The sequence below is a fragment of the Nocardioides aequoreus genome (assembly GCF_000720335.1).
Classification (GTDB): Bacteria; Actinomycetota; Actinomycetes; order Propionibacteriales; family Nocardioidaceae; genus Marmoricola; species Marmoricola aequoreus.
Map to the genome: position 1 here is coordinate 1 of NZ_JOJN01000016.1, position 45,488 is coordinate 45,488.

General features: G+C 68.9%; 49 protein-coding genes and 4 pseudogenes. 18 read left to right on the forward strand and 35 right to left on the reverse strand.

Annotation, left to right across the window (positions count from 1 at the left end; translation table 11 throughout):
• Both IG63_RS22870 and IG63_RS0118610 read left to right on the forward strand, forming a co-directional pair.
• A pseudogene (locus IG63_RS22870) lies at positions 1–169 on the forward strand (lipoyl synthase); the annotation flags it as partial.
• A gap of 55 nt (positions 170–224) precedes the next feature.
• Positions 225–995 carry a DUF4191 domain-containing protein gene (locus IG63_RS0118610; RefSeq protein ID WP_030485849.1) on the forward strand — a complete coding sequence of 257 codons (771 nt, stop codon included), beginning with the start codon at positions 225–227 and terminating at the stop codon, positions 993–995.
• Between the two features lie 6 nt (positions 996–1,001).
• Here the strand turns inward: IG63_RS0118610 and IG63_RS0118615 are convergent, their stop codons facing one another.
• Positions 1,002–1,430: an RDD family protein gene (locus tag IG63_RS0118615; RefSeq protein ID WP_051707206.1), complete on the reverse strand. Its 429-nt coding sequence runs from the start codon at positions 1,428–1,430 to the stop codon at positions 1,002–1,004.
• 196 nt (positions 1,431–1,626) lie between these two features.
• Between IG63_RS0118615 and glnA the strand changes: the two genes are divergently transcribed.
• The gene (glnA, locus tag IG63_RS0118620) at positions 1,627–3,045 is read left to right on the forward strand and encodes a type I glutamate--ammonia ligase (RefSeq protein ID WP_030485851.1); all 1,419 of its coding nucleotides are present in this window, start codon (positions 1,627–1,629) and stop codon (positions 3,043–3,045) included.
• 288 nt (positions 3,046–3,333) lie between these two features.
• Here glnA and IG63_RS0118625 read toward each other — a convergent pair whose 3' ends face one another.
• The 15 genes from IG63_RS0118625 to IG63_RS0118695 form a co-directional block, all read right to left on the reverse strand.
• The gene (locus IG63_RS0118625; protein ID WP_211249395.1) at positions 3,334–4,752 is read right to left on the reverse strand and encodes an NADH-quinone oxidoreductase subunit N; all 1,419 of its coding nucleotides are present in this window, start codon (positions 4,750–4,752) and stop codon (positions 3,334–3,336) included.
• Between the two features lie 27 nt (positions 4,753–4,779).
• Positions 4,780–6,276, reverse strand: coding sequence for a complex I subunit 4 family protein (locus IG63_RS0118630; protein WP_342665978.1), 1,497 nt, complete (start codon positions 6,274–6,276; stop codon positions 4,780–4,782).
• Positions 6,273–8,156 (reverse strand): proton-conducting transporter transmembrane domain-containing protein, encoded by a 1,884-nt coding sequence (locus tag IG63_RS0118635; protein ID WP_211249397.1) that lies wholly within the window; start codon positions 8,154–8,156, stop codon positions 6,273–6,275. The genes IG63_RS0118630 and IG63_RS0118635 overlap by 4 nt, the downstream gene beginning before the upstream one ends.
• A 52-nt stretch (positions 8,157–8,208) precedes the next feature.
• Positions 8,209–8,511 carry an NADH-quinone oxidoreductase subunit NuoK gene (locus IG63_RS0118640; RefSeq protein ID WP_030485855.1) on the reverse strand — a complete coding sequence of 101 codons (303 nt, stop codon included), beginning with the start codon at positions 8,509–8,511 and terminating at the stop codon, positions 8,209–8,211.
• Positions 8,508–9,071: an NADH-quinone oxidoreductase subunit J gene (locus IG63_RS0118645; RefSeq protein WP_030485856.1), complete on the reverse strand. Its 564-nt coding sequence runs from the start codon at positions 9,069–9,071 to the stop codon at positions 8,508–8,510. The genes IG63_RS0118640 and IG63_RS0118645 overlap by 4 nt, the downstream gene beginning before the upstream one ends.
• Before the next feature lie 2 nt (positions 9,072–9,073).
• The gene (locus IG63_RS0118650) at positions 9,074–10,036 is read right to left on the reverse strand and encodes a complex I subunit 1 family protein (RefSeq protein WP_245604512.1); all 963 of its coding nucleotides are present in this window, start codon (positions 10,034–10,036) and stop codon (positions 9,074–9,076) included.
• A 1-nt stretch (position 10,037) separates the two neighbouring features.
• The gene (locus tag IG63_RS22875; protein WP_030485858.1) at positions 10,038–11,417 is read right to left on the reverse strand and encodes a hypothetical protein; all 1,380 of its coding nucleotides are present in this window, start codon (positions 11,415–11,417) and stop codon (positions 10,038–10,040) included.
• On the reverse strand, positions 11,408–11,752 hold the full coding sequence (locus IG63_RS0118660) for an NADH-quinone oxidoreductase subunit A (protein WP_036196239.1): 345 nt from the start codon (positions 11,750–11,752) through the stop codon (positions 11,408–11,410). The genes IG63_RS22875 and IG63_RS0118660 overlap by 10 nt, the downstream gene beginning before the upstream one ends.
• A gap of 195 nt (positions 11,753–11,947) precedes the next feature.
• Positions 11,948–12,475 carry a rhodanese-like domain-containing protein gene (locus tag IG63_RS21050; protein ID WP_051707211.1) on the reverse strand — a complete coding sequence of 176 codons (528 nt, stop codon included), beginning with the start codon at positions 12,473–12,475 and terminating at the stop codon, positions 11,948–11,950.
• A 17-nt stretch (positions 12,476–12,492) separates the two neighbouring features.
• Positions 12,493–13,830: a multicopper oxidase family protein gene (locus IG63_RS0118670; protein WP_245604506.1), complete on the reverse strand. Its 1,338-nt coding sequence runs from the start codon at positions 13,828–13,830 to the stop codon at positions 12,493–12,495.
• Positions 13,831–14,619: 789 nt separating this feature from the next.
• Positions 14,620–15,081, reverse strand: coding sequence for a hypothetical protein (locus IG63_RS0118675; protein ID WP_245604507.1), 462 nt, complete (start codon positions 15,079–15,081; stop codon positions 14,620–14,622).
• A gap of 54 nt (positions 15,082–15,135) precedes the next feature.
• The gene (locus IG63_RS0118680) at positions 15,136–15,330 is read right to left on the reverse strand and encodes a hypothetical protein (protein ID WP_157210293.1); all 195 of its coding nucleotides are present in this window, start codon (positions 15,328–15,330) and stop codon (positions 15,136–15,138) included.
• A 313-nt stretch (positions 15,331–15,643) separates the two neighbouring features.
• The gene (locus IG63_RS0118685; RefSeq protein ID WP_245604508.1) at positions 15,644–16,174 is read right to left on the reverse strand and encodes a DUF305 domain-containing protein; all 531 of its coding nucleotides are present in this window, start codon (positions 16,172–16,174) and stop codon (positions 15,644–15,646) included.
• 775 nt (positions 16,175–16,949) lie between these two features.
• The gene (locus IG63_RS0118690) at positions 16,950–17,957 is read right to left on the reverse strand and encodes a cytochrome d ubiquinol oxidase subunit II (RefSeq protein ID WP_030485865.1); all 1,008 of its coding nucleotides are present in this window, start codon (positions 17,955–17,957) and stop codon (positions 16,950–16,952) included.
• Positions 17,954–19,408: a cytochrome ubiquinol oxidase subunit I gene (locus IG63_RS0118695; RefSeq protein ID WP_245604509.1), complete on the reverse strand. Its 1,455-nt coding sequence runs from the start codon at positions 19,406–19,408 to the stop codon at positions 17,954–17,956. The genes IG63_RS0118690 and IG63_RS0118695 overlap by 4 nt, the downstream gene beginning before the upstream one ends.
• Positions 19,409–19,626: 218 nt before the next feature.
• Here IG63_RS0118695 and nicT point away from each other — a divergent pair, with 218 nt between their 5' ends.
• The gene (gene nicT, locus IG63_RS0118700; protein WP_030485867.1) at positions 19,627–20,697 is read left to right on the forward strand and encodes a Nickel transporter NicT; all 1,071 of its coding nucleotides are present in this window, start codon (positions 19,627–19,629) and stop codon (positions 20,695–20,697) included.
• A gap of 267 nt (positions 20,698–20,964) precedes the next feature.
• Entirely contained in the window at positions 20,965–21,420 is a 456-nt protein-coding gene (locus IG63_RS0118705) for a rhodanese-like domain-containing protein (RefSeq protein WP_157210294.1), read from the forward strand.
• 132 nt (positions 21,421–21,552) lie between these two features.
• Here the strand turns inward: IG63_RS0118705 and IG63_RS0118710 are convergent, their stop codons facing one another.
• The 4 genes from IG63_RS0118710 to IG63_RS0118720 form a co-directional block, all read right to left on the reverse strand.
• Complete coding sequence (locus IG63_RS0118710; protein WP_030485869.1) at positions 21,553–23,043, reverse strand: multicopper oxidase family protein; 1,491 nt, start codon at positions 23,041–23,043, stop codon at positions 21,553–21,555.
• On the reverse strand, positions 23,043–23,429 hold the full coding sequence (locus IG63_RS24000; protein WP_425411797.1) for an SHOCT domain-containing protein: 387 nt from the start codon (positions 23,427–23,429) through the stop codon (positions 23,043–23,045). The genes IG63_RS0118710 and IG63_RS24000 overlap by 1 nt, the downstream gene beginning before the upstream one ends.
• Before the next feature lie 988 nt (positions 23,430–24,417).
• On the reverse strand, positions 24,418–24,684 hold the full coding sequence (locus IG63_RS0118715; RefSeq protein ID WP_030485870.1) for a metal-sensitive transcriptional regulator: 267 nt from the start codon (positions 24,682–24,684) through the stop codon (positions 24,418–24,420).
• A complete protein-coding gene (locus IG63_RS0118720) occupies positions 24,684–25,121 on the reverse strand; it encodes a DUF302 domain-containing protein (RefSeq protein ID WP_030485871.1) in 438 nt (145 codons plus the stop codon). Before IG63_RS0118720 ends, IG63_RS0118715 begins: the two co-directional genes overlap by 1 nt.
• A gap of 152 nt (positions 25,122–25,273) precedes the next feature.
• Here IG63_RS0118720 and IG63_RS0118725 point away from each other — a divergent pair, with 152 nt between their 5' ends.
• The 7 genes from IG63_RS0118725 (at position 25,274) to IG63_RS0118755 (ending at position 31,228) form a co-directional block, all read left to right on the forward strand.
• Entirely contained in the window at positions 25,274–25,576 is a 303-nt protein-coding gene (locus IG63_RS0118725) for a rhodanese-like domain-containing protein (RefSeq protein ID WP_030485872.1), read from the forward strand.
• 9 nt (positions 25,577–25,585) lie between these two features.
• Entirely contained in the window at positions 25,586–27,076 is a 1,491-nt protein-coding gene (locus IG63_RS0118730) for an MBL fold metallo-hydrolase (RefSeq protein ID WP_084597329.1), read from the forward strand.
• Between the two features lies 1 nt (position 27,077).
• Complete coding sequence (locus IG63_RS0118735) at positions 27,078–27,902, forward strand: TSUP family transporter (protein ID WP_030485874.1); 825 nt, start codon at positions 27,078–27,080, stop codon at positions 27,900–27,902.
• 39 nt (positions 27,903–27,941) lie between these two features.
• Positions 27,942–30,107, forward strand: coding sequence for an MMPL family transporter (locus IG63_RS0118740; RefSeq protein ID WP_030485875.1), 2,166 nt, complete (start codon positions 27,942–27,944; stop codon positions 30,105–30,107).
• A gap of 139 nt (positions 30,108–30,246) precedes the next feature.
• Positions 30,247–30,414, forward strand: coding sequence for a hypothetical protein (locus IG63_RS23125; RefSeq protein ID WP_169741828.1), 168 nt, complete (start codon positions 30,247–30,249; stop codon positions 30,412–30,414).
• Positions 30,411–30,614, forward strand: coding sequence for a YgaP family membrane protein (locus tag IG63_RS0118750; RefSeq protein WP_030485876.1), 204 nt, complete (start codon positions 30,411–30,413; stop codon positions 30,612–30,614). The genes IG63_RS23125 and IG63_RS0118750 overlap by 4 nt, the downstream gene beginning before the upstream one ends.
• Positions 30,611–31,228, forward strand: a complete 618-nt coding sequence (locus IG63_RS0118755; protein ID WP_030485877.1) for a class I SAM-dependent methyltransferase — start codon at positions 30,611–30,613, stop codon at positions 31,226–31,228. Before IG63_RS0118750 ends, IG63_RS0118755 begins: the two co-directional genes overlap by 4 nt.
• Before the next feature lie 364 nt (positions 31,229–31,592).
• Here IG63_RS0118755 and IG63_RS0118760 read toward each other — a convergent pair whose 3' ends face one another.
• Positions 31,593–31,982 carry a heavy metal-responsive transcriptional regulator gene (locus tag IG63_RS0118760; protein ID WP_030485878.1) on the reverse strand — a complete coding sequence of 130 codons (390 nt, stop codon included), beginning with the start codon at positions 31,980–31,982 and terminating at the stop codon, positions 31,593–31,595.
• Positions 31,983–32,078: 96 nt separating this feature from the next.
• On the opposite strand from IG63_RS0118760, the gene merA reads away from it, so the two are divergent.
• Positions 32,079–33,491, forward strand: a complete 1,413-nt coding sequence (gene merA / locus IG63_RS0118765) for a mercury(II) reductase (protein WP_281174312.1) — start codon at positions 32,079–32,081, stop codon at positions 33,489–33,491.
• 15 nt (positions 33,492–33,506) lie between these two features.
• Complete coding sequence (gene merB / locus IG63_RS0118770; protein WP_030485880.1) at positions 33,507–34,124, forward strand: organomercurial lyase; 618 nt, start codon at positions 33,507–33,509, stop codon at positions 34,122–34,124.
• A 379-nt stretch (positions 34,125–34,503) separates the two neighbouring features.
• On the opposite strand, the gene IG63_RS23695 is transcribed toward merB, so the two are convergent.
• The 12 genes and pseudogenes from IG63_RS23695 to IG63_RS21840 form a co-directional block, all read right to left on the reverse strand.
• Complete coding sequence (locus IG63_RS23695; protein WP_245604510.1) at positions 34,504–35,007, reverse strand: cation transporter dimerization domain-containing protein; 504 nt, start codon at positions 35,005–35,007, stop codon at positions 34,504–34,506.
• A 2-nt stretch (positions 35,008–35,009) separates the two neighbouring features.
• Complete coding sequence (locus IG63_RS23700; protein ID WP_281174314.1) at positions 35,010–35,312, reverse strand: cation efflux transmembrane domain-containing protein; 303 nt, start codon at positions 35,310–35,312, stop codon at positions 35,010–35,012.
• Complete coding sequence (locus tag IG63_RS23880) at positions 35,225–35,542, reverse strand: cation efflux transmembrane domain-containing protein (protein ID WP_342665979.1); 318 nt, start codon at positions 35,540–35,542, stop codon at positions 35,225–35,227. The genes IG63_RS23700 and IG63_RS23880 overlap by 88 nt, the downstream gene beginning before the upstream one ends.
• Entirely contained in the window at positions 35,542–35,706 is a 165-nt protein-coding gene (locus IG63_RS23375) for a hypothetical protein (protein ID WP_211249400.1), read from the reverse strand. Before IG63_RS23375 ends, IG63_RS23880 begins: the two co-directional genes overlap by 1 nt.
• A 130-nt stretch (positions 35,707–35,836) precedes the next feature.
• On the reverse strand, positions 35,837–36,307 hold the full coding sequence (locus tag IG63_RS23380; protein WP_211249401.1) for an MFS transporter: 471 nt from the start codon (positions 36,305–36,307) through the stop codon (positions 35,837–35,839).
• Positions 36,280–36,459, reverse strand: coding sequence for a hypothetical protein (locus tag IG63_RS23385; protein ID WP_211249402.1), 180 nt, complete (start codon positions 36,457–36,459; stop codon positions 36,280–36,282). Before IG63_RS23385 ends, IG63_RS23380 begins: the two co-directional genes overlap by 28 nt.
• Positions 36,456–36,953, reverse strand: coding sequence for an MFS transporter (locus IG63_RS23390; protein WP_281174313.1), 498 nt, complete (start codon positions 36,951–36,953; stop codon positions 36,456–36,458). Before IG63_RS23390 ends, IG63_RS23385 begins: the two co-directional genes overlap by 4 nt.
• The gene (locus tag IG63_RS23395; protein ID WP_211249404.1) at positions 36,954–37,106 is read right to left on the reverse strand and encodes a hypothetical protein; all 153 of its coding nucleotides are present in this window, start codon (positions 37,104–37,106) and stop codon (positions 36,954–36,956) included. It abuts the gene before it with no gap.
• 124 nt (positions 37,107–37,230) lie between these two features.
• A pseudogene (locus tag IG63_RS24005) lies at positions 37,231–37,491 on the reverse strand (MMPL family transporter); the annotation flags it as partial.
• A 43-nt stretch (positions 37,492–37,534) separates the two neighbouring features.
• Positions 37,535–37,687, reverse strand: a pseudogene (locus tag IG63_RS24010) (hypothetical protein); the annotation flags it as partial.
• Positions 37,624–38,139, reverse strand: a complete 516-nt coding sequence (locus IG63_RS21835; RefSeq protein WP_157210295.1) for a hypothetical protein — start codon at positions 38,137–38,139, stop codon at positions 37,624–37,626. The gene IG63_RS21835 and the pseudogene IG63_RS24010, both read right to left, overlap by 64 nt.
• Positions 38,140–38,211: 72 nt before the next feature.
• Complete coding sequence (locus IG63_RS21840) at positions 38,212–39,024, reverse strand: MMPL family transporter (RefSeq protein ID WP_084597331.1); 813 nt, start codon at positions 39,022–39,024, stop codon at positions 38,212–38,214.
• A gap of 361 nt (positions 39,025–39,385) precedes the next feature.
• Here IG63_RS21840 and IG63_RS21070 point away from each other — a divergent pair, with 361 nt between their 5' ends.
• The 4 genes from IG63_RS21070 to IG63_RS0118810 all read left to right on the forward strand — a co-directional run bounded on the left by IG63_RS21070 (position 39,386) and on the right by IG63_RS0118810 (position 43,049).
• On the forward strand, positions 39,386–39,787 hold the full coding sequence (locus IG63_RS21070) for an ArsR/SmtB family transcription factor (RefSeq protein ID WP_051707220.1): 402 nt from the start codon (positions 39,386–39,388) through the stop codon (positions 39,785–39,787).
• On the forward strand, positions 39,784–41,757 hold the full coding sequence (locus IG63_RS0118800; RefSeq protein ID WP_030485883.1) for a heavy metal translocating P-type ATPase: 1,974 nt from the start codon (positions 39,784–39,786) through the stop codon (positions 41,755–41,757). The genes IG63_RS21070 and IG63_RS0118800 overlap by 4 nt, the downstream gene beginning before the upstream one ends.
• On the forward strand, positions 41,754–42,335 hold the full coding sequence (gene lspA / locus IG63_RS0118805; protein ID WP_051707221.1) for a signal peptidase II: 582 nt from the start codon (positions 41,754–41,756) through the stop codon (positions 42,333–42,335). Before IG63_RS0118800 ends, lspA begins: the two co-directional genes overlap by 4 nt.
• Positions 42,336–42,452: 117 nt before the next feature.
• Positions 42,453–43,049, forward strand: a complete 597-nt coding sequence (locus IG63_RS0118810; RefSeq protein ID WP_030485885.1) for a cadmium resistance transporter — start codon at positions 42,453–42,455, stop codon at positions 43,047–43,049.
• Positions 43,050–43,182: 133 nt separating this feature from the next.
• Here the strand turns inward: IG63_RS0118810 and IG63_RS0118815 are convergent, their stop codons facing one another.
• Positions 43,183–44,181 (reverse strand): cytochrome d ubiquinol oxidase subunit II, encoded by a 999-nt coding sequence (locus IG63_RS0118815; RefSeq protein WP_030485886.1) that lies wholly within the window; start codon positions 44,179–44,181, stop codon positions 43,183–43,185.
• A pseudogene (locus tag IG63_RS0118820) lies at positions 44,178–45,377 on the reverse strand (cytochrome ubiquinol oxidase subunit I); the annotation flags it as partial. The pseudogene IG63_RS0118820 and the gene IG63_RS0118815, both read right to left, overlap by 4 nt.
• Positions 45,378–45,488: the final 111 nt, after the last annotated feature.

Below are 45,488 nucleotides of genomic sequence, written 5' to 3' on the forward strand. Positions count from 1 at the left end.
GCTGCACCACCCGGTCGAGCGGTGGGTCAAGCCCCACGAGTTCGTCGAGCTCTCCGAGGAGGCCACGCAGATCGGCTTCGCCGGGGTCATGAGCGGGCCGCTGGTGCGCTCCTCCTACCGCGCCGGGCGGCTCTACCAGCAGGCCGTCGAGGCACGCGCGAGCGTCTGAGACACTTCTCCTCGCTCCACTCACCGAGAGACACACGACGAGGCGACGACTCCTGATGGCCACCAAGTCCGGCAAGCCCGCCCAGAAGGCAGCCAAGGCACCCAAGCTCTCCCGCAAGGAGCGCAGGGCGCGCAAGAAGGCGTCCGGCGAGCCGGGCCGCGTCGCCCAGATGCGCCAGGTCTACCGGATGACCAAGGAGCAGGACCCGGCCGTCGGCCGCGTCCTCCTGCTCTCCTTCGTGCTCGGCTTCGCCGCCGGCTTCGCGCTGCTCCTGCTGATCTTCCGCGACTCCCTCATCTTCCCGATCATCACCGGCGTGCTCACCGGTCTCCTGGCCGTGCTGGTGATGCTCAACCGCCGCGCCATGCGGGCGGCGTACCTCCGCATCGAGGGTCAGCCCGGCGCCGCCGCCGGCGCGCTGCAGATGACGCTGCGCCGCGGCTGGAAGATCGACCCTGCGGTCGCCGTCACCAAGCAGCAGGACGTCGTCACCCGCGTCGTCGGGCGCCCCGGCATCCTGCTCATCGGCGAGGGCAACCCCACCCGCGTCGGCAAGCTGCTCCGTGACGAGCAGCAGCGCCACACCCGCGTGGCCGGCGAGGTGCCGATCCACCAGGTCGTGATCGGCTACGACGAGGGCCAGGTGCCGCTGCCCAAGCTCGCCAAGCACGTGCGCAAGCGCGACAAGGTGCTCAAGCCGGCGCAGATGACCGACGTGCTGGCGCGCATCAAGGCTGTCGACGCCCGTCGCTCCCCCGTGCCGATGCCCAAGGGCCCGGTGCCGACCTCGATGAAGGGCATGCGCGGCCAGATGCGCGGCCGCTGAGCCTGCTCAGCGGCGCGGTACGCCGCCCGCCGCGCGGGTCTCACCCGACCACCGGTAGGCGCCCGAGCGGGTGGCCAGGTCGTGCAGCCCACGACCTGTGCCCGGCTCGAAGACCAGCGGCGGGATGACGAGGCAGATCAGCGCCGTGCGCAGCAGCGCGCGCAGCAGGTCGAGCGGTCGCCCGTCGACGCGCAGCACCCGGACGCCCACGATCAGCTGCCCGAAGGACCCGCCGGCGAAGGTGGTGAGCAGGGTGGCCTGCGCCAGGAAGGCCAGCAGCACCCACCAGCCCGCAGCCCGGTCGTCGAGGTAGCGGCCGACGCCGACGATCCCGACCACCACGAGGATCGAGGCCACCCAGTCGAGGGCGAGGGCCCCGAGCCGGCGTCCCCAGGACGCCGAGGGCAGGCCGTGGGCGGTGGCGGCGTCGGGCACCCCCCGAGCCTAGCGGCGGCGTACGTGCCCGACGGGCCGACCGGCGGCGTACGGGTGAGACCCGCGTTACACGCGCGAAACAATCCGGATACGGTCGTGCAACTGCCGCTACGTAGGTTCCGACTCGCACCCGCAGCGATGCGCGGTGCTCACTCACCAGCCGCCACGTGGCCGAGGGATCGGCCAAGGAGGACGAATGTTCAGCAACAGCGAAGAGCTGCTCAAGTACGTCAAGGACGAGGACGTCGAGATGGTCGACGTCCGCTTCGTCGACCTGCCGGGGGTGATGCAGCACTTCACCGTGCCGGTCTCCTCCTTCGACCAGTCCGTCTTCGACGACGGGCTCGGCTTCGACGGGTCCTCCATCCGTGGCTTCCAGGCCATCAACGAGTCGGACATGCAGCTCTACCCCGACCCGACCACGGCGTACATCGACCCCTTCCGGACGTCGAAGACGCTGAACGTCAACTTCTTCATCCACGACCCGATCACGGGCGAGGCCTACTCCCGCGACCCGCGCAACATCGCGCGCAAGGCGCTGGCGTACCTCTCCAGCACCGGCATCGGCGACACGGCGTACTTCGCCCCCGAGGCGGAGTTCTACATCTTCGACAACGTCCGCTACTCCACGGGCGTCAACGAGGGCTACTACCACATCGACTCCGTCGAGGGCTGGTGGAACTCCGGCAAGGAGGGCGACAACCTCGGCTACAAGACCCGCCTCAAGGGCGGCTACTTCCCGGTCGAGCCCTACGACCACTACAGCGACCTGCGCGCCGACATGGTGCGCAACCTCGAGGCCTGCGGCCTCCACGTCGAGCGCGCCCACCACGAGGTCGGCACCGCCGGCCAGGCGGAGATCAACTACAAGTTCGACACGCTGCTCAAGGCCGCCGACGACGTGATGAAGTTCAAGTACCTCATCAAGAACACCGCCTGGCAGGCCGGCAAGTCCGTCACCTTCATGCCCAAGCCGATCTTCGGCGACAACGGCTCCGGCATGCACGTGCACCAGTCGATCTGGAACGAGGGCGAGCCGCTCTTCTACGACGAGTCCGGCTACGGCGGGCTCTCGGAGATGGCCCGCTGGTACATCGGCGGCATCCTCAAGCACGCCCCGTCGCTGCTGGCCTTCACCAACCCGACGGTCAACAGCTTCCACCGCCTGGTGCCGGGCTTCGAGGCCCCCATCTCGCTGGTGTACTCCTCGCGCAACCGCTCGGCCTCGGTCCGCATCCCGATCACGGGATCGAACCCCAAGGCCAAGCGCGTCGAGACCCGCTTCCCCGACCCGTCGGCCAACCCCTACCTGGCCTTCTCGGCGCTGATGCTCGCGGGCCTTGACGGCATCCAGAACAAGACGGAGCCGGCCGACCCGATCGACAAGGACATCTACGAGCTCCCGCCGGACGAGATGGCCGAGATCGACCAGGTCCCGACCTCGCTGGGCGCCGTGCTCGACGCCCTCGAGGCCGACCACGACTACCTGACGGTCGGCAACGTCTTCACGCCCGACCTGATCGAGACCTGGGTCGACTACAAGCGCACCAACGAGATCGCCCCCGTGCAGCTGCGCCCGCACCCGCACGAGTTCGAGCTCTACTACGACCTGTAGTCACTTCTCACGAAGTGCTCGAACCGGACCTCAAAATACTCCCGCCGGACCGGCCTCGGTCCCGCGCTCGGCTTTCCATTGCCTCGATCCACCGCTCTTGTCGGCGATCGACGGCTTAGGGGCGCGGCCGCAACACCGGATTGACCAGCGCGGCGAGGCCGCGCGTATAGCGAGAACCTTCGCGCAAACCGGCGTCGGTGAGCCGCCGCCAAATGGTGTCGCAACTCCATAACCAAGTCCGCCAGGCGCGGAGAAATCGCCCCAGGTTCAGTGGGGGGTCCGGGCGGCTCACGTGCCGGTGAGCAGGCTCAAGAGCAGTCCTGCGCAGATGCCCATCGCCAGACTGCCCAGGGCGGCGACGACGGCCACTACCGACGAGGCAGGTCGAGGCGACGAAGATGCTCCCTCGTCCGCTCTCGGCGGGCTGGCATCCGCATCACTCTTGAAGACCGGCACGATCCACCGCAGATAGTAGAACAGGCTGATCAGCGTGTTGGCGAAGACCGCCACTGCGAGCCAGGCGAGTCCTCCGTCCCATGCCGCTGAGGCGATGGTCAGCTTTCCGACGAAGACGATGGTCGGTGGGGTCCCCACCAATCCCAGCAGTGAGATGACGAGCGCTGCGGCCAACATCGGTTGCGCACGGGCGAGCCGGCCGTACGACTCGAGGGTGCGGCGCTGCGGCAGGGCCGTCGTGACGGAGAAGGCAGCGAGGTTGGTGAGTGTGTAGCCGGCCACATACAGCAGGAGGGACGGCAGGGCCGAGTCGCTTCGGCCTGCTACGGCAACTGGCACCAGCAGGTAGCCGACCTGGCTGACGGTGGACCAGCCCAGGAGCCGTCGTGGGTCGGTCTGCCAGTAGGCCGCGAGGTTGCCCAGCGTCATGCTCGCGACCGCAAGGATGGCGATCAGAAGCGGCCAGTTCAGAGTGCCGGGCAGCATGTCGACGAGCCGGTAGGTCGCGATCACGGCCCCGATCTTCGGCACGGTGGTCAGAAATGCCGCCACGGCTCCGCCGGCGCCCTGCGCGGCGTCGGGTATCCAGAAGTGACCGGGGACCGCGCCGGCCTTGAACATCAGTCCGGCCAGAACACCGATCACCCCTGCGGCCATCGCACCGGTCGGCGCGTCGATCAGCAGGTCGGGCAACGCGGCGTACGACGTCGTGCCGGTGATGCCGTACAGGACGGTGACTCCTGACAGGAGCAGGATCCCGAACAGCGCCCCCAGGAGGTAGGTTTTCATGGCCGCCTCGGCGCCTGCCGGCGTGCGGCGGAGGCCGATCAGCCCGTACAGCGGGATGCTGGTCAGCAGGAACCCGACCGCAAGCACCAACAGGTCGTCCGCGCCGGCCAGCATCAGCGTTCCGGTGGTCGAGAACAGCAGCAACGCGTAGGTCTCGCTCTCCCGTGGAGAGCCGGTAATCTCGTCGACGGCGAGCGACAGCACGATCAGTGTCCCCACGGCGGCCACGATGCGCGCCACCCCGGTTGGGGTGTCGACGCTGAAGGTGCCCTCGAACGCCGTCTGAGCAGTACTTGTCAGACCGATCATGGCGGCGACGACACAGGCGACCAGGGCAGCTGCTGCCACCAGACGGCTGACCCACTGGCGCTCCCTTGGCAGGAACGAGCCGCTGATGAGCGCCGCGAGGCCGCCGACGAACAGCAGCATCTCGGGCAGCAGCAACAGCGGGCGCATGGCCATGTCCGATCCCATCCCCGGGCCCACCGGTCACCGCCCGACGAGCTCGACGACGGCCTCGGCGGCCGGCTCGATGATGTCGAGCAGAGGCCGGGGCAGGATCCCGATCAGCAACGAGAGGAACAGCAGGGCGCCGACCGACCATGTCTCGGTTGGTCGCAGGTCGGCGAACCCGGTGGACCGGCCCCGGGTCGGTCCGGTGAAGATCCGCTGCAACGCTCGCAGAAACAGCGCCGCGGTCAGCAGGATGCCCACGAGTGCGACCGCGGTGACCGGTGCGGCAGCGATACTGCCGGTGAAGATCTGGAACTCCGCGATGAACCCTGAGAGCCCCGGCAGCCCGAGTGAGGCGAACGCACCGACGGCGAAGAACGCCGCGAACCTGGGCGCCGGACCTGCGAGGCCACCGTAGGCGTCCATGTCGTAGGTCGAGGCGCGGTCCTGCAGGACCCCGGCGAGCAGGAACAGGGCACCGGTGATCAGGCCGTGGCTGACCATCTGGGTGACCGCACCGGTGACCGCGATCGAGCGCGCTTGTGCGGTGTCGTCAGCGACGAGGCCGGCGGCGCCGACGGCCAGGGCGATGTAGCCCATGTGGTTGACCGAGGTGTAGGCGATCATCCGTTTGAGGTTCGTCTGGGCCAGGGCCACGAGGGCGCCGTAGACGACCGAGATGATCCCCACCACGATGATCACCCAGGCCCAGGCGCGCCAGGCCTCGGGGAGCATCGGCATCGCGATCCGGACGAAGCCGTAGGTGCCCATCTTCAGCAGCACCCCTGCGAGCACCGCGGATCCGATCGCCGGGGCGTCGGTGTGGGCCGGGGGAAGCCAGGTGTGGAAGGGCACGGTGGGTGTCTTCACTGCCAGGCCCATCAGGATCGCGGCCAGCACCAGCCCTCCGGCCATAAAGGAGCCGTTCAGTGGTGCCTGGTTCGTGAGCTCGACCATGTCGAAGGTGTGTGGGTCGGCGGCGATGTAGAGGCCGATGAAGCCGACCAGCAGGGCAAGCGAGCCGAGGAAGGTGTAGAGGAAGAACTTCATCGCCGAGCGGCCGGCGTCGTTGTGGCCCCAGCCGGCGATCACGAAGTACATCGCGACGATGGACAGGTCGAAGAAGAGGAAGAACAAGATCAGGTCCGCAGAGACGAACAGCCCCATGCTCACGCTCTGCAGGAACAAGAACAGCGCCGCCTGTAACCGAGGCCGGTCAGGCTCACGGAGCGCATAGACCGCGCAGGCGAGGAAGATCACCGCCGTCATCGCGATCAACGGCAGCGAGAGACCGTCCACGCCGAGGTGGTAGCTACTGTTCACGCCCGGGATCCACGGAGCCTGCTCCTCGAAGGCCAACTGCCCCACCGCCGGGGACTCGTAGGCCAGCCACACACCGACCACCAATGCCAGGTCGAGGGCGGCCACCGCCACCCAGGTCCACCGTGCGATCGAGTCGCCGAGCCGGGGCAGGGCGAGCAGGACCAACGCGGCGGCGAGGGGCAGGAAGACGATCAGACTGAGCACGTTCACCTCACCATGACGAGAAGCAGGACCCCGACCGCGAGGACCGCGATCGCCTGGAGGTAGTACTGGTGCAGCTGGCCCGTCTGCGGCCGGCGAGCAATCTGGCCGAGCGTACGCATGTGCGCCGCAAACGCCTCGACGAGGCCGTCGATCCACCGATCGTCGTCGCGGGCAGCTCGGTCCGCTGCCCGGAGCGAGGCCCGCGAGGCCGCGTCCACGCCGGCATCGAGAACACCGTCATCAAAGACCGCAGCCCCCTTCGCCGCAGACAAGGCCGCTGCCGCCACACCGGTGACGGCGCGGTCGAGGACGCGGTCATCGAAGCGAGCCAACGCCGCCGCCAGCGCCAGCGTCGGGCGCACAACAACGGCTCGCGTGGCCGCATCGAGACCGAGCCAGCCACGTGCCCATCGCGGCTCCGGGACGCCCCACCGCCACACCGCGGCCAGCACCACCAGGGCGATCAACGCCGAGACCGCCCACTCGGCCGCAGTGGCGTCGACCGCCTCCTCCCCGAGGGCACTCGCAAGCCTTCCCCCCATCGGTGGCAGCGCGAGCAGCCCCAGTACGGCCGCGCCGACCGTGAGAACCACCAGCGGCGCCTGCTCGAGGACGCCGACGTGGCGGCTGCCCTGCTGCTCCTCGTCAAGGTGCTGCTCGACCCTCGTCGCTCCCTCCTGCGGGACCTCGCGCCAGATGACCACGAGGATCTTGCCGGCATACGCGGCCGACAGCGCAGCGGCAAGCAAGCCAACGGCGTACAACCACAGTGACTCCTCCAGCGCCGCAGCCAGGACCGCGTCCTTGGTCGCCCACAACGCCAGCGGCGCGACACCGGCAAGGGACAGTGCGCCCACCGTCACCGACCAGCCGACCAGACGCCACCGTCGCGCGACGCCGTAGAGACCGGCGAGCCGTTTGGTGCCCAGGGCGGTGAGCCAGGCCCCGGCGGCGAGGAACAGCAGCGCCTTGACTGACGCGTGCGCCACGAGGTGCGCGGTTCCTCCGGCGACCGAGCCGACCCCTGCGGCCAGGACCACGAAGCCGAGCTGCGCTGAGGTCGAGGCGGCGAGCAGCTGCTTAAGGTCGCGCTGGGCAACAGCGACCAGACCGAGCACCAACGCCGTGATCGCACCGACCCATGCCGTCGCGGTCGAGGCCCAACCGGTCGCGGCAAGCAGCGGCTCGGTGCGCAGCAGCAGGTAGCCGCCCATGGCGACCATCGCGGCCGAGTGCAACAACGCGCTCACCGGGCTCGGACCCTCCATCGCACGCGACAGCCAGAACGAGAACGGCAGCTGAGCGGCCTTGCCCAGCGCCGCGACGAGCACACCGGCCGCGGCCACGTCCCGCCATCCCGGACTGCCCTCCGCCAGGTCCGTCAGGGCCAGGCCCGCTCCTCCGGCCACAGCCGCTGCGGCGGCTACGTAGAGCCCGACGTCGGCCGTCCGCGTGGTGACGAACGCGGTAAGGCCGGCCGAAACCCGGTGGTCATCACGCCACCAGAAGCCGATCAGAGCGTACGACATCGCGCCCATGAGCTCCCACGCGAACAACAGTGCCGGCAGCGTCTGTGCCGTCGCGGTGAGCAGCGCCGCCGAGGCGAACAGCAGCATCAGTCCGTGGAAGCGGGCACGCGATTCGCGGATCTCGCCGGCCACGAAGACCAGCACCAGCAGGGTCACCACGGCCACCATGGGAGCAATCAGGGCGGACAGAGCGTCGACGCCGAGGGCGAAGTCGGTTCCCGCCATGAACGGCATCGACACTGACGGTCGCGCGATCGCGACACTGATGGCCAGCGCGGCCGTGGCGGTTGCGGTCGTCAGGGAGACGATGGTGGCAAACCGTTCCACACGCGGGTTGAGCGCGAGCAGCCCGCCCACCGCCGCTGGTAGGAGGACCATGAGCCAGAGCGCGGCTTGCGTCATCGACCGGTCACCCGCTGAGGTCCGTGGCCATGTCGGTCATGTCGGCGTGGCGTTCGCGGTGCAGGTGCGTGGCCACCGCGAAGCCCATCGCCATCTCCACGGTCATCGCGGCGATGATCACCAGCAACAGGACTTGACCGGTGGGGTGGGGTGCGAGGAACCACCAGAAGCCGGCTGCGGCGAGGATCACCGCGTTGATCATCAGTTCCAGGCCCATCATCACCATGACCACGACCTGCTGGGAGATCGCGCCGTACAGCCCGACACTGAAGATCGCGGCAGCGATCAGGAGGGTCGCCTCGAGGGTCATCGCCCGACACCTCCCGGCTGCGGGTCGTCGGCCGGTCGGTGGTTCAGGTCGTCACCGAACCGGTCGTAGCGGGTGCGGTGTGCCGCCAGGACGACCCCTGCGACGATGGTGGCCACCATCACCGGGCTGATCACGGCCATCACCAGCATCTTCGGGCCCATCAGCTCCTCACCGAGCGCACGAGTGACCTCTGCTGGTGGGGCAACCCGGCGCGCAGGCCAGTCCACGAGCAGGACGCCGGCGGCGAGGGTGAGGAAGGTCCCGATCGCGACGGCGAGGGCCTTCTTGCTGTCGTGCACCATGCTCATCGGCATCAGCGCGGGGTTCATGCCCATGAACATGACCATGTAGACGGCCATGACCGCCATCTCCATCACCATCATCAAGATGATCACCACGCCGACATAGTTCTGCTGCAGGAACAGCACCTGCAGGCCGACCGCGATGAACGACAGCGCCAGCGCGTAGGTCGCGCGCGCCATCGAGTTCACATAGAAGACCGCAGCCCCCGCCATGACGGCCACCAGGCCCAGCACCCAGAACCCGATGTCGGCAACCATCCTCATCCCCTCCACACCATGACGACGGCGACCACCAGGTCCTGGACCAGCACCGCGGGGAGCAGAACCATCCAGCCGAGCTCCATGAACTTGTCGGGCCGCAGCGCCGGGAGTCGGCGCCGCAGCCAGATGAAAAGGAGCAGCAGAGAGACCGTCTTGATCAGCACCCAGGTCCAGCCGGGCAGCAGCGGGCCGGCTCCGCCGCCGAGGAACATCGGCACAGCGAACGCGGACCCGGCCGCGAGCAGCGCGTAGCGACCCACCTCGAACACCAGCCGATCGACCCCGGACAGCTCGGCACCGACCCCGCTGGCGATATCCGCGCCGAGTGCCGGGGCGAACGGTCCCCACACCGAGAACGCGACGACGCCGAGGCAGTAGACGAGGAACGCGACCGGCATCCAGAGCCCGAACCACAAACTGTTCTCCTGTGCGGCAGCGACACGTCCGACGTTGAGGGACTCGGCCGCGATCACCGGCGCCACCAGCGCGAACATCAGCGGCAGTTCGTAACCCAGGCCGTGCGCTAGGAACCGGTATCCGCCGACGAGCGAGTGCGCCGAGTTGGCCCCCCACCCGGTCAGCCACACCAGAGCCCACACCATCACGTCCATGGCGTTGAACCACATGACGCCCACGTCGAGGTCGAAGATCGTCCACTCACCCAGCGGGACCACGGCCACCATCAGGACGGCCGTGACAACGAGGCCGGCGCCGCCGAGCCGCCACAACATGCCGTCGGCCTCGACGGTCCGACGACGTCGTTGCCGCATCAACCGGGCTGCCTCCCACAGCGGTGTGGCAACCCCGCCGCCTGCCCCGCTGGCCGCATCGTTGCCACGCGCAGTGAGCGCGCCGTCGAGTGCCGCGGCCAGCACGACGAGCGCGCCGAGGATCGCCACCGCCGCCAGCGCCCAAGCGGGTGCGACGGTGGTGACCGAGGGCTCCGACATTGGTCCAGGCATCTCAGGCACCAGACGTCTCGTCGTGGACGTGGCCGGGCTGCAGTTCGTGAACATCGAGGCTCGCGATGACCAGACGTGCCGCAGCCAGATCGAGGCCGGTCACCAGGTGCGGGAGCTTGTCGAGTGGCAAGGGTGAAGCCAGCTTCCCGTTCGAGTCGCCGGCACGTTCGAGCATGCCGAGCAGACGGTCGTAGGTGTCACCGTCGAGATGGGGCGGCAGTCCGTGGCGCTCGAGCTCCTCATGGCCGAGCGGACGGATTCCGCGCAGAGACCAGCGCAGGACCCGGGAACGCGCCACCTTGGCCCGCAGTCGGTCCAGCTTCACCGCGCAGGAAGCACGGTCACCGCCCTCGAGCACGGCGTCGCGCACGCGACGAGCCTCCGCGGCTGCGTCCTCCCAACCGGCCAGTGCAAGCAGCGACACGGTGTTGTCGAGGATTCTTGCGGGTCCAGCCGCGAGTCCAGCTGCGGGTCCGGCTGTGGGTCCCGCGTGACGTTGTTGGGTCTCAGCGTCAAGGATCTCGGCCTGCGCCTCAGTGATGACGTCACCCTGCAGTGCGCAGCGCAGCACCAGGCCAGCTGGCCAGTGCGGCAGCACGGGGCCGAGACGGACATACAGGACGTCCATCTCCAGACCGTCACGGTCCTCCCCGCCCTCAGCGAGAGCGATGCCGCCCGGCGCCATCTCCATGCCGCCGTTCCCGCCGTTCCCGCCGTTCCCGCCGTTCCCGCCGTTCCCGCCGTGCCCGCCGTGCCCGCCGTGCCCGCCGTGGTCCATTGACTCGTGCCCCATGGACCCGTGATCCATCCCCTCGCCGCCACCCTCGTCGCCCCCGTCGTGGCGCATCGTCCCGTCACCCTCGTCGCCGCGGTCCATTGACTCGTGCCCCATGGACCCGTGATCCATCCCCTCGCCGCCACTCTCGTCGCCCCCGTCGTGGCGCATCGTCCCGTCATCACCGTCGCCGTGGTCCATCGATCCGTGATTCAACGACTCCTGGTCGTGCCCTTTGTTCGCGGAGAGGAGATGAGCCGCGACCGGCCTGCTGTCCGAATCATGGCGGTGGTGCTCGGTGCCGAGCAGTCGGGCTTGCGCCTGATCGAGGGCTTCCGCGGCCGGGGCGTCGTCCGCGACGTCCACCCGCACTCGTGGCCCGGACATCTGGTGCCACACCAGGCCGGTCGCCTTCTCGAGCTGGGGTCGGGGCCTTCCGCACACCGCGAGCACATCAGCGTCGGCTGGCGACATCGCCAGGCTCCAGCCGCGAGTCAGCACGGCACGTTCGACAGCGGCCCGGGTCCGCCACTGACCCGGCACCTCGACGAGCAGGACGTGCGCTCGGCGGGTGGCCGACCGTGCGAACGCGTCCATCACACCCACCGCAAGCCCCCCTCACGCCATGCCCAGACAACCCCAACGAACAAGGCCCCCAGGAAAAGGAACATCTCGATGATTGCGGTCGCACCGAGCTCAGCGACCACCACCGCCCACGGGTACATGAACAGCATCTCGACATCGAAGGCGAGGAACAGCAAAGTCGCGAGATACCAGCGCACGTGGTAGCGCGAAAGCGCATGCTGCTCAGGCTGCCACCCGGACTGGAAGGGAAGAACCGCAAGGGGGTCTGCGTTGATGGCTGTGATTCCGTGAAGGAGGTAGATGCTGCCAACCCCTGCCAGCGCGATAGCTGCCATCGTGATGATCCCGTCAAACACTGATCCTCCACTGAGATTCGGCGACGCATCGGTCACGACTGATGAAGTTCAACCAAGTATCGTCCCGCATGCGCTGTACCCATGCCCGGCTCACGCGGTTGATCTCAGCCTTCCCCGGCTTACCTCCGCATGGATGGAGTCGCAGCCGCTTTATGGTCGCCTCGCGAGGAGCAGATCGCCGGGATCGTTCGAACCTCAGAAACTGGCCAAGGCTTCAGTCTCGTCCGGTCTCCGAAGTCCCGCCGAGGAGGAATCCTCACCCACAGATGTCAAGCGTCGCCCATCGGCCTGCCAAGCTTCCATGCCCCCCGACAGTTCGGTGATGCGTGTGAATCCAAGTTCGCGAAGCCTCGGCACGGCTTCGGCGCTCATCCGCCCAGTGCGGCAGTAGACGGCCACCGCCGTGGAACGGTCGGGCAATTCCCCGGCGCGTCGCAGAAGCTGATCGTAGGGAATGGCGGCATCGGTCCCGGGAATACTGCCTTCGTCGGGCGTATGCACGTTGAGCACGAAGGTCGACGCGCCTTTCACCAGCAACGCGAAATCCGCGGGCTCGACGCTCGGGTAGTCCACCTTCCGCGCAGCCGATGAGGTGGACGTGTCCGGGTCACCGCATCCAGCCAACATCATGGCCATGAGCACGCCCCCAAGCGCCGCGCGGCGCGTCACCATTTCCGACGGTCGCTTGGATGCCTGCCGCTTGAAACCCACGTCGTGGATCACTCTCCCGTCTGCTCGGATCAACGCACGTAGGACAACACGGTCATCATGCCGAGTTCACCGTGGTAGGCGTTGTGGCAGTGAGTCAGCCACTGACCCGGGTTGTCGGCGTCGAAGTCGGCTGTCAACCGCTGCATGGGCAAGACGTTCACGGTGTCCTTACGCAACCCCGGAACGCCCGGTGCGGCACCGTAGCCGACCAGGCCGAAGGTGTGGCCGTGCACGTGCATCGGGTGGAACATCATGGTCCGGTTGATGAACTCCAGCCTCACGCGCTCACCTGGGCGGAGGTCGAGCGGCTCGTGATCAGGGAAGCGCTTCCCGTTGATCAGCCACGCCCGACCTCCGTCCTCCATGGTGAGGTCCATGGTCAGTGTCCGGTCCGGTTGACGCTTCGACATCCGCACCGACTCCTCCGGAACGAGGTCGCGATACTGCAGCAGCCGGCCGCCCCGCTGGGACCGCGCTGGCTTGGGGGTTTCTCCACTGCCTGCGCGAAGCACCGCAAAGGCCGGCTCCCCGGGTTTGCCCAAGGGGACCGCCACAACGGGAAACGCGCCGTCCCCGGCCTCCACCAGTACATCGAACCGCTCACCCATGCCAAGAACCAGCGAGTCCACGGCGACTGGCTCGACCGGGAAGCCGTCGCTGGCGACCACACTGAGCTGATGACCGCCGACGCTGAACTCATAGGCTGTGTCCGAGCCCGCGTTGATCAGCCGCAGGCGCAGGCGCTGCCCGGGGCGGGCCTTGACGACGAAGGGGTCCGCTGCGGGCCGGCCGTTGACCAGGTGCAGCGGGTACGTCACGTCTCCGGTGTCTTCACCGAGCGGCTGCCGTCGACTGACGCCCATACCTTCCGCGGTCGGTTCCATGGAGCTCATGTCCATGTCCCCCATCGAGCCCATGTCCATCCCGTTTTCGCTCAAGTTCGCCAGAGCCTGGTCCGGGGTGGAGGTGACACCGTCCAGCCAGTCGTCGAACACCAAGGTGACGTCGTCGTCGTAGCGAAGCGGCTCGTTGGGATCCTCCACGATGAGGGCGCCGATCAAGCCGGTGTCCAGCTGGACTCCGACGTGTGGGTGGAACCAGTAGGTGCCAGGGTCCGGGGCGATGAACTGGTAGTCGAATAAGGTGCCAGGCGCGACCGACGGGGCAGTGACGTCAGGGACCCCGTCCATGTCGTTGCGTAGCGCCAAGCCGTGCCAATGGATGGTCGTCGGCGCGGCGAGTCGGTTGGTCAACCGTGCACGGAGCTCATCGCCTGCGTTGAGCCGGATCTCTCGTCCAACAGTGCCGTTGAAGAGCGAGGTCTGTGCCGAGCGCCCGGCCAGATCCAGGGTGCCGGATGCAGCCACCAGCGCAACCGTGGTGATCTGCCCCGTTGTTCGCCGGGCACGCTCAGCCGCTCGCACCTCCGGGTCGGTCGATGAGATCCGGTCTGATGCTGTCGCGGGCGACGATCTGGTGCGGAGCAGGGCCGCCGAGCCGGCGCCAAGACCCACAAGACCTGCTCCGGAGAGCAACAACAGCTGACGCCGCGAGAGCTGGCGCCGACCTGGATCGCTCGAACTGTCGTGTGCCGATCCGCCTGGGCCCGGGGAGCTCACTCGCCGATCTCCCATCTCTGTCCTGCACGACCTTTGGCGGACCGCATACACCGACGGTCTACTACCAACTGAACGGCCGTGGGGTTACGTGGAGGCTCTCCTCCCCTAGACCAGGAGCGATTCGCAGTGCCACAGGCTCGAACACCGCTCCCCAGAAGCCCACCCAGCGCGGTTGGAGACAACGTACGGGCGAGACGAGAACCTCGCGGTCGAAGGGCGGCGACGTTCACAGGGCGCGTCCGCGCCGAGCTCCGCGCCCATGTGGTGGGTACGACGAGTGCGGGCTCCGCGACCACGCAATCTTGGACGACGTCAGGTTGTCTCAGCCTCGCTGGGCCTGCGCCGAGGGCGCTGCGGGCCGGGCACACGGATTGCCGGAATGTGCAGACAGATCGTGCTCGGCCTGAATCAGTGGGACCTCCAACCCGGGGACGGCTGCGGGCCTTCCGGGTCGAGCGCGGCTCATCGATCGCCGCTGCGCCGATCTCACGCGCAGCGGCAGAGCGACGAAGCTGCTTCACAGTGAGAACTCCAAGGTCAGACAGGCGCCGTGGGCGTCGCGACGCCCGCGTTGGATGCGCGCAAGCGGCAGGCAACGGCGGCGCGGCGCCTAGCCCGCAGGGCGTAGGCGAGCAGACCTAGGGAGGCGACTGCAAGGAGCGGCTGGATCGGCGCGAACCACGTCAGTGCCCCACTGACACCGAGCGCAAGGACGACCAACTTGTTGCAGATCGGACATCCGACGGCGAAGACCGACAGCATCGTGCCGGTGAGGGTCTTCCCTCCCTCGGTCGCCGGGACGGGAACGGAGGCGTCTCGGACGTAGGTGGTAGCGAGCACGCCGGAGAGAACGGAGGACAGCGCCCAGACCGGGTAGTTCCACCACAGCACGGGAGTCATCCGTGTGTACCAGGGCGTCTCGATGATCCCGGTGGGGATCCCGATCAGAAGGGCGACAACCACAGCCGCCACTACCCCGACCACCATCCGTCGCGTCACGACACTCCCCTCTCCACGCCTGCCACTATGCATCCTAGTAGTCGTCGTTAGGTCTCACTCTTCCTGAGAGTCGGCCTCGATGTCATCCTCTTCCTCGGGCCGCGGATCATCCCCGTCCTGCTGCTCGGCGGCACGCGCCAGACCATCGGGCACGCGCGCGATCGTGAACCGGAGTACCACCAACGTGATGAAGACGAACATGGCAACGGGGACACCGACGAACACCAGTAGGACCTGCCACCAAGTCATGGCCATCCACCTCTCCGCATTAGTACAAAGGCGAAGCATCGGTTCACTCGGTATGCGGTCCCCAAGAATGGTCGACCCACGTGTGACCATCTACAGGCGGTAGGCGCGGCCGGCGCTGAGCGTGGCACTGCAGGGACCCCGCGCCCCGGTGCGCAACGACCTCCATGGGAGCCCTTCGACGCCTCCGATGGCTACACCGACTATCGCGGCCTTAGCTCATACCAACGGCCGAAGCGACCGACGTCGCCCCGGGTCCACTGGTACGACCGACATGACGGTTGTCACGGAACTCCCCCCGTGACGTGGCCTCGGCTCAGTTGAGCAGTTTCTTGATCGTGGCGATCTCAGAGGTCTGCGCCTCCTCGATCTCCCCGGCGAGCTTGATCGCCGCCTCGTTCATCCCCTCGGTCTGCTCGGTCCCGGCCATGGCGATCGCTCCCTCGTGGTGCTTGATCATCATCGTCAGGAACATTTGGTCGAACTCGGCGCCGGAGGCGCCTTCAAGGTTCTGCATCTCCTCCGTGCTCATCATCCCGGGCATCGAGCCGGACATATCCATCCCGCCCATGTCCTCGGGCAGGGGCTGGCTCCACGCCGTGAGCCACCCGGTCATCGTCTCGATCTCCGGGTCCTGGGCGCTCTTGATCTGCGCGGCAAGGTCCTTGACCTCCTGGGACTCGGCACGGGTCTCAGCGAGCTCGGCCATCTCTACCGCCTGCTGGTGGTGCGGGATCATGTTGGTGGCGAACGCGACGTCCGCGTCATTGAAATCGGCCACCGCCGACTCGCTCGACGACGGACTCGAATCGCCCATACCGGCCATCTCCGAGTCGGACATGTCCATGCCCCCTCCACACGCGCTGAGCGTGAAAGTGGCGGCGACGAGGGCCGCGAGGGCCGAGACAGACTTTCTGCGCATGGTATGAGTCTTCCTTTGAAGGTGTTGCTGAGGCGCGACAGCGTTGTCGGCCGGTAGTCGGGTCTGGTGATGTTCGAATTGCGAAAGGACGACGGCGAGGACCACGCGCGGACCACCACATCCGTGGTCCGGTCAGCCTTGCGACGACCGTGCGAAGGCGCTCTGCCGGAGAGAAGATCTGGCCGAAGACCTGGCCGTGCTCGCCCCAATGCCGTATCCGAGCACGTGGACCGGCCGCGCTTCCTCGGCTCAACAACTCCTCCAGCCTCGTCCTTGTCGAGGATGCCGTCCCATGACCGCATCCACTACTTGACATAGTAGGCAATGGGCGATTGCGCCCTCGGCGTCCGTCCCTCGAAGGGTCCCAGCGGCCAGTGAGCGTGGGCCGCTTCATCCTGGGCAGTGACCGCGACGAACACTGCGGCAGCTGAGAGCGCAGCACGACGAACCGTCAGGCCCTCCTTGCCGCCTGACCCCGTGTGTTCTCAGCCGACATGGAGCAACAAAGTTCCTAGCCACCGCAAGCCGATCGAAGAGAGTTATCGAGCGCTGGAAGGACATCTCGTTCCGCTGGTCCCATCGCGCCCGGCTTCCTCATACTGGCCGGGGCCGCGTTCGGCGTGCGACCGACCAGCGAGCCACACATCCGCCGAGCAGGCCGTCGGGCTCATGCCTCATTCTGGCTCGGCCGTCGCCTGAACTATCCCGCGTGTCGCGACCATGACTCCGACTGGGTCAGCTTGAAGAGATACCCCAGTGCCGGGAGCACGATGACCACCGCCAGGCCGACGGCGACGAGCAGCGCTTCCAGCGTGGCCGGGGCGCCTGCAGCGTCGGTGATGGTGACCTCGTCGACGAGCAACCAGGGGTACTGACCCACGCCCCACCCGACAACCACGGCAGCGACGGCGATGAGGGCGGTCACTCGGGCGACCGCGAAGCGGCGGATGCCGACCAGTACCAGCGTTGCGATGCCGAAAAGCGCTGAGATCCCGACCAGCGGTGCGGCCTGGTTCATGAGTCCGTCGGCCAGTGTGGGCGCATCGCGCTGGATCGGGATCAGCGCCACGAAGACGACGATCCCGGTGGCGGCCCCGACGGCCAGTGTCCGCCGGCGCAGCTGCTCGGCGAGAGTCTGCTGCCCGGAGCGGCTGGCGTCGGCGCACAGGAAGGTGCCGGCGAGGAAGGCGCAGGTGCCGACCGCGATGATCCCGCCGAAGATCGACGTCGGGTTGAGCCAGGAGGTCCAGAGGTCACCGCGCCCTGTGGCAGGTACCCGTCCGGAGGCGATCCCACCTGCCACGGTCCCGAGGAAGAACGGGGTGATGACCGACGAGATCGCGAAGATGGCGCCGAACAGGCGGGCCTGGCTCAGCGTGGCGGCGTACTTGCGGAACGCAAAGCTCGCGCCCCTCAGGACGATTCCCAGCAGGGCGAGGAGCATCGGCACGATGAGCGTGGACATTGCGGCCGCGAAGGTCTCGGGGAACGCAGTCCACCACGTGACGAGCACGTAGATCAGCCAGACGTGGTTGGCCTCCCAGACCGGTCCGATGCTGTGGTCGACCAGGGTGCGCAGCTCGGCGCCGCGTTTTGTGCCGCCGGCAGTCAGGTCGTAGAAGCCGGAGCCGAAGTCGGCGCCACCAAACAGCGCGTAGGCGAGGACTCCGACGAAGAGGGCGGCAGCGACCACCTCCGCCAGGCTCACCGCTGTACTTCCTCGGGTTCCGGTGCGCCGGTGCCGTGCGGGCGTTGTGCCTCGGGTCCGTACGGGCTGGGCAGGTCGATCTCGCCTGATCGCCAGCGTCGCGCCATCGATCGCAGGACGACGACCGCCCCGGCGGTCATCAGGGTGTAGACCACCGCGGTGGCCCCGAGCAGCCACCACAGGCCGGAGTTCTCCCCGGCCGCCTCCGGGGTGCGCATGAACCCGTAGACGATCCACGGCTGTCGGCCGACCTCGGTGGCGATCCACCCGGCCTCCATCGCCACGACCGCGAGCACCCCGGACCCGGCGGCGAATCGGAGGAACCACCGGTGCACGAGAAGGTCGTGGCGGCGCCAGCGGGCGACCCAGAAGACGACCGCGGCCACCATCAGTAGGGTGCCGATGCCGACCATGCTCTGGAACGCCAGGTGGGTGATGTTGACCGGTGGGCGGTCCTGGACGGGGAAGCTCGACAGGCCCTCGACCGGCTCGGTGAGGGAGTTGCGGGCGATCAGCGAGCCGAGGTACGGGATGTCGATCGACCACCTCACCTCGCCATCGATGAGGAGGCCGCCCAGCCGCAGCGGCGAGGGGCTTTCGGTCTCGGTCGCCAGCTCGAACGCGGCGAGCTTCGCCGGCTGCGTCTCCGACAGCCGGCTACCCAGCAGGTGCCCAATGAGTGGCTGGAGGACTGCCGAGACGCTCGCGAACCCGAAGGCCAGGCTGAATCCGAGCCGATGCGCCCGGTCGCGGCGGCCCCGTAGCATCCCCACGGCGTACACCGAGGCGATGGTGAAACCGGCGACCATGTAGGCGGCTACCCACATGTGCAGGAACTGCCATAACGCGTCGGGGTTGAGCAGCACGGCCCACGGCTGGACGTTGCGTACTTCGCCGTCGACGAGGTCGAAGCCGACCGGGGCGTTCATCCAGGCGTTGACCGCGATCACGCAGAACGTGCCCAGGACACCTGTGACGGCCATTGGCAGCACCATCAGCAGGTGCTGCTTGGGCGGCATCCGGTCCCAGCCGTAGAGGTAGATGCCGAGGAAGATCGCCTCGACGAAGAAGGCCAAGCCTTCGAACGCGAACGGGAGGCCGAGGACGTCGCCGTAGGTGCCCATGAGCCCCGGCCACAACAAGCCCATCTCGAAGCTCAGCACCGTCCCCGAGACCGCGCCGATCGCGAACAGGACCGCCGAGACCTTCGCCCACTTCCGCGCCAACAGCAACGCGTCTGAGTCGTTTCGCCGGATGCCGATCAGGTGCATCACGAAGATCATCGCCGGGAACGCCACCCCGAAGCACGCCAAGATGATGTGCCACCCCAGCGACAGCGCCATCTGCTGACGCGCCGGCAAAAGACCTGCCGGGTCATCGCCAAGCGCCACCCGGGCCATGGGCGACACGAAATCGGCCGCGCCCGCGATCAAGAGGAGAGGATCCAGCACCGTTCCACCGTAGGCGTCGCTCGCCGCCGAAACCCGGACTTGTGAATGTTTTCACAAAGCACGGGTCGATCAGTGAGTTCGGCACGCTGGCCGACGCCATGCAAGCTACGGCCGCCGGCGGGTGGGGACTGGCACTGTCACCCCCATCCGGTCGCGCCGTGGCACCGAACACCTGACAGTTATCCGTTGTTGCAATTCAATCGCAATAAGGTGGACCCATGTCCCTGATCTTCGACCGCCGGGAGCGGACCGCCCTCGCAGCGATGGCCTGCGTGGTGCTTTTGTTGAACCTCGTCGGCTGGGGCGTGCTCCTGGGCCTGGTCGTGCCCCAGCAGTACGACCTCGGAAGTTCAGGTGTGTTCGGGGTTGGCCTGGGGGTCACGGCCTTCCTGCTTGGCGTGCGCCATGCCTTCGACGCAGACCACATCGCCGCGATCGACAACACCGCGCGCAAACTGGTGGGGGACGGCAAGTCCGCTAATGGAGTGGGTTTCTGGTTCTCGATGGGACACTCCAGCGTCGTCTTCGGGCTTTCCCTCCTACTTGCGATCGGGGTCGGCGCGCTGGCCGGCCCGATCCAGGACGAGAACTCGACCTTGCAGACAACTCTGGGTCTGGTCGGGTCGCTCGTCGCGGGAACGTTCCTGATCGTCATCGGCTTGACGAACCTCAGCGCGCTGTTCGGGATCATCCACGTCTTCCGGCACATGCGCGCGGGATCCTTCGACGAAGAGAAGCTCGAACACCACCTGCACCAGCGAGGCTTCATGGCACGTCTGTTCCGCCGAGCAACCCAGCGGGTGACCAAGGCCCGGCACCTATACCCGGTCGGCCTCTTGATGGGGCTCGGCTTCGACACTGCCACCCAAGTGGCCTTGCTGATCCTGGCCGGTGGTGTGGCAACGAGCACCTTGCCGTGGTACGCCGTCCTCGTCCTCCCCGTGCTGTTCGCCGCCGGGATGACCCTGTTCGACACCGCCGATGGGATCTTCATGGCCCGCGCGTACAAGTGGGCATTGATCAGTCCGCTCCGCAGGGTCTACTACAACCTGACCATCACCACGCTGTCGGTCGTCGTCGCACTGGTGATCGGCGGCGTTGTGCTGCTGCAACTGTTAGCCGAGCAGTTGCAGCTCGACGCCTTAGGGTGGGTGACGCGACTCGACCTGCAGTACGTCGGCTACCTCCTAGTCGCGATCTTCGTCGTGGTGTGGGCGATCAGCTTCGCTGTCTGGAAGATGGGACGGCTCGAGCCGCGGCTTGATACCTCACAGGGCGGCGGCGCGTAGGACGGCCGCCACGGCCAGCGAGGGGTCCACTCTGGCCGGGTCTGCGCCGACGCTGTGGGTTCCCTAGAACGCGGCCGATTTCTAGACCAACCTAGGCAGGCTGCGTCGTGGCAGGGCGCCCGCAACACGAGGTACGTTGTTACAAGTCCGGTACAAACAGCCGGTCATCCTCGACGTTTACGCAGGTCAACGTGGGTCAATCAGTCAGTACTACGACCTGTAGTCACTTCTCGCGTAGAGCTCGAACTCGCCGAGTGTGATCACGACGTGGCTTCCAATCCGCAACCACGCAAGCGCTCATCGGAGATGATGACCCGCCGTGCCGCGCTGGGTGGCGTGTTTACGGCCATGGTGCTGGCGGGATGCGGGGGTGGGGACGCGCCTACCTCGCCGACCTCGCGGGAGGTGGATTACCGGAGCGTCGAGCCTACGGATTTTGCGTTGCTGGCGGAAAGAACATCGACTTTCGTGCTCAACGTGCATACGCCTGATGAAGGGAGCATTCCCGGGACAGATGCGACGATTCCCTACGATCAGCTTCAGCGACGCGCTGGGGAGTTGCCCGACCGTTCCATGATGGTGGCTGTTTACTGCCGCACCGGGCGGATGAGCACCGAAGCCGTGCCTACGCTTCGCGAACTCGGTTTCACACGCATCACCGAGCTGTCAGGGGGCATGGAAGCATGGCGGGCCGACGGGCGACAGCTGTTGACCGAAAGGTGATGAATCCCTCGTCCTCGCTCAGGGATCGATCCGACAACCCAGCGTCATCGCGAGAGGTGCTGGCCGGTAGCGAACCAGCAACAGCTCTTTTCACAGCATTGACCGACGCCTCAATGACGTCACCGCCACCGCTCACGCCGCCGGCACAGACTCCACGACCGCCATCATGCCGTTGTCCTCGTGGTCGAGGATGTGACAGTGGTAGACCGTTCGTCCGGTGTAGTTGCCGAAGGACACCCGCACGGTCACCTCGCTGCGAGGTGGCACGTTGACTACGTCTTGCCGGAACACCCCTCGGACGGGCTGACCAGCCTCAGCGGTGATCTGCATGGGCCACACGTGGAGGTGGATGGGGTGATCCATCGGCGAGTCGTTGACGAGCGTCCATTCCTCGACCGTGCCCTGCTGGACGGTCTGGTCGATCCGTTGGGCGTCGAACTCCTTGCCGTCGACGGTGAAGCTCATCCCCATACCCTCTCCCCCACCGCCGCCCATGCCCATGCCGCCGCTCATGTCGCCACCCATGCCCATGGCGAAGGTGATCCGTCGCCGCCTTGCGGGCTCGACGGCGCGCAGGTCCTCCGGCGTCGGTTGAACCGGAACCGCAGGCAACGCGGGCGCGGTGGCGCCCTCCACCCGGAGAGTCGCCAGTGCCCCGACACCGCCGGACAGGTCGCCGAGGGAGCTCATCATGCCCATCCCACCGCGGTCGACAGACCCGGTCTCCCACGATGCTGACCCGGCACGGGTTGACACGAGCAGATCAGCTCGGTTGCCGGGGGCCAGCGCGAGCTCGTCGACCGGTCGAGGCTCGGGAAATCGGCCGGAATCGATGCCGAGGAGTTCGCAGTCCTGACCGTCGAGCCGCAGGCGCAGGTAGCGGGCGGAACAGGCGTTGATGATGCGCCACCGTTCCCGCTCACCCGGGCGGGCGCTCAGTCTCGGCGCCGCGTGTCCGTTGACCAGGACCAGGTCGCCTTCCCTGCCCGCCATGCGGCTCATCGTGGACGGCGCCACGACCTGACCGGACCCGTCGAGGGTGATGTCGGAGATCACGAGCACACGTTCGCGCGTCACGGCGATGGGGTCGGGGTCCTCGACGATGATTGCGCCGTAGAGGCCTCGGAAGACCTGGTCGGCGACCATGCCGTGGTGGTGGGGGTGGTACCAGTACACCCCGGGCGGGTGGTCCTCGGGCAGCTGGTAGTTGTAGTCGAAGGACTCGCCGGGCTCGACGCTGATGAAGACGTTGTCGCCGTTGCCCTGCGGGGAGACATGCAGTCCGTGGACATGCAGGTTGGTCGCCGTGTCGAGCCGGTTGACCAACCGCGCCTGCAGCCGGTCCCCCGGACGCAGTCGCAGTGTGGGCCCCGGCAGACTCCCGTTGTAGCCGTACACCGTTGCCTCGCGGCCGGCCACAGCGATCTGGCCTTGGGCTGCCTCCAGCCGCACCTGTAGGAGGCCGCCGCGGCTGCGGAGCACTTCCGGCTCGGTCAGGTCCGAACCCGTCACTGGGACCAGGCGTGAGCCGCGCTGCCACACCAAGCCTGTGGTGCCGATCGCGAGGCTGGCGACGCCGAGGCCGCCCAACTGGAGGGCGTGGCGGCGGGTGATGGGCCGCACTACCGGCCTTCCCCCAGCGCGCGTAGCCGTTCTTGGTACTCCTCGGTAGTCAGTTCGCCGCGGGCGTAGCGCTCATCGAGCACCTCCCGGGCTCGGCCTGGACCAGGTGGCGCACCCGTCGGCGTTCCCGGGGCCGAGGAGCGAGGCGACACGCCTCCACCGATGGCGCGCACGGCGAGGACGATCAACAACACCACCCCGACCATGACCAGTGGTCCGAACATCCATCCCCAGCCCATGCCAGAACCCATCATGATCGCTCCTTCTCGGGCTTCTCTGTCTGTGTCAGACCTCGTTGTGTCGATCGCCGCCGAGAGCGCAGTCCCCCGACTCCTAGGGTTTGGACATGCGCGTCTACCCTTCGGCGCCGGCGGCCGGTGGCCCATCTAGCGATGAGCGCGAGCACGGCGATCGCGAGGCCGGCTACTGCCGAGGCGGTGGGGCTCGGCCAACCGGCACCCACCGAGACAAGGCCGCCCGGCGCTGCGGCGGTGAAAACATTGAGTGACTCAATCATCGGAGCCCTTCCTTGTGTGATGTGTTGGTCCAACCGCAGGGCTCCTGGCGGCCGCCCCTGCCAGTTGGTGTCGGTAGACGCCGGGCCGGCCGAAATGCGCGCTCGGGGAACCGCTCTGCGAACTGTGGGCGACGGCCGCCGCGGTCCCACTCGGGCATGGTCCTAGTCCTGGTGGCCGGAGGGTGGGACAGACGGGCTTCTTGGCCGGCGGGTGCGTTGCAGGGACTACGGTTCGGGTTCCGGCGCGTCTTGCATGCCTCCGAGGACGCCAGTGACGACCGACCTGTGCGCGCCGAGCCGCGAGGAGGCGCGACGGGGTGGCCGCCCCCGATAGACGGAGGGTGTGGGGCGCGTCGGCCGAGGCGCCACTTGTCGCTCTGTCCGGATCGGCGTGCTCCATAAGACGTTTGGTCATCTCCGCTCACCGCTTGAGGACGCGATTGAGCCAGCTGGCTTCCCGAGCCGGTTGGTGGTGGCGGGGCACCACCGGTCTGCGGAGGAGGCCCGCACCTGGTTGGCGTGTTGGCCGCAGCCGGTCCAGGTGGACCTGCCGCAGGTGCGGCATGTCGTGGCACGGCGCATGGTGTGCTCCTGTTCTCGAGGGTCGGTGGTGGGACGAGGTGTGGGTTCAGCCGGTGCGAAGGTAAAGATCACCGCGACCATGACGGCACCGGCGGCGAGGATCACGCGCCCGGGATGGGCCAGGGAGCCGATGATGGCGTCCTTCGGGTTCCCGATGCTCGTAGTGCTCCTTGGCGGAGGCGAGCAGGAAGACGGTGTGGGTCCATCGCGATCGCGAAGATCATGACGAAGGAAGTACGCCGGCACCGGGTCGTGAGCGCCGCGGCTGGACCGCCTCAGGCCAGGGCGAGGAAGAGCTTCTCCATCTTCTTGACGTCCACGGCGTCGAGACCCTCGTTGGACTCGGTGAGGCAGTGCTGCAGCCCCGTGGCAACGATGGCGTAGCCAGCACGGGAGAGGGCCTTGTTGACCGCGGCGAGTTGGGTGAGGACAGACTCGCAATCGGAGCCTTCCTCCATCATGCGGATCACGCTGGCGAGGTGGCCGTTGGCGCGCTTCATACGGGTGATGATCGCCTTGATCTCGGTGGGCTCGAGGTCCATCAGGCCTGCCCTCTGTTCTTGGTAGAAGCGATAGGGGCAGCGGCGACGGCCGACAGGGCCGTAAGGAGTCGCGCCCGTGCGTCCTCGGAGACGGCACGCAGCGCTTCGCTCGGCTCGGCGACGAACGACGTCATCATCGCCGGGTCGAAGGCCTCGACAACCGTGGCTTTCTCTCCCACCGAGCGGACGACGACGTTGCACGGCAGCAGCGCAGCGATGGACGGCTCGGCCTGCAGTGCCTGGTGGGCGAGTTGCGGGCGGCAGGCGCCGAGGATGACTTGGGGGGCGACGTCGACGTCGAGTTTGGTCTTGAAGGTCGACTTCAGGTCGATCTCGGTGAGCACGCCGAAGCCTGCCTCGGCGAGCTGCTCGCGCACGGCAGCCACCGTCTCCTCGTAGGTGCGCTCCGTGGTGATCGCGAGCGTGTAGTCGGCCATTGTCCTGCCTTTCGTTGGTCTCTTGGTGGCCCTTTCAGGGGCTTCGTCCGCCAACTGTACAACCCCCCCGGGGGTTGTGCTAACTTGCATCTCGAACCCCCCGGGGGGTTGTGTCGTAACAGGTTCGATCAGCCCGTGAAGGAGTCCCCTCTGTGCGTGAGACCACCGTCGACCAGCTCGCTGCAGCGCTCGATCAGGGCGCGCCTGTCATCGACGTCCGCGAGCCTGCGGAGTTCCGCGAGGGCCACGTGCCTGGTGCGACCAACATCCCGATGGGCCAACTGACCGCCCGCCTGGGCGAGATTGACCCGCACCGACCGGTGCACGTGGTGTGCGCCTCGGGCAATCGCAGCAGCGCGATGGCCGACGTTCTGACCGCCAACGGCTTCGACGCGATGGATGTCGCCGGTGGCACCAGAGCCTGGATCCGCTCCGGGCGACCGATCGAGAAGTGAGGCGAACATATGACTGACGACACCACCACCGAGACACCCGCGCCGGCCTCGGCGACCGAAGAGGCGCAGCAGCGGCCAGCCGACGGGCTGACCGTCCGGACCCTGGAGACGCCGTCCCTCGGCGACCGCACCTACGTGGTCCACGACGGTGAAGTCGCCCTCGTGATCGACCCGCAGCGCGACATCGACCGGGTGCTGGAGGTGCTCGAGGCCGACGGGGTCCGATTGACCCACGTCTTTGAGACCCACATCCACAACGACTACGTCACCGGTGGCCTGGCGCTCGCGCAGACAACCGGAGCGGCCTACCTGGTCAACGGCGAGGACGACGTGTCCTTCGACCGAACCCCGATCGCCGACGGCGAGGTCGTCGAGGTCGGCGACCAGGTGCGCGTCCGCGCGATCGCCACCCCCGGTCACACCTTCACCCACCTGTCCTACGCGCTCTCGGTCGATGGGCCCGACGGCGAAGAGCCGTACGCCGTGTTCACCGGCGGCTCGCTGCTCTACGGCGCCACCGGCCGGCCGGACCTGCTCGGAGAGGAGCACACCGACGCCCTGGTGCGCCACCAGCACGCCTCGGCGCACAAGCTCGCAACCGAGCTTCCCGATGAGGCCGAGGTTTACCCGACGCACGGGTTCGGGTCGTTCTGCTCGGCCACGCAGTCCGATGCCACCGCCTCGACGATCGGCGACGAGAAGCGCTCGAACCCGGTCCTAACCCAGGACGAGGAGATCTACGTCGGCGAGCTGCTGGACGGACTCGGTGCCTGGCCGGCGTACTACGTGCACATGTCACCGGCCAACGCCGCCGGTCCCTCCGCGCCCGACCTCTCCTCGGTGCAGGAGGCCGACGCGACCGAGCTGCGGCGCCGGATCGAGGCGGGCGAGTGGGTGGTGGACCTGCGCAATCGCAAGGCCTTCGCCGCCGGGCACGCCCCCGGCACCTTCAACTTCGGTCTCGACGGTGCCTTCTCGACCTACCTGGGCTGGCTGATCGAGTGGGGCACCGCCGTGACGTTGCTCGGCGAGACCGCCGAGGACGTAGCCACCGCCCAGCGCGAGCTGGTCCGGATCGGCATCGACCGGCCCGCAGCCCAGGCCACCGGCGGACCGCAGGACTGGAGCGACGGCGAGCTCAGCAGCTTTCCCACCGCCACCTTCGCCGATTTGGCGCAGGTGCGTCACCACCGCGACGTCGTGGTGCTCGACGTGCGCCGCGCCGACGAGTACGAGGGTGCAGCGATTGCCGGGGCGGTCAACATCCCGATCCACGAGCTGCCCCGTCGCGTCGGCGAGGTGCCGGCCGGTGAGGTGTGGGTGCACTGCGCCAGCGGGTACCGCGCCTCGGTCGCTGCCTCGTTCGTCGCTGCCGCCGGCCGCACCCCGGTTGCGGTCGACGACTCCTTCGAGAACGCCGAGAAGGTCGGTCTGCACCTGGTGAGCCCCGAAGACGACAGCACCGACACGACCGACGGCGCCGACGGGCCCGACGCCTGAGATGACACTGCTCCTCGCCGTCGTCGCCGGCGCGCTCATCGGCCTGTCCCTGGGGGCACTCGGTGGCGGCGGCTCGATCCTGGCCGTGCCGGTGCTGGTGTACCTGCTCGGCCAGTCCGCCTCCCAGGCGACCACCGGATCACTCGTGGTCGTCGGCGTCACCTCCCTGATCGGGGCGATCGCCGCACACCGCGCAGGCAACGTGCTCCTCGGCCGCGGCCTGGTCTTCGGCCTGGCCGCGATCGGAGGGGCGATGGCGGGAGCGGAGGCGTCAAATCTGGTCTCCGAGGACGTCCTGTTGGCCGCCTTCGCCGCCCTGATGCTGCTGGTCGGCGGGATGCTGGCCTGGCGCCAGCTACGCCACGGTCGCCGAGACGACCCTAGGCACGCCGCGCGGCCGGCCCTAGACGACCCGATCATCACGTTCAGCCCAACATTCGCCTGCCAGTGCCCCCGGGCGCTCAAGGTACTGGTGACCGCCACCGTCGTCGGGACCTTGACCGGCTTCCTGGGCGTGGGCGGCGGTTTTCTCGTCGTGCCCGCCCTCCTGCTCGCCCTCGCGCTGCCGATGGATTACGCCGCCGGCACCTCGCTCGTGGTCATCACCATCACCAGCGCCGCCGCCCTGGCCGTCCGGGCCGGTGCCGGCGTCCCGCCGGACTGGTCTCCCGTCGCCGTCCTCACCGCGATGTCGGCGGCAGCAGCCGTCGCGGGGGCCCGTCTCGCCGACCGTGTCAGCACCAACCGGCTCCAGGGCGCCTTCGCGGTCCTGGTCCTCGGCGTCGCCGTCTACACGGCCGCCCGAGCCGTCCCCGCCCTCCTCTGACCACACCCCATCGCTCACCCCTCACCGAACGGAACTTCCATGAGCACCACCACCGCCCCGTCGAAGGGCGCCTCCCGCGACTTCACTCCCGGCTTCCGCCCCGGACCCCTGGGCCGTCTCGGCCTCTGGGTGACCAACCACGCCAAGCTCGTCACCGGCGTCTGGCTGCTACTGATCATCGGGCTGGGCGCCTTCGCCCCCCAGGTCGAGCACAACCTGTCCGGCGCCGGCTGGCAGGCCGACGGCTCGCAGTCCGTCGCCGCGCGCGAGCTCGCCCAGGAGAGCTTCGGCGGCAACGCCTCCTCCGCGATCCAGGTCGTCGTGCACTCTACCGACGGCCCCGTCACCGAGGGCCCCGGCGCCGATGTCCTCGCCCAGGTGACCCGGATGCTCGAGGCCGAGCCCCGCATCGCTGAGGTGATCGCGCCGATGCCCGGCGCGACCATCAGCCAGGACGGCAGCACCGCGATCATCCTCGCCGGCGCGGGTGCCGACACCAACGAGATGGTCCGTGTCGCCACCGACCTCAAGAGAGACCTCCAGGACCTCTCGGTCGAAGGCATCCAGGTCAACCCGACCGGCTCCTCATTGCTGTGGTCGGACTTCAACGAGGCCAACCTCGAAGCGATGCTGAAGTCCGAGATGGTCTCCTGGCCCGTCACCATGGCGATCCTCGTGCTCGCCTTCGGCGCCCTCGTCGCCGCCGGCCTCCCCCTGATCCTGACCCTCGCCGGCCTCGTCGCCTCCGCCGGCTCACTGGTCCTCATCAACGAGCTCGTCCCGGTCTCCATCTGGGCGATGAACTTCGCGATGATGTTCGCCCTCGCGCTCGGCATCGACTACGCGCTCTTCCTCGTCGTCCGCTACCGCGCCTCCCGCATGGGCTCCGGCAACTCCGCCCGCCAGGCCGTCGCCGAGACCATGGACACCGCCGGCAAGGCCGTGCTCCTCTCCGGCGCCACCGTCCTGATCTCGCTCTCGGCCGTGATGCTCGTGCCGTCGCCGTCCTTCCGCTCCATGGCCGGCGGGATCATGCTCTCGGTCGTCTTCGTCCTGGCCGCCACCCTCACCCTGCTACCGCTGGTGCTGTCCAAGCTCGACCACAAGATCAACAAGCTGTCCCTGCCCTGGGTCAAGACCGGAGAGCACCGCTCCCCGAAGTTCGCCGCGTGGGGCGAGCGGCTCTGGAAGCACCCGGTCGTCTGGGGCCTGAGCGCGCTCATCGTGCTGCTCGCGCTCGCCGCCCCGATCATCGGCCTCAAGACCGCCATGCCGTCAATCAAGGTCCTGCCCGAGGACGCCAGCGCCCGCATTGGCTATGACCTGGTCCAGGAGTCCTTCGGCGAAGGTGCGCCCGGCACGCTCCAGATCGTGATGAAGGACGCCGACGCCGACGCCGCGAGCACCGTGCTAGCCTCCGACCCCGGCATTGCCGGGGCGATGCCGGCCATGCCGGCGGCCGACGACAGCGGGCTGGTCCTCATCCAGGCCGTCCCGACCGTCGACCCCTCCGACCCCGCCCTCAGCGACACCGTCGACCGGCTGCGCGCCGACCTGCCCGAGGGCGCGCTCGTCGGAGGCGCGGCGGTGGAGAACCTCGACCTCAAGGCCCAGCTCGACGACTCCACGCCGCTGGTGATCGGGGTCGTTCTCGTGCTCGGCTTCCTGCTGCTGCTCGTCGCGCTCCAGGCGCCGCTGATCTCGCTGCTGGGCACGCTGGCCAGCCTGCTCTCGACCGCCGCCGCCTTCGGCGTGGCCCGTCTGGTCTTCCAAGAAGGTTTCGGCGCCGACTTCTTCGGCTTCGAGAGCCAGGGCTTCCTCGACGCGTGGGCGCCGGTGTTCTTCTTCGCGATGATCTTCGCGATCGCGATGGACTACACGGTGTTCCTGCTGGCCTCGGCCAAGGAGCACTACGAACACTCCGGCGACCCGAAGGACGCCATGGTCGGCTCACTGGCCCACTCCGGAAGGGTCATCTTCGCCGCCGGCGCGGTCATGGTCGCGGTGTTCTTCACCTTCGCGCTCTCCGGCCCGCTTCCCCCGAAGGAGATGGGCATCGTGCTCGGCGTCGCCGTGCTGCTCGACGCCTTCCTCGTGAGGCTCGTGCTGCTGCCGGTCATGTTGCGCCTCACCGGCAAAGCCGCCTGGTGGTCGCCGGCCTGGCTGCGACGTGTGTTGCCGACCATCACGTTCTCGCACGGCTGATCGCCCCTCGACCGCCGCGGCGTGTCCCCCCTACGCCGCGGCACGTGGTCCGGGCGCCCGTCCCCACGGGTGTCCGGACCACACCTCCCATCCCAGCCTCACCACCCTCACCATCACCTCGAAACGAAGGAGTTCCACCATGTGCCGAGCAGTCAGCTGCAAGAAGTGCGGCAAGACCACCTGGGCCGGCTGCGGCCAGCATGTCGACCAGGTCCTCTCCCGCGTCCCGCGCGCCGACCGATGCGCCGGCCACCCCCGCGAGGCCGGCATCGGGTTCTTCAGCCGCCTCTTCGGAGGCAAGGCATGAACCTCGACCGCGCCGTACTCCTCCTCGCCGGCACCATGACCCTGCTCAGCGCCCTGCTGGTCGCCCTCGTGTCACCGTGGTGGCTGCTGCTGACCGCCTTCGTCGGGCTCAACCTGCTCCAGTCGTCCATCACCGGCTTCTGCCCCGCCGCCGTCATCTTCCGCCGACTCGGCGTCAGCAACGGGTGCGCCTTCCGATGAGCGACGAGCGCGCTGATCACTGGGATGCCGTCTTCGCGTCGCGCGACCTCGACAAAGTGTCGTGGTTCGAGGAGACGCCCACCCACTCCGTGGAGCTGCTACGCCGACAGCCCGGCTCGGTGGTCGACATCGGGGCCGGCGCGTCCAGGCTCCCCGACGCGCTCCTGACCGACGGCCGCGACGACATCACCGTGCTCGACATCTCCCACCAGGCGGTCGCAGTGACGCGCGAACGTCTCGGCTCCGCGAAGGGCCGGGTCACCTACGTCGTCAGCGACGTCCTCTCCTGGAAGCCCGCGCGCACCTACGACGCCTGGCACGACCGCGCCGTACTCCACTTCCTCACAGCTCCGGCCGACCAATCGGCGTACGTCGACCTGGCCGCCCGCACCCTCTCCCCCGGCGGTTTGCTCGTCCTGGCCACCTTCGGCCCTGACGGACCCACGTCCTGCTCGGGCCTGCCGACGGCCCGGCACTCAGCCGACGACTTCGCCGCCCTCTTCGCGCCCGCCTTCACCCTCACCCACGCCGAAACGCGGATCCACCACACTCCCGACGGCTCCGAGCAGCAGTTCACCTGGGTCACCGCGCGGCGCACGGGCGACTCTCATTGAGCTCCGCGACTCCACCGGGCTTCGTCGCGACGTGAAGCCAATCTAGAAAGCGGCTATCATCTAGATCAATCTAGGCGCTCCCTCTCAGCGTGGGACGCCCAGAGCAACCCGGTAGCCTGTTACACATCCGGTACAAACAGCCGGCCAACCTCGACGTTTGCGCAGGTCAGCATGGGTCAGTCAGTCAGTACTACGACCTGTAGTCACTTCTCACCGTAGAGTTCGAACTCGACTCCGGACCAATGGCGACGCCCCAGCTCCAGCGTCCTCGCGACCAAACCGTGTCATGGTGCTCGGAGCGCCAGGCTCGAAATCCGCCAACCTGATCCTTTGGCGTATCGCAGCCCCACCGCGGCGGGAGGGGTCACAGGTAGCGGCAGACGTCCTCGGCGTCGCAGGCGGCCGGTTCCGCCCGTCCGGCTTCATGACACAGCCGGGCGACGGTGGCGCGAAGCCCTTGGAGATCGGCGATCTGTCGGTCGATGTCGGTCAGTCGGATGGTGAGCAGGTCGTGCACGTGACTGCAGGGCGTCTGCCCCGCGTCGCGGATGTCGATGACCTCGCGGATCTGGGCCAAGGTGAGACCGGCGGCGCGGCCGCGGCGAATGAAGTCCAGGCGGGTCACCGCGTCGGGTCCGTAGTCCCGGTAACCGTTGCTGGCCCGGTGGGCGGGCGGCAGGAGGCCGGCCTCCTCGTAGAACCGCAGCGTCTTGGTAGTGGTGCCGGTCGCCTCGGCCAGCTCGCCGATTCGCATGGTGCTCCTCCCGACGGCACTTGACCTTCCATCGTGCTGGAAGGTTCACGATGAGCACTGTACCGCCCCTTGACCCGGCCTTTCGTGAGGAGACCCTTGACCGAGCACACCGGCACCAACAGCGCGGCCTCCGGCCGCTACGACGTGGATCTGGCGATCATTGGATCCGGCGGCGCAGCGATGGCGGCCGCCATCGAGGCCCGCCGGCGAGGCGCCACGGCCGTCGTCATCGAGCGCGGCGCCCTGGGCGGAACCTGCGTGAACCGCGGCTGCGTCCCGTCCAAGGCGCTGCTGGCCGCCGCTGGTGCGAGGCACGCCGCGCTGACCAAGCCGTTCCCCGGCGTGCCCACCGGCGCGGGCGACGTAGACCTGGCCGCGCTTGTTGACCAGAAGGACGACCTGGTCTCGTTCCTGCGGCAGGCCAAGTACGCCGACGTCGCGGCCGCACATGGGTTCGACATCGTCGACGGCGAGGCCCGGTTCCGCGACCCCGAGACGCTCGAGGTGGACGGTCGGCCGCTGCGGGCCCGCTGCTATGTGGTGGCCACCGGAGCGCAGCCGCACATCGATGGCATCACCTCGCTGGAGCAGGTGGAATACCTGACCTCGACCACCGCGATGGAGCTGCGCGAGCTGCCGGCCTCCCTGGTGGTCATTGGCGGCGGCTACGTCGGGATGGAACAGGCCCAGCTGTTTGCGCACCTGGGTACTCGGGTCACCGTGGTCGGCCGGCTGGCGCCGCACACCGAACCGGAGCTCGCGGCGGTGATGCGCAGGGTGTTCGCCGATGACGGCATCACCGTGATCGAGGAGCACGCCGCCACCGTCGCCAACCTAGGGAGCGGCGCGGTAGTGACCACAGTCTCGGGTGCCCGGATCGAGGCTCAGCGGGTGCTGGTGGCGACCGGCCGCCGCCCGGACACGGCCGCGCTGAACCTGCCCGCGGCCGGGGTGGCCGTCGACGACCGGGGTTTCGTCGTCGTGGACGAGCACCACGCCACCGGCAACCCCCGCGTGCACGCCGCCGGCGACGTCGCCGGCACCCCGCAGTACGTCTACGTCGCCGCCGCCGCCGGACACGTGGCCGCCGCAAACGCCTTGGACCCGGAAGGGAAGCGGACCGTGGACTACACCGGGCTCCCGGCGGTGACGTTCACCCGCCCGCAGGTCGCCTCCGCCGGCCTGACCGAGGCCGCCGCACTCGCGGCCGGGTTCTCGTGCGAGTGCCGGGTGCTCGACCTGGCCGACGTGCCGCGAGCGCTGGTGAACCGGGACACCCGGGGTGCGGTCAAGCTCGTCGCCGACGCCGGCACCGGCCGGGTGCTCGGCGTGCACGCGGTCGCCGACGGCGCCGGGGAGATCATGTTGGCCGCCACCTACGCCATCAAAACCCGGATGACCGTCGACGACCTCGCCAACACGTGGGCGCCCTACCTGACGATGGCCGAGAGCCTTCGTCTGGCCGCCGGCCTGTTCCGCGACCAGATGCCCACCTCCTGCTGTGCCTGAGAGGAACCCGGAGCGATGACTGATGAACCGCAGACCCCGACCGCGGGGCTGCTCGAGGTCGGTGACGCCGATGCGGCGCGGGTGCGCCGGGCCGCGTTCACCCGGCTGCTGGCCACCGCGGCCCCGATCACTGCAGCCATGCTGGCCACCGAAGTGGACCTCACCGACGAACAGGTCGAGGCCGCGCTCAGAAGGCTGGCCGCCGCCGGCGCCATCAGCCGCGACGAGTCGGGCGAGGTCGTCGCGGCCGGCGGCCTCGCCGTCACGCGCGCCTGGCACCGGCTGCTGCTGGACGGCCGCCAGTACTGGACCTGGTGCGCCTTCGACGGCATCGGCATCCCCGCCGCCCTCGAGCTCGACGCCGTCCTCGACACCCGCTGCCCGACCTGCGGCGCAGGCCTCCGGATCACCATCACCGCGGGTAGCCTGCCAGCGGGTATCCCGGTCGTCGGGTGGCTCCCCGGCGGACCGTGCGCCAACGTCCAGGCCGACTTCTGCCCCGAGGCCAACCTGTTCTGCACCGAGGCCCACCTGGCCACCTGGCGCCAGACGGCCGGCGACCCACCCGGCACCGCCGCGACCCTGCGCGAGCTCGCCGAGACCGGACGGCAGGTGTGGGCCGACCTCACCTGACCCCGGGTCAGCCAGACGCTGCGGTGGGAAACTAGCCAGGTGAGCGCGGCCCCCGGCACCGACGACGCCCAGCCCCACACCGGTGGGTGCTGGTGCTGCGGCCGCCCCTACCCGCCCGATCGAATGGTGCACCTCGGCGCCCACCCGGAGGTGACCGTGTGCGCCGACTGCACCAGGTTCCTACACCGGCGAGCGGCCCTGCTCGGCGCACACGCCACCCCGCTCGCCCTCATCCGCCGCGCCACCCAGACCATCCGCGACCAAGTGCTTTCCCGCCAGATCCATCAGCGACGAGTCATCGGGCCGCTTCTTCGCTGGCTGGACAAGTTTCTTCCCTAGCTCAATTGCCGCCGCCGGAGCGGCTCGGGCACCGCGTTGGTCATCGACCGCGCGGCCGTGACCCAAGTCGGCGGCGTGGTTCGCCGTAGCCTCCGGCGCTCCCGGTGGAGCCAACGGCCGAGCGCCGGCAAGATCGCGAAGGGTGACCCGGAGGGTCACCAGGACATCTCGTGGCACGAGGCGGGTCGGTTTCGACCGGGAGGGTGGCGTGCTCCACGCCGAACCGCTCGCGCAGCACGTCACGCGCCGCAGCGAGCACGCCGTCGGTGTCGGCGGCGCTGGCCGCCACCAGGTGGGCCGTCGCAACGTTCATGCCCGAGGTCAGCGTCCACAGGTGCAGGTCGTGCACGTCGGTCACTCCCGCGATGCCGGCCAGCTCGTCCTCGACCCGGGCGGGCTCAACTCCGGCCGGCGCATGCTGCCCGAGGACCGCCAGCACCTCGCGACCCAAGATGACGGCACGGACGGCGACGAAGACCGCGTGGCGAACGCGATCGCGGTGTCCCACAGCGCTTCCCGTCCGGGCGACCAGCACGCCGGCCATGATCACCCCCACCGAACCCAGGTGTCGGCTACCACCTCGAGATATGCACCCTTGACGTTCAGGCTCTCCCTCGCGCCGCCGCGCAACAGCAGCAGCGCGGCCACGTTCACCGCCAGGCCAATCGCGCCGACAATCAGCATCGCCCCGCTTTCGACCTCGACCGAGGCCCCGATCCGGCCGATCGCCGCGATCGAGACGTACGCCGCCACGCCGAGCATCAACAGCACCGCCAGACCGGAGGCGAATACCTCGGCGCGGTAGGAGCCGAAGGTGCGAATGCCGCTGGTGTCCTTGCGGGTGGCGATCCTGGTCGCGGCAGGGCGGCGCCCAGGGCGACCACGTCGGCGGCCATGTGCCCCGCGTCCGACAGCAGCGCCAGCGAGCCGGACCACAGCCCGAACCCGAGCTCCACCCCGAAGAACCCAGCCACCAGACCGAAGGCGACCGTCAGCCGCATCGGGGCCTCGACGCAGCGCTGGAAGGCGCGGTTGGCGGGGCTGGTGACCAGGAGGGTCTCCACTCTGTTCATCAGCATCAGTGGGTGCTCCGATCCTCGGGGACGGTGCTGGCTTGTGGGAAGTGACGCTCAGGGCTGCCGGTGGTGCGGCTGCCGGCGGTGGGTTTGCCGGGCAGGCGCAGCGCGATGAGCCCGGCGCTGAGCCCGGCGGTGATCGCGGTGGCGATCAGCACCAGGGACATGCCGTGCAGGTAGGCGCTTGTGGCGCTGGAAGCGAGCGCGGGCTCGCCGAGGCGTGCAGCGGTAGCGAGGGCTCCCCGGCGATGGAGTCGCGGGCGGCGACCGGCGCCTCGGCCGGCAACCCGGCGGTGTTCACCGACTGGCGTAGCCCTCGGCGAGGAGGCTGCCGAGCAGGGCGACGCCGAGGGCGCCGCCGGTCTGGCGAAGGGTCATGGTGATCGCGGTACCGCTCCCGGCTTGCTCGGTCGACAGCGCGTCGAGCACCGCGTCCATGGCCGGCGCGAGCGCCATTCCGATCCTGAGTCCGGCCGTGGCGAGCCAGCTTGCGACAAACCCGTAGCTGGACTGGAGGTCGGTGAGGGCGCCGATGGCCCCTCCGGTAGCCAGGATCGCCAAGCCGGCCGAGACGGGCACCCGGTAGCCGGCGCGCGCGGCGAGCCGCGCCCCGGCCGGGGCGCCGACGACCAGGCCGCCGATCAGCGGGAGCAGCCGCAGTCCGGTGCCGAGGGCGTCGTGACCGGCGACGAACTGCAGGTACCGCGGGACGACGAACAGCAGTCCGAGCATGCCGAAGATCACGAGGACGCCGGCGATGCTGGCCACAGGAACTGTGGCCGGGTGAACAGGTGCAGGTCGATCATCGGGTCGCGGACGCGTAGCTCCCAAGCCACGAAGCGCGCCAGCACCAGCACTCCGGCACTGATCGCCCCGATCGTGACCGAATCGGACCAGCTGCGACTGGGGGCCTCGATCACCCGTAGACGAGCGAGGTGAGCCCGGCCGTGGACAGCACCGCCCCCCACAAGTCGGGGCGGCGTGGCGTTGGGTCGCGCGACTCAGGGAGCAGGACCGCGATGGCGATGGCGCCGATGATCGCGATCGGGACGTTGATCAGGAAGATCGAGCCCCACCAGAAGTGCTCGAGCAGGTAGCCGCCGATGATCGGCCCGAGCGGGATACCGATGCCGAGCCCCATCACCAGTAGCGAGACCGCTCTGCCGCGCTCGGTGGGACCGAAGAGCGCGGCGAGGACCGCGAACGCGACCGGCATGATGATGGCCGCTCCCAGTCCCATCACGCCGCGTGCGGCGATCACCAGGGCGGCCGAGTCGACCCCGGCGGCAATAGCCGAGGAGATCCCGAACAGGCCGAGACCGATGAGGAGCAGCTGTTTGCGGCCGTAGCGGTCGCCGAGCGCCCCGCAGGTGAGCATCAGCCCGGCGATCACCAGGACATAGGCGTTGACCATCTACTCCAGGCCATCGGTGCCGACCTCCAGCTCGGTGGCAATGGTCGGCAGGGCGACGTTCATGATGGTGATGTCGAACCCGAGGGTCAGCACGGCCAGGCCGAGCGCGGCCAGCGCCCACCAGCGCCGCGGGTCGTCGTCCGCAGTCGCCATGATCCTTCTCCTTTCCGTGTGGCGGAGTCCAGTCAGTCGGTGAGGCGGAGGCGGTTGTGCATCGTCGTAGCGGCGCGGGGGCCCACCAGTTGGCCTCGCCGGCCAGCCGCATGATGGCGGGCACCAACAGGCCGCGGACGATGGTGGCGTCGAGGACCACGGCCAGCGTCAACCCGACGCCGATCACCTTCAAGGCGGTGAGATTCGAGGCGGCGAGGGCCAAGAAGACCGTGACCAGAATGGCGGCCGCGGCGGTGATCAGTCCGCCGGTGCGCTGCAAGCCTTGCGCCACCGCTTCGGTGGTGGACCGGCAACGTGGTTTCCAGGGTGCCGGTCGGGGTGAAGTCGCCGACCAGCCAGCGCAGATGGCCTTCCTGGAACACATAGACCAGGGCTCCGAAGGTGGCGCTGAGGCTGAGCAGGTTGGTCACGATCGCCTTCACCGGGATCAGCAGCGACCCGGTGAACAGGAACAGCAGCACGAAGGTCGACAGCGCAATCACGCCCAATGCCCACGTCAACCGGTCGGCGATCGTGTCGGTCGCATCGACCAGCGTGGCCGCCGACCCGCCCACCAGCACCTCCCCGGTGCCGGCTGGTCACGGAGGTCACGTACGACGCTGCGGGCGTCGGCGGGGTCCGCGGCCGAGGCGGTGACGGCCACCCAGACTCCGGCTGCCGAGGTGTAGCGGGCCTTCAAACCCTCAGCCTGCGGGCCGGTCGTAGGGGTCGTTTGCCCGTCGACGTACCGGCCGGTGGCGGTCTCCACGACCGCCACCCCGGGCAGGGCCGAGAGCCGGGCGGCGTACTCGCCCAGCTCGCTCTCGCCAACGGGCGTGGCGTCGCGTTCTGGTATCACCACCGTGATCGGGTCCTCGGCCGCGCCGGGGAAGTCCGCTGCCAGCTGTTCGGCGGTCTCGGCCACCGGGTGGTCGGCGGGAAGGGTGCGGTGGTCCAGCAGCCCGAACCGCACCCCGGCGAAGGGCAGCACCAACAAGATCAGCACCGCGCTGACCGAGACCAGGACCAACACGGGACGGCGCATCACCAGGGCAGCGATCCGGTGCCAGAAACCGGTCCTCCCCCACTCGCGAGCGGCGCCGGGTCATCCGCCGGCGGATCGGGGCGACAGGTCGGCGCGGTCCAGCCGGTGCCCGACCAGGGCCAGCATCGCCGGGACCAGGATCACCGCGGCGAGCGCGGCCAGCGCGGTGACCGCGATCCCGGCGTACCCGAGTGAGCGGAGGAAGGGCATCGGGAACAGCAGCAGCGCCGAGAGCGAGAGCGCCACCGTGACCGCGGAGAACATCACTGTACGGCCCGCGGTGCGCACGGCGATCACCACCGAGGCCTCCACCGAGCGGCCGGTGCGTCGTTCCTCGCGGAACCGGGTGACCAGGAACAGGCTGTAGTCCACCGCCAGCCCGAACCCGAGCGCGGTGGTCAGGTTCAGCACGTAGGTCGACATCGTGGTGACCTCGGTCAGCAGTCCCAGCACCGCCAGCGTGCCGACCACCGCGCCGGCACCCACCAGCAGCGGCAGTGCGGCAGCGATAGCGGAGCCGAAGACCAGCAGCAGCACGAGCAGGGTGATCGGCAAGGTCACCATCTCGGCGGAGACCAGGTCGCTCTCCGCCTGCTCATCGACCGCCAGCCCGACCGCGGCGGGCCCGGTGGCGCTCACTCGCAGCGGCCCCGGATCCTGCTCGAGGTCGTCGATGATCCTCGCCGCGGTCTCCTGTGCTGCGCTCTCGCCGCCGATCAGCTGCACCGCGACCAGCGCGGACCGGCCGTCCCTGCACGCAACGACGGATCCGGAGTCGCCCAGTAGGACTGCACGCCACAACGCCGGTCGTCCCGGCAAGCCGCTCGGTGAGCTCGCGCCCCGCCCCCACGGCTGCCGCAGAGTCGACGTCACCGGTGGTCGACTCGGCGACCAGGACCAAGTTCGGCGGCCCGCCCGGAAACTCCCGCGTCAACAGCTCCGACGTACGTTTGCGACTCCGCGGACGGATCCAGGTACGCACCCGAGGCCAGCTTGTCACCAGCATCACGACCCACGACCCCGGCCAGAGCCATCAACAACAACGCCGCCACCAGCACCAGACCGCGGCGTCGCAGCAGCAGCCGCAGAAATGGGTTCGCGTCCGTCGCTCGCTCCAAATCCCGCTTCGGGTCGCGCTCCTGCACCGCCCGTGGTCACCACCGCCCTACCCCTTCATGAATTCCCGCTGTCAGCGGAGTTGGACGATCAATGTCTGAGACGCTATCATCGGGCTATGCCAATGACAACGGTGGATTCTGAGGGTGCGCTGCTGCGCGGGGCTGCCCTGTTCCACGGACTCGCGGACCGCAACCGGCTGGCGATCGTCCGAAAGCTCGCCCACGGCGAGCGCCGGGTGGTGGACCTCACCAAGGCGCTCGGAGTCGCTCAGGGCACCGTGTCCGGCCATCTGGCCTGCCTGCGTGACTGCGGGCTGGTCGTCGGCCGACCGGAAGGCCGGCAGATGTTCTATTCCATCGCCCACCCCGAGCTGATGGACCTGCTCGGCGCGGCCGAGCAACTGCTCGCCCTGACCGGCGAGGCCGTCGAGCTCTGCCCCAACTATGGGCCAGACGACATCCCCACCGACACAGATGCGGCGACCACCCCCACCACGACGGAGGAAGTAGCACCGTGACGGATGCCTGCGGCTGCGGACACGACGAGCCCCGCACCGCCGACAGCGAGTCGGAGGAGCACGAGCCGGAACGGCTCTGGGAGGTCAGCGAGCTGCGGTTCGCCGCCCTCGCCGGACTCTTCCTCGCCGCCGGCTTCATCGCCGACCTCAACGACGCATCACGGTCGGTGACGACCGGCCTGAACGCCGTCGCCCTGGCGCTGGGGGCCTGGACCTTCGTGCCCAGCACGCTGAAGCGGCTCGCCAAGGGCAAGATCGGCGTCGGCACCCTGATGACGTTCGCCGCCGTGGGCGCGGTCATCCTCGGCGAGGTCGCGGAGGCCGCCGCACTCGCATTTCTGTACTCCATCAGCGAGGGCCTCGAGGAGTACGCCGTCGCCCGCACCCGCCGCGGCCTGCGCGCCCTGCTGTCCCTGGTCCCGGCCGAGGCGACCATCCTGCGCGATGGCACCCAGGTCACCGTCACCCCCGTAGAGCTCGCCATCGGGGACCTGCTGCTGGTCCGGCCCGGCGAACGGGTCGCCACCGACGGCGTCATCCGCACCGGCCGCACCGCGCTGGACGTCGCCGCCCTCACCGGCGAGTCCGTCCCGGTCGAGGCCGGCGCCGGGGACACCGTCTACGCCGGCTCCGTCAACGGCACCGGCGTCCTCGAGGTCGAGGTCACCACCACCGCCGAGGACAACTCCCTGGCCCGGATCGTCACCATCGTCGAGGCCGAGCAGTCCCGCAAGGGCAACGCCCAGCGCCTGGCCGACCGCATCGCCCAGCCCCTGGTGCCCGGGATCATGGTGCTGGCGGCCGTGATCGCCATCACCGGCAGCCTGCTCGGCGACCCCGCGACCTGGATCGAACGCGCCCTCGTGGTCCTGGTCGCGGCCTCCCCTTGTGCGCTGGCGATCTCCGTACCGGTCACCGTGGTCGCCGCCATCGGCGCCGCCAGCCGCATCGGCGCCCTGGTCAAGGGCGGCGCCGCCCTGGAGGCCCTCGGCCGAATCCGTGCCGTCGCCCTGGACAAGACCGGAACCCTGACCCGCAACCAACCCTCCGTCGTCGAGGTCGCCGCGGCACCCGGCCAGACCCGGGAGCAAGTCCTCGACATCGCGGCCGCCCTGGAGTCCCGCAGCGAGCACCCCCTGGCCCGCGCCATCCTCGCCGCCGTCCCCGACCACCGCGACGCCACCGGCCTCGAAGCGGTCATCGGCGCCGGCCTCACCGGCACCATCGACGGCCGGCCGGCCCGCCTCGGCCGACCCGGCTGGATCCCCGTCGGCGATCTCGCCGACCCGGTCGCCGCGATGCAGGAAGCGGGCGCCACTGCAGTGCTGGTCGAGTACGACGGGGCCGTGATCGGCGCCGTCGCGGTCCGCGACGACCTGCGCCCCGAGGCCGCCGAGGTCGTCGCCCGGCTCCGGGCCGGCGGCTACCAGGTCGCCATGCTCACCGGCGACAACGAACGCACCGCCACAGCGCTGGCCGGCCAGGCCGGCATCACCGACGTGCACGCCGAGCTCCGGCCCGAGGACAAGTCGGCCATCATCGCCCGGCTCCGCGAGAACCGGCCCACCGCGATGGTCGGCGACGGCGTCAACGATGCCCCCGCGCTGGCCACCGCCGACGTCGGCATCGCGATGGGCGCCATGGGCAGCGACGTGGCCATCGAGACCGCCGACGTCGCCCTGATGGGCGAGGACCTGCGCCACCTTCCGCACACCCTGACCCACGCCCGCCGGGCCCGGTCGATCATGCTGCAGAACGTCGGCCTCTCCCTCGGTTTGATCGCCATCCTGATCCCGCTCGCCGCCCTCGGCGTGCTCGGGCTGGCCGCGGTGGTGCTGGTCCACGAGGTCGCCGAGATCTTCGTGATCGGCAACGGCGTCCGCGCCGGCCGCGCCCGCCCGCTCGCTCGCCCGCCAGCGGCCACCCACCCGGCCCCGGTGCCGGCGCCCGCGGAAGCCGGGACCCGGTGAGCCGCGGCCCCTCCAAGGCCCCGACGCGGCCGCGCACCGGTCGCCTCACGATCCTGTTGGCGGCAGCGACGGTGGCCGCGGTCGACCTGACCGCCAAGGCCGCATCGGAAGCCCGGCTGGCCGACTCCTCGGTCGACCTCGGGCCGCTCAAGCTCCAACTGGCCTACAACGCCGGTGTGGCGTTCAGCATGGGCGACACCCTCCCCAGCGCAGTGGTCGTGGCCATCACCGCCGCCATCGCTGTCGCCATAATGGCGTACGCCTGGCACCGGGCACCCACGGCCGGCCGCGTCGAGAGGATCGCCGGAGGCGCCGTGATCGGCGGCGCCGTCGCCAACCTGGTCGACCGCGCCCGCCACGGGGTGGTCACCGACTACCTTCACACCGGCTGGTGGCCCACCTTCAACCTCGCCGACACCTTCCTGGTCATCGGATTCATCGTGATCGCGCTGCTGAACGCCCGTCCCGAGCGCACCACGGATCCCCCCGAGGCAGTGGAGGGCCACCCCACCGCCTCGACGACCTCGGACAACTTTCGACACCCGTCGGGGCCGCCATCGGAGCGGCCGGGGGCCTGATCGCCCACCGCACGGACGGTGCGCCGCTGCCGCGAGACGCCGGTCGAGCGTCGAGCACGTCGAGCCGACCCGAGCCTCGCCATCACGAAGAAGCAGTCAGTACCGAGGACGACAGACATGGGATTGGTCAGCTCCACACTGCAGGCGGTCGGCCTGTTCCTGGTCACCAACATCGACGACATCATCGTCCTGTCACTGTTCTTCGCACGCGGCGCCGGGCAACGAGGGACGACCACGAGGATCGTCGCCGGTCAGTACCTGGGCTTCGGTGGCATTCTCCTTGCCTCAGTCGCCGTCACGCTAGGAGCAGGGTTCTTCCTCCCCGACGGCGCCATCCCGTACTTCGGCCTCATTCCACTGCTGCTGGGTGGCTACGCCGCCTGGCAGGTATGGCGCAACGGGGACCAAGACGACGACACCCTCGCTGACAAGCCCGTCAGCGCCCTGACCGTGGCGGCAGTCACCTTCGCCAACGGTGGCGACAACATCGGGGTCTACGTGCCGGTGTTCCTCGCGGTCGGCACCAGCACCCTTGTGGCCTACTGCGTCGTGTTCCTTGCCCTGGTCGCCGTCCTTGTCCTTGCGGCCAGGTTCGTGGCCACTCGAAAGCCGATCGCAGAGGTGCTGGAACGGTGGGAGCACATCCTGTTTCCGCTCGTCCTCATCGCGCTCGGCCTCGTCATCCTGATCGAGGGCGGCGCGTTCGGCCTGTGACCCTCCGGCGACCCACCCTTCCCGCCGCCGACAGGATCACGCGACCGCGGTCCCTAGGTGGCGAAGTGGGCTGCTTGGGCAGCTCGTCCTGTTCGTCCACCCGGGCGAGGAGTGGCCGGCCATCGCTGTCGGTCTATCGCGACCATGACTCCGTCTGGGTCAGCTGGTATAGGTAGCCCAGCGCGGGGAGCACGATGATGGCCGCCAGGCCGGCAGCGACGAGCAGTGCCTGGAGCGTGGCCGGCGCACCCGCGGCCTCGACAATGGTGACCTCGTCGACGAGCAGCCACGGGTACTGACCCACGCCCCACCCCATGACCACGGCAGCGACCGCGATCAGGGCGGTCACTCGGGCGACCGCGAAGCGGCGGATGCCGACCAGTACCAGCGTGGCGGCGCCGGCAAGCGCCGAGACCACGATCAGGGGTGCGGCCTGGTTCTGGAGTCCGTCGGCAAGCGTGGGCGCGTCTTGCTGCAGCGGTATCAACGCGGCGAAGACGACGATGCCGGTGACGGCTCCGACCGCGAGGGTCCGCCACTGCAGTTGCTCGGCAAGGTTCTGCTGTCCGGAGCGGCGCGCGTCGGCGCACAGGAAGGTCCCGGCGAGGAAGGCGCAGGTGCCGACCGCGATGATCCCGCCGAAGATCGAGGTGGGGTTGAGCCAGGAGGTCCACAGGTCACCGCGCCCGGCGGCGGGGACCCGCCCGGAGGCGATCCCACCTGCCACGGTCCCGAGGAAGAACGGCGTGATCACCGAAGAGATCGCGAAGATGGCACCGAACAGGCGGGCCTGGCCGAGCGTGGCGGCGTACTTGCGGAACGCGAAGCTCGCACCCCGGAGCACGATCCCCAGCAGCACGAGCAGCATCGGCAGGATGAGTGTCGACATCGCGGCGGCGAAGGTCTCGGGGAACGCGGTCCACCAAGTGACCAGGACATAGATCAGCCAGACGTGGTTGGCCTCCCACACCGGTCCGATGCTGTGGTCGACCAGCGTGCGCAGCTCGGCACCCCGGGCCGCGCCGCCGGCGGTGAGGTCGTAGAAGCCGGACCCGAAGTCGGCGCCACCGAACAGCGCGTAGGCGAGCACGCCCACGAACAGTGCGGCAGCGACCACCACTGCCAGGCTCACCGCTTTGCCTCCTCCGGCGCCGAGGCCTCGGAGCCGTGCGGGCGCTGGGCCTGCGGCCCGTACGGGCTGGGCAGGTCGATCTCGCCGGAGCGCCACCGCCGCGCCATGGAGCGCAACACCACCACCGCCCCGAAGGTCATGAGTGTGTAGACGACCGCTGTTGTCCCGAGTAGCCACCACAGCCCCGAGTTCTCCCCGGCGGCCTCCGGTATGCGCATGAAGCCGTAGACGATCCACGGCTGTCGGCCGACCTCGGTGGCGATCCACCCGGCCTCCATCGCGACGACTGCAAGCACCCCGGACACTGCGGCGAGCCGGAGGAACCACCGGTGCTCCAGCAGGTCCCGGCCGCGCCAGCGGGCGACCCAGAAGACGACCGCGGCCACCATCAGAAGGGTGCCGATGCCGACCATGCTCTGGAACGCAAGGTGGGTGATGTTGACCGGCGGCCGATCCTGGACCGGAAAGCTGGAGAGGCCTTCAACCGGCTTGGTGAAGGAGTTGCGCGCGATCAGCGAACCCAAGTAGGGGATGTCGATCGACCACCTCACCTCGCCGTCGATGAGGAGGCCGCCCAGCCGCAGCGGTGACGGGCTCTCTGTCTCGGTCGCCAGCTCGAACGCGGCGAGCTTGGCCGGCTGCGTCTCGGCGAGGCGACTGCCGAGCAGGTGGCCAACGAACGGCTGGACGACGGCCGAGGCACTCGCGAAGGCGAATGCGAGGGTGAAGCCGAGCCGATGCGCCCGGTCGCGGCGACCCCGCAGCATCCCCACCGCGTACACCGAGGCGATCGTGAACCCGGCGACCATATAGGCGGCCACCCACATGTGCAGGAACTGCCAGAACGCATCCGGGTTGAGCAACACCGCCCACGGATCGACGTTGCGCACCTCGCCGTCGACGAGGTCGAACCCGACCGGGGCGTTCATCCAGGCGTTCACCGCGATCACGCAGAACGTCCCGATGACCCCAGTGACAGCCATCGGCAGCACCATCAGCAGATGCTTCTTGGGCGGCATCCGGTCCCACCCGTACAGATAGATGCCCAGGAAGATCGCCTCGACGAAGAACGCCAAGCCCTCAAACGCGAACGGCAACCCGAGGACGTCGCCATAGGTGCCCATCAGACCCGGCCACAACAATCCCATCTCGAAGCTCAGCACCGTCCCCGACACCGCCCCGATCGCGAACAGGACCGCCGAGACCTTGGGTCTGCTGCACGATCAGGTGACAGGTTGACCTGACCTACCGTTTGGGCTCCATCCGCGGTGGCTAACTGACAGCGGGGATGGGTTCGTTTTCGGAGC

Bases quoted from the DNA above. Each gene is read 5' to 3' on its own strand.
- IG63_RS0118640 (WP_030485855.1), bottom strand. From the start codon at position 8,511: ATGACCCTCGAGGCGACCCTCCTGATCGCTGCCGCGATCTTCAGTGTC.
- IG63_RS23880 (WP_342665979.1), bottom strand. From the start codon at position 35,542: ATGCTGATGAACAGAGTGGAGACCCTCCTGGTCACCAGCCCCGCCAAC.
- IG63_RS0118645 (WP_030485856.1), bottom strand. From the start codon at position 9,071: ATGGTTGCCGACATCGGGTTCTGGGTGCTGGGCCTGGTGGCCGTCATG.
- IG63_RS23390 (WP_281174313.1), bottom strand. From the start codon at position 36,953: ATGGTCAACGCCTATGTCCTGGTGATCGCCGGGCTGATGCTCACCTGC.
- IG63_RS0118735 (WP_030485874.1), top strand. From the start codon at position 27,078: ATGACACTGCTCCTCGCCGTCGTCGCCGGCGCGCTCATCGGCCTGTCC.
- nicT (WP_030485867.1), top strand. From the start codon at position 19,627: ATGTCCCTGATCTTCGACCGCCGGGAGCGGACCGCCCTCGCAGCGATG.
- IG63_RS0118740 (WP_030485875.1), top strand. From the start codon at position 27,942: ATGAGCACCACCACCGCCCCGTCGAAGGGCGCCTCCCGCGACTTCACT.
- merB (WP_030485880.1), top strand. From the start codon at position 33,507: ATGACTGATGAACCGCAGACCCCGACCGCGGGGCTGCTCGAGGTCGGT.
- IG63_RS0118715 (WP_030485870.1), bottom strand. From the start codon at position 24,684: ATGGACCTCGAGCCCACCGAGATCAAGGCGATCATCACCCGTATGAAG.
- IG63_RS0118650 (WP_245604512.1), bottom strand. From the start codon at position 10,036: ATGCCTGGACCAATGTCGGAGCCCTCGGTCACCACCGTCGCACCCGCT.
- IG63_RS23125 (WP_169741828.1), top strand. From the start codon at position 30,247: ATGTGCCGAGCAGTCAGCTGCAAGAAGTGCGGCAAGACCACCTGGGCC.
- IG63_RS0118625 (WP_211249395.1), bottom strand. From the start codon at position 4,752: ATGGCCATGCGCCCGCTGTTGCTGCTGCCCGAGATGCTGCTGTTCGTC.
- IG63_RS0118685 (WP_245604508.1), bottom strand. From the start codon at position 16,174: ATGGACATGTCCGACTCGGAGATGGCCGGTATGGGCGATTCGAGTCCG.
- IG63_RS24000 (WP_425411797.1), bottom strand. From the start codon at position 23,429: ATGGGCCACCGGCCGCCGGCGCCGAAGGGTAGACGCGCATGTCCAAAC.
- IG63_RS21070 (WP_051707220.1), top strand. From the start codon at position 39,386: ATGCCAATGACAACGGTGGATTCTGAGGGTGCGCTGCTGCGCGGGGCT.
- IG63_RS23375 (WP_211249400.1), bottom strand. From the start codon at position 35,706: ATGTCCCTGGTGCTGATCGCCACCGCGATCACCGCCGGGCTCAGCGCC.
- IG63_RS0118730 (WP_084597329.1), top strand. From the start codon at position 25,586: ATGACTGACGACACCACCACCGAGACACCCGCGCCGGCCTCGGCGACC.
- IG63_RS0118750 (WP_030485876.1), top strand. From the start codon at position 30,411: ATGAACCTCGACCGCGCCGTACTCCTCCTCGCCGGCACCATGACCCTG.
- IG63_RS0118720 (WP_030485871.1), bottom strand. From the start codon at position 25,121: ATGGCCGACTACACGCTCGCGATCACCACGGAGCGCACCTACGAGGAG.
- IG63_RS0118810 (WP_030485885.1), top strand. From the start codon at position 42,453: ATGGGATTGGTCAGCTCCACACTGCAGGCGGTCGGCCTGTTCCTGGTC.
- glnA (WP_030485851.1), top strand. From the start codon at position 1,627: ATGTTCAGCAACAGCGAAGAGCTGCTCAAGTACGTCAAGGACGAGGAC.
- IG63_RS0118755 (WP_030485877.1), top strand. From the start codon at position 30,611: ATGAGCGACGAGCGCGCTGATCACTGGGATGCCGTCTTCGCGTCGCGC.
- IG63_RS0118680 (WP_157210293.1), bottom strand. From the start codon at position 15,330: ATGACTTGGTGGCAGGTCCTACTGGTGTTCGTCGGTGTCCCCGTTGCC.
- IG63_RS23395 (WP_211249404.1), bottom strand. From the start codon at position 37,106: ATGGCGACTGCGGACGACGACCCGCGGCGCTGGTGGGCGCTGGCCGCG.
- IG63_RS0118760 (WP_030485878.1), bottom strand. From the start codon at position 31,982: ATGCGAATCGGCGAGCTGGCCGAGGCGACCGGCACCACTACCAAGACG.
- IG63_RS23695 (WP_245604510.1), bottom strand. From the start codon at position 35,007: ATGGCCGGCGTGCTGGTCGCCCGGACGGGAAGCGCTGTGGGACACCGC.
- IG63_RS0118610 (WP_030485849.1), top strand. From the start codon at position 225: ATGGCCACCAAGTCCGGCAAGCCCGCCCAGAAGGCAGCCAAGGCACCC.